This window comes from Psychrobacter immobilis (assembly GCF_904846225.1).
Classification (GTDB): domain Bacteria; phylum Pseudomonadota; class Gammaproteobacteria; order Pseudomonadales; family Moraxellaceae; genus Psychrobacter; species Psychrobacter immobilis_F.
On sequence record NZ_CAJGZJ010000011.1, the window covers coordinates 1 to 57,671 of the forward strand.

A 57,671-nucleotide genomic window follows, 5' to 3' on the forward strand; every position below is an offset into this window, starting at 1 on the left:
ATCATAGCGCCAATGGTAGTGTGGCTCCGGCCATGTGAGAGTAGGTCATCGTCAGCTCTCTATTCCTCATTACCCCCTTACACAAAAGTGTAAGGGGGTTTTGTTTTGCCTACAAAAAAGTACTTTGTGATATTATTTATAACTACTTTAAGATTCAGGAGCATATTATGGGTGTCTCAATCTACTATAAGGCCGAACGTGCCACTCTTTTAACTGAGCAAGAACAAGAAAACATAACAATTATTGTCGATAAGTATAATGAAAGCTTTGAACATGCAGAAGATGCGGAATCTTTTGATCTTTATGCATATGATGATAGCGAATCAGAAGTAATACTAGCAGGTGCTACTAAAATGCCTTCTAGTATGGATGTAGATGTTTTGATGGATAGTATCAACCATTGGTTGCAATGCTTGACTGAGATTCGACTTGCCGTCGCTCATGCGGATTGGCATGTGCACTTGGATGATAATGATGCTGTATGGATAGATGATAAATGGAAGATGGAAGGATAACTATTTGTTAATCTTAATATTCATATGATGTTTAAACTCCTGTTAGATTATATGTCATTTGCATAAAAAAGCCCTTGATTGGATAACTGATTGAGGGTTTTTTATAAGTGTCTAATAAATTTAGCCACTTTTAACCATTGTCTCTCAAACTAATGCAACTATCTTTAATGCATCTGAAAATATAAATTTATTGCTATGTGTTGCCATCAAAATGATTTGACTTATATCATTATAGCTGCTAATTTTAATCTATATTTTTATTACAGGTACGTAAAAGAATATTCAATTTTTGTAAGTATCGAGACTCTCAAGGTTTAGATCATTTACTTACACGCTTTACTCCTACTTCCATAATTATCAAAAGGAATTGATAATGAAATTTGCTCCTCTATTCTCAATAGGTGCTTTGGCAGCTATTAGCTTATTAGGCTGTTCTAATCCATCTGCTGATACTGCCGATACTGCTAACGCCTCATCGGCAACTTCTAAAGAAACCACTGTTTTACGCTTTTCTCACTTTTGGCCTGCAACTTCGTCTATTAGTAAAGAGGTGTTTGAACCGTGGGCCAAACAAATAGAGACTGATTCCAACGGTCGCCTAAAAATAGAATTATATCCTTCAGCGGGTCTTGCTAAAGCAGATGTTACTTACGAATCTGCTGCTAAAGGTACGATAGATATTGGGTCACAGGCGCATGGCTATACCAATGGTCGTTTCCCTTTGACTCAGATTACCGAACTTCCCGGATTATCAAATTCAGCCACTCAAATGGGTTGTATGTTACAGACTCTTTATGAAGATGGTACTCTTGCTAGTGAATATAAAGACACGCATATGTTGTTTATGTATGGTGCAGGACCTGGTTCACTTCATACGACTGACAAATTGATTCGAACGCCCGAAGATATGAAAGGTATGCGGATTCGCCGTCCTTCTGCGGTCGCTGGTGATATTATCGAAAGTGCCGGTGCATCGCCTGTAGGACTACCCGCCAATGATATGTATACCTCGTTACAGCGTGGGGTCGTTGATGGGCTGAGTTTCCCTTGGGAAGCAGTTACCGCCTTCAAGATTGATGAGATCACCAAATACCATACCAATATTCCTTTTTATAGTTCAGCGCTTATGGTTACTATGAATAAGGATAAATACGACAGTCTGCCTGACGATCTGAAAAAAGTATTAGATAAAAATTCAGGAATGGCGATGGCTAATAAGGTGGGTGAAGTATTTGATAAGCATGACCAAATGGCCATTCAAGCAGCCAAAGATAAAGGTGATGAAATTATTGATATTCCTGATCCCCTTAATGATCCAGATTGGAAAGGTCCACTCGAAAGAGGTACCAAAAAATATCTGAGTGATGTCAAGGCTTTGGGTTTAGATTCTGATGGCGTCTATGAAAAGGCGAAAGCTGCTAGTGCAGCCTGTAAGGTCTAGCCTAAAGGAGTTATCGCATGGCTTATCTGATCAAACTTAGTACGCTCATCTCAAGGTTATGTCAGCTGATTGGTGGTATCAGTCTTATCATTATTGTCCTGACAACCATGTTAGATGTTATCGCCCGCTATATCTTCAAGCTCACCGGTGGTGAGTTTGGATTTACGGTAAAAGGTAGCGTTGAAATTGTCTCTTATTTTATGCTTTTTGCTTTACTCGGTGCCTTTGCCGCTTTTGTTGAGCGCTCACAAATCATCGTCGATGTATTCACCCAAAAGATGTCAAAAAGCGTTAAAGGCTACATGATGGGTACCTTTATGATGGGTTTCTTTATCATCGGTATCGTATTTGCTTGGGGTCTTTATGAGAGCGCCTTTGATGCAATAGAGTACGGCAAAGTTACCCAAGATCTTCGAATATCCATGATGCCTATCTATGCTATCAGTGCCTTCTTGAGTATTTTACTTGCCATTCGATCATTGATTGAATCTATCAATATCTTTAAAACAGGCGAGTTCTTTGACGCTGAGGAGACAGGCGCATGAGTCCAGAAATTATTGGTGCCATTGGTTTGTTATGTATGATTGCGATGGTCATGCTGCGTGTTCCTGTTGCACTTGCCATGTTAGGTGTAGGTTTGGTTGGCTTCGGTGCTGTGACAGCGCCTGTTGGTGCGCTGCAGATGCTCAAAGACTTACCCGTTGATGTCTTAGCGAAATATGATTTTAGTGCCATTCCGTTGTTCATACTCATGGGAGTGTTTGCTTCTCATTCGGGTATGGCAGGAAAGTTGTTTGATGCTACACGAATCATATTTGGTGGGGTAAGAGGAAGTCTCGGTATTGCCGGTATTGGGTCATCTGGTATCTTTGCCTCCATTTCAGGCTCTTCACTAGCCACCGCTTCTACAATGACGAAAGTTGCACTGCCGCAAATGGAGAAGTACGGTTATCAACCAGGCTTTGCCTGCGGCATCCTAGCAGCGGGCGGTACGCTTGGTATTATGATTCCGCCCAGTATTGCTTTACTGGTCTATGCCATCTTAACTCAGCAGTCCGTCGGTGATATGTTTATCGCTGGTTTTTTGCCGGGTATGCTTGGCATGGTCATGTATTCAATTACCGTTATGATTATGGTGCGCTGGAAGCCGCATTTAGCACAACGCGGAGAGCCTACTTCTTGGAAACAAAAGTTAATCTCTTTGACAGGCCTTATTCCCTTTAGCTTCATTTTTATTGTGATTATCGCTGGTATTTTCTTTGGGTTATTTACCCCAACAGAAGGCGCTGCAGTCGGTGCCTTTGTGTCTTGGGCGTATGCTTTCGTTAAAGGCATGCGAATGAAAGGCCTTAAGCAGTCATTGATTGAGACGCTCGCACTGTCTGCGGTAGTATTTTTCATGCTACTAGGGGCAGAAGCGCTCGGCTACTTTATCTCAGTATCACGTTTGTCTTATAGCTTGGCGACTTGGATTGGTACGTTGGCAGTGAGCCCTATGATTGTACTGATTTGTATTTTGATCATGTACTTTTTGCTTGGGTTGTTTATGGATGCCTTAGCGATGCTCGTCATTACCATTCCAGTGGTTTATCCTATTATTGTTGCTTTAGGGTTTGATCCAGTGTGGTTTGGCATTATCGCTGTGCTGACGGTAGAGCTCGGTTTGATCACGCCGCCGATGGGGATGAACATCTTTGTGATTAAAGCGATGGCACCGCATATTAAGCTGTCTGATATGTTCCGCGGAGTCGCCCCTTTTATTGTCTCAGATCTGGTTCGACTGGTCATTTTGGTCGCTTTCCCAGCAATTTCTTTGGTGTTATTAACGTAAGCTTTATGGAAAACATAAAGCTGAATAGTAGATAAATCACAGATTTATAATTAATCCGCCTCTCAAGCCATATTGTTATCATGACAATATGGCTTCTTTATGGGAAAACGACAAGTTATAGCCAGTGAACAGTAATATCGATATATCACACATTACTGAACTCAATTTTTCTTGCTTGCGGTGCCTGCGTAGACAGAGGCGACAAAACTCTCATTACACAAACATGCATACCAGCAGTACCGTCGCTTTTTTAGGATATTTTGACGATAGACTAAAAATTAAGATTGCTGAAAAATTCAGTATAAAATTTAAAAGACTGTTATTTCATTAGATTGCATTGCAGATTGATAACTTTTTTTATCATTATAAAGGCTTACGGATGTAGTAAACTGCTAGGTATTTCCGTATAGATAACCTTATAAGTAGAGATATCCATGGCAGTCGATTTTAGTAATACGCTAATAGTCGCGATTTCTGCAACCGCACTTTTTGATTTAACAGAATCAGAAAACTACTTATTGCAGCTCATAGAAAAGCGACCTGTAAGCGCTATAAAAGAGTTTCGCGACTACATGACCGAGCGTGAAAATGATCCGCTACATATTGGCGCGGGCTATCCATTGATTAAGGCACTGCTAAATTTAAACGCTTATTGTAATGGCGATGATACACAAGAATTAGAGACTGAAGCGCCACTAGTGGAAGTCGTTATCGTCTCAAAAAGTAATCCAGATACTGGCATTCAAGTACTCAACGCAATACGTGAGCACGGACTTCATATTTCACGTTCAGCGTTTATCTCAGGTAGCCCGATTGCTCCTTATATTAAAGATTTCAATGTCGATTTGTTTTTGACCACCAATCGCGATGATGCACAACAAGTCGCCGATGCCAATATCTGTGCTTGCGCGATACTTGATGCAACACCTGTCAATACTTATGAGCTAGATACCGATCAGCTGCGTATTGCTTTTGATGGCGATGCGGTGCTATTTGATGATTCAGGTGAGCTACTCTATAAGCAAAAAGGCCTACGTGCTTTTCATGATCGTGAAACGAAGATGCGTGATTTGCCGATTGAAAAAGGGCCTTATGCTGAATTATTGATTAAATTATCGAATTTACAAGAGCGTCTACCAGCTGGTCTCAAATACTCTCCAATAAAGATTGCATTGGTTACGGCTCGTAATGCGCCTGCTGATTTGCGGGCTATTAAGACGTTGCGGGAGTGGGGGGTCAATGTCGATATGGCGTTCTTTTTGGGCGGTCTAGACAAAACAGCGGTACTTAGAACGTTTGCCCCGCATATCTTTTTTGATGACTCAATCAAACATATTGACGCGGCACGTCGTTTTATTCCGACTGCTTTGGTTCCTTATCATTCAAAATCATTACTACATGGTGACAGTCATTTAACCGCTGATAAAGACGCAACATTGTTAGATTTTAAACCAGTAGAGCGCCCGCTTTTTGCAGTGAGTCAATAAGAACTAACTAAAGAAGTCAGTTAAAAGGATAAGATATTATATGAATTGGCAGCCGTTTTTCACTTTGATTATGGCAAGAATAAAGCAGGTTATCGGTTTATATGCTTTTGTATTCATACCGATGTGGGGTATGTATTTCTTGAACAAAGTGGCGCTGTTTGGCATGTGGAATATCTTTGGCATTGTTCCGCGTGCTGTAGATGTGGGCAGTATGATAGGCGTATTTGCTTCGTGGACGATGCATGGTAACTTTTCACATTTGCTTGGCAATACTTTAACATTATTACAAATTTTGTTTTTATTTGGACTGTTTGAAAAAAATGCGTATCGTACGGTGCTCAAGCTGATTATTGCATCTGGCTTGGTTACTTGGGTTATTGGCTCGCCCTCTTCTATTCATATTGGTGCGTCAGGACTGTGTTTTGCGATGCTCGGTTATATGATAGGTGGCGCGATATTCGCGCGGCGTTGGGGTTATTTGGTTGCTTGTATTATCATGGGTACTGGCTATTGGCTGACTATCAAACAAGGATTGATGCCGCAACAAGGTATCTCATTTGCAGCGCATTTTGGTGGCTTATGCGCAGGGCTATTGTTAGGAGCCAACTCAAAGCATACTTATTCTGCCACTTCTCAGCGTCGTTAAATCTCTAACAATACAGATATTATTAGAGATTTTATTCTTTTTTTTATGAACATTTCTCAGGATGTTTTTTGCTCTCACGTTTATATAGTCGATCCCCTATAAAAAACACCGTGCTACTGAGATAAGTTTTGCGCCGACTCTGGCAGTAACGGCACAGTAAGCAAGGAAAATTCATACCAGTAGCGCGTGATTATATTTGACCTGATTTTATTTAGGACTGACTATAGTATCGTTAGCCTTTACCCGTGCAAACACTCATATACAACGGGTCATCTGTGGCTAAATCTCGCCATATGGTTGTCTGAGTGACATGTTCATCAATTGTAAGCTTACTGTCTTTTTTGGGTATGACGTAATCTGCCCGCGCAGGCGCAGCACAATCGATGACTTGTGGTATTTGCTGCACGCTTCTACGTCGCTCAAATAAATATAAATTGACCAAATAAATATCTTTGTTATCTGCATTGGCACGAGCATTGTCGCTATCCACCGCCATAAAACGCAGAGTTTGTGGTTTTATATACGACCACGGGCGAAACCATGTGCTCTCTTCAACTTTTTTCACGACGGTAAAACCTTCGGGAAGTTGCGCAACCTGTTGATTAAACCAGCTATATTCTTGTTGGACTTGGAAGCCAAGTATACCGATGGCGGCAAATAATGGGATAAGCCATTTTGGTGCTTTTTTGCCAGCCAGTTTGCTGAGGTGAGTTATGATAAGTGCTATCCCAGCCAAGCCAAATCCAGCCGCTATCGTAGCGATAAACTCGTAAAGCATAAAAGCTATCCTTAACGCGCTAGGCGTATTCAATAAAGCAAAAGCCTAAAAATTTTTATAATAATATAAGATAAAAAAATCACTCACAAGCAGCTACTGCCTGTGAGTGATATATATTAACCGAAGATATATCCTCATTCGTATGTTTAGTGGTCGACTGCTCCACCTGCGCCGCGTGGAGAACGCACGCTTTCTACTAACTCTTGAATATATGCTGGTGGTGGTGGAGTCGCATATGAGACAGCAAATGCGACGATAAAGTTAAGTATGGCACCAACCGCACCAAATGATAATGGAGAGATACCAAACAACCAATACTCTTCTGTATCAGGGAAATTTGCAGTACCACTGATAAAGAACCAACCTTTAAAGACGAAGATATAAACTAGGATACTAATCAAACCCGTTAACATACCAGCGATAGCGCCAAGGCTGTTAATACGTTTAGAGAAAATACCCATCATCAGTACTGGGAATAGTGACGCTCCCGCAATACCGAAGGCTAATGCAACGACCTGTGCGGCAAACCCTGGTGGATTGATACCCAACCATGTTGCTACTACAATCGCCACACCCATTGTGATACGCGCTACTTTTAGCTCGCCTTTATCACTAATATTTGGATTGAGGTTTCTTTTGATCAAGTCATGACTGATCGCTGATGAGATAGCTAGTAGTAGACCCGCAGCTGTTGATAGTGCGGCAGCCAAACCACCTGCGGCGATTAGACCAATAACCCATGGTGGAAGATTTGCAATTTCTGGGTTAGCTAGTACTAAAATATCGTTGTTTACGTCAAGCTCGTTACCTTCCCAACCTCTCGTTACAAAGGAGCCGTCATTCTGCAGATCATGTTTAGCAGCAGCTTCATCAACAGCCGTTGTTGCAGCAGCTACATCGCCACCGTCCGCTTGTGCAGCAGCCAATGCAAGCTTGGCAGCACCAAGTCCACTATCGCTATACAATTGAATACGACCATCGTTGTTTAAGTCATTGTATTTTAGAAGACCTGTGTCTTCCCACGTTTTCATCCAGTCTGGCTGCTGATCATAGTTAAGTGCAGGCTCTGAAATACCTTGTGGATAGATAGTATCAATAAGGTTCAAACGTGCCATCGCACCTACTGCAGGAGCAGTGAAGTAAAGTAACGCGATGAATACTAGTGCCCAACCCGCTGACCAACGCGCATCAGATACTTTAGGAACCGTGAAAAAACGAATAATAACGTGCGGTAAACCTGCTGTACCTATCATAAGTGATAAGGTGAATAACACCATATTGAGCTTGTTAGGTACGTCAGCAGTATAAGCGGTAAAGCCCAAATCAGTGACGATTTGATCAAGCTTAGTCAAAAGAGGTATACCTGACTGAACATCGTTTGAGAACAGACCAAGACCTGGAATCGGATTGCCTGTTAATTCAAGTGAGATAAATACCGCAGGAATAGTATATGCAATGATTAGAACGACATACTGTGCAACCTGCGTGTAGGTAATACCTTTCATACCACCCAGTACTGCATAAAAGAAAACGACAACAGCAGCAATAAGCAGGCCAGTTGTATTGTCAACTTCTAAGAAACGTGAGAATGCGACACCAGCCCCTGTCATCTGTCCGATAACATAAGTGGTCGAGGCAATAATCAAACAAACAACGGCTATCATAGCCGCAGTCTTAGAATAAAAGCGATCCCCAATAAAATCAGGAACGGTAAATTTACCAAACTTACGCAAGTAAGGTGCTAAGAGCATCGCTAGAAGCACATAGCCACCCGTCCAGCCCATCAAATACGTTGATGCGCCATAACCACCCATTGCAAGAATACCTGCCATGGAGATAAATGAGGCAGCACTCATCCAATCAGCTGCGGTTGCCATGCCGTTTACTACTGGATGCACACCGCCGCCCGCAACATAGAATTCACTGGTCGTACCAGCACGTGCCCAAATTGCAATACCAAAATATAGAGCAAAAGACAGACCTACAAAAATAATATTAATCGTAAATTGACTCATAGGGCTATTCCTCGTCTACGCCATATTGTTTATCTAATTTATTCATACGCCAGGCGTAAAAGAAAATTAAAATCATAAATACTATAATCGCGCCTTGCTGAGCAAACCAAAAGCCCAGATCAGTACCGCCGACTTTAATACCTGCTAAGAGAGGACGTAGTAAGATTCCAAAACCATAAGAGCATAGCGCCCAAACGACTAGGCAACCTAAAATGAGACGGACATTGGCACGCCAATAACCGGATGAATCGTTGTGGTTTTCCATAGGACAACTCCTTTTGTCTTACCTAAAATATTATTGTTGGTCTAATCCTAATAAATAAGGATGATTAAGCATTTATTGAGTGCAACGACATGAGAGCTATAGCAAAAATTCTACTTGATAGATTGCTCACATCAAACCTTCAATAGCACTAACAACAACATGAGAGAGGCTTGGTTATTTTTTATCACTTAAACGGTCATAAAAAATAGATATGTACTGCTTTATCAATTTGAAGTTATAAATCACGAGGCTTTGAATGTATATCAGCATGTGTCGTTGCTAAGAGCTATTTATCTACAATAGTAGCTAAAGTATGAAATTACGTGTTAATCACTTTGGTTAACTGTACCGTGTCATCACAGCAGAATTTATCGAGGAAGAAAGAGAAAGGGTAGAACAGTCCGCTGTTTTTTTACAATCTCGTCTTCCTGACAAGCGTTTTAACGTTTTGATACTTTGTCCATCTATACTGATTATTATATATAAAATCTACACGAATGTTTATAAAATTATTTTAGCAATATTAAATAAAGGTAACTAAAAATAATTTTTTATAGTTACCGATTGATACTATAAAAATTAGTAGGGTAGATACTCTACCATATTATTAACATTGCTGAAATGATACAGCAATGGTTTAATTTATGCTGCTAAATTGTTACTCGATCCATTCTATAGGATATCTACTACAAATAATATTTTTTATTGAAAATATTATTATCGAATAAATTACTAAAGAGGATGTTTGCAAACGACCTAATGCTATAGAATGCCTAGGAAATTTTGAAATCTAGCATTTTAGACAAAATTATTTAAATGTTGAATTAATTAAAGACGATATCGATACGATATACCAATAAGCTATATAAAGTGTAAATGAGGAATCTGTATGAGCGAAGGGATAGCAGGCTGGTTTAATAGCATTGTGAACTATGGTGTTAGCATTATTTGGGGTAACAATGATTGGTTGATTGCTAGTAATCCGTGGTATGGACTACTGATGTTCGTATTGATTGGGGCGGGGCTTTATTTTACCATTGCCACACGTTTTATTCAGTTTCGCCATTTTGGGCACATGTGGCAACTATTGCGTGTCTCTAATCAAGGCCGTAAAGATGGTGGCATCAGCTCATTTGAGGCATTGATGACATCGCTGGCAGCGCGCGTCGGTACTGGTAATTTGGCAGGGGTTGCGATTGCGATTTACCTCGGTGGCCCAGGTGCGGTATTTTGGATGTGGATGACCGCAATCGTCGGAATGTCGACCAGCTTTATCGAGTCCACTTTAGCGCAAGCCTATAAAGTGCCGCACAATGATAATGTGTATCGCGGCGGCCCTGCTTACTATATTGAAAAAGGATTGGGTAAACGCTGGCTGGCGATATTTTTCTCAATTTGTTTATTAATTGCTTTTGGTTTAGCATTTAATGGTGTCCAGTCAAATACGATTGCGCAAGCAACCAATGAAGCTTTTGGTGTTCCAACATGGATGACCGGTTTAGTACTAGTGGTCTTGGTTGCTCCCGTTGTATTTGGTGGTTTGCGCTCAGTGGCGCGCATCGCGGGTAAAGTAGTACCAGTGATGGCTATTCTATATATCTTGTTGGCGCTGTTTATTATCGTGACCAATTTTAGTCAATTCCCAGCAGCCGTTGCATTGATTGTGAAGTCAGCATTTGGTTTTGAGCAAGCGGCGGGCGGCGTCATTGGTTATGGTATTGCTCAGGCAATGATTAACGGTATTAAGCGTGGTTTGTTTTCGAACGAAGCAGGTATGGGTTCAGCACCAAATGCTGCTGCAACCGCAAAAAGCTATCCTGATCATCCCGCTGTGCAAGGGTTTATGCAAATGTTAGGTGTCTTTTTGGACACGTTGGTTATCTGTACGGCAACCGCCTCAATTATTATCTTGTCGGGTGTGGTTGACCCGAGTGTTGAGCAAGAAGGCATTCAGCTTACTCAGCTGGCTTTGTCACAGTATGTTGGTGACTTGGGTGTGATCTTCGTAGCGATTGCTATTTTCTTCTTTTCGTTCACCTCTATTATCGCTAACTACAGTTATGGCGAGTCAAATCTTGAATTTATCTCTGGTGCCAAAAATGCCAAAGTGATGATCATGATATTCCGCTTTATGGTATTAGGCATGGTATTTGTCGGTTCTGTAGCAAGTTTGCCCGCAATATGGAACTTCGCTGACTTATCGATGGGCTTAATGGCCTTGGTCAACTTAACCGCTATTTTACTGTTGTCTCCAGTGGCGTTAAGAATATTGCGTGACTATGAGCGTCAAATTAAAGAAGGCAAAACGGGTGATCAAATCAAGTTTAACCCTGATGATTTTGTGAAACTAAGAGATGAAGCCAATCGTGATGCTTGGACGGATTAATCTTTATTGTTCAATGTATAAGCACAAAAAACCGCTCTTGGCTTCCTATTAATAGTGACCAAGAGCGGTTTTTTATTGGAGCACCCTTATTTTATAAATAAGCGTCACTGCCATCATAGTTTACATATTTGGATAGTTAGGGCCACCGCCACCTTCTGGAGTTACCCAAGTAATATTCTGCGACGGGTCTTTGATGTCACAAGTTTTGCAATGCACACAGTTTTGTGCATTGATAACAAACTTAGCCCCTTCTGCGTCTTTTACCACTTCGTAAACGCCAGCTGGACAGTATAAACGTGCAGGTTCGGCATATAACGGTAAATTGATTGAAATAGGAACCGTTGGATCGGTCAGTTTTAAATGAGTCGGCTGATCTTCAGTATGATTGGTGTTGGAGATAAATACCGATGACAGCTTATCGAATATCAGCTTGCCATCAGGCTTTAGATACGTGGGTTGATAAGCGTGATTGGCACGTTCTAACTGATCATAGTCTGGCAGGTTGTCATGCAAAGTAAATGGCATTTTGCCTTTTAATAAGTTGTGCTCGATAAAGGTGAAAGCACCGCCCATAAATAGACCCATACGATGTATCGCAGGTGAAAAATTACGCGCCTCGTAGTTGTCTTTATACAGCCATGATTCTTTATACATCGTGCTATAAGCAACCACTTCGTCATGCTGGCGATCTGCTTGGAGCGCCTCAAAGATAGCTTCGGCTGCTAACATACCTGATTTCATCGAAGTATGTGTGCCTTTGATTTTGGCAGGGTTCAAGAATCCCGCATCATCGCCTACCAAGACGCCACCTGGAAAGGTGAATTTTGGTAAAGAGTTGAGACCACCTTTGGTCAAAGCACGTGCGCCATAAGAGATACGCTTACCACCTTCTAGTACATTTTTGATGACTGGATGCGTTTTTAGGCGCTGCATCTCATCAAATGGCGACATATATGGGTTGTGATAAGACAAATCAGCGACGAGACCAAAGCTTACTTGGTTATTTTCATCGAAGTACAACCACCAACCACCCGTAGAGCCAGTCTCGGTCAATGGCCAGCCAAGACCGTGCATGACCACGCCTTGCTCATGTTTCTCTGGTAAAACGTCCCACAATTCCTTCAGACCAATACCATAATGCTGAGCATCTGAGTCTTTATCAAGATCAAAACGGCTGATTAAGCGTTTGCCCAGATGGCCACGGCTGCCTTCAGCAAAAATAGTGTATTTGGCAAGAAGCTCATAACCTGGCTCAAAACTTGGTTTGGCTTCGCCATTGGCAGCCACACCCATATCACCCGTTAAAATACCTTTTACTGAACCGTCATCGTTATATAAAATGTCATCAGCAGGAAAACCTGGAAACATCATGACCTCAAGCTCTTCTGCTTGTACGGCCAACCAGCGAACCACATTACCTAGTGAGACAATATAGTTGCCGTTATTGTGCATGGGTGCTGGAATAAGAGGATCAGGCACTTTAGTAGAGCGCGTGGCTGAGTTTAGATAGTAAAAGCGATCTTCGATTGCTGGCACGTTAAGCGGTGCGCCTTTTTCTTTCCAGTCTGGTATCAGCTCATTTAAAGCACGTGGCTCGATGACTGCGCCAGATAAGGTATGAGCACCAAATTCAGAGCCTTTTTCGACCACACAAACCATAAATTCATCATTGCCAGCTTGAATAGCGAGTTGACGCAAACGGATAGCCGCAGAGAGACCAGCAGGTCCACCGCCAACGATGATGACATCAAATTCCATTGATTCACGTTCGATTTCAGGCTCAGCTTCGATAGGCTCTGGCGTCTCTTCCATCACAGCTGTTTCGGTCGTTTGCTCTTCTACGATGACCTCTTCAACGGGTACGTCTGCTGTTACCACTGTCGGCTCTTCTTTACTTAGATTTGCCGTCCCTGTCGTTACTGGTGTGTCAGTATTCACAGTGTCACCATCAATGACTGGCTTTTGATTGTCTTGCTCTTGCATACCTACTCCTAAACTTTTAGTGGCTTATCTCAGGGCATCATTAGCTTAACACTTGAATAATAGACTTGCGGCGCTAACTTTACTCAGACATATGGCTGCCCGATAAAAACGGTCTTTGTGGCCTCAATTGACCACGTTAATGTTGAAATCAGCTTATATAACCGCATCAATACATGAGGTAAAATGTGTCCTTAACTCAAGACACACTTGACCATTTCAATCAAAGACTGTTACTTATTATAAAAGAAAAATCCTACAAACACGACACGCATTTACGAGCGACGGTGTTAATGTAAGCTTCAATTAATAGCGGTATTAAAATGATATAGTTTCATCATACCCGAAACTAAAATTTATAGTAATAATAGATTTTCCAAACTTTCAATATTAGATAAAGGATTATATGATGAATAATAATACTATCAAAAATAGTGAAAATGATACTGAGACCCCGAATGACGTGGCATCTGACTTAAATAATATGGATGCGCTTAGCCAATATCTCAAGTCTACCGCGGGCGTACGTGAAGGACGCGCCATACCGCCATTAGAGAAATGGCATCCTGAAAGCGTTGCTGATATGGATCTGGTGATAAAAGCCAATGGTGAATGGTGGCATGAAGGGGGAGAGGTGACTCGAGAGTCACTAGTGAGCTTATTTGCCACTATTCTTTGGAAAGAAGAACATAATGGTATCACTGAGTATTTTTTGAAGACGCCTGTACAAAAACTTCGTATCCAAGTTGAAGATGCGCCCTTGCTTATCCGTGACGTTGGTATTGTTAATGAAGACAATCTCAGTTGGTTGGAGTTTACGACGACGACGGGTGATGTGATACGGCTAGATGACGAGCATTTAATCACGTTAAAGGCGTATAATATTGAGAACAGCACTTCTATAGATAACATTGGTACTATTAATTCGGATACCCGTTCTGAAAATAATCATGACGTTACAAGCGAATCGCAGGTACGACCTTATATGCTTGTTAGAAATGGCTTAATGGCGCTTATTAATCGTAATACTTTTTATCATTTGACTGAAATTGGTGAATTGACCGAGCAAAACGGCGAAACGATTTTAATCTTACAAAGTGGTGGTAAATCTTATTCGCTATCGATGCCCGTTAATTAGGTGTCATGTATATTGGTTTATTAAGAGCAATTTATTAATTAATTCCATTTATAATCGATCCACTCTAAAACCTACAAAGTGCTACTGGAATAAGTTGTGCGCTGCCTCTGTCTGTTGGCTACTGCAAGCAAAGAAAACTTATACCAGTGGCGCGTGATAATCTTTGACCTTATTTTATTGAAGGTTAACTATAGCAGTGACACTAATTAGCAATGACCCTAATTAGCAATGACTATAATTTTATTCGCTAAAAGATGTGACAAGATAAATATGATGATATGTGCATAAAAATGGTGACAGAGTAGCAATGGATATAATCGCAGATAACCCACTGAGTGTAGTTAAAATATCAACGGCTGCTTTCAAAAACAAAGCTTTTGGAGAGACTGCTAAAGCCAATATAGAAGCAGCAGCCGTCCATACCGTTATGAATAATAACCATCGCAGTGCTCCCATTGGCTTGTTTGATTCTGGTATCGGTGGCTTATCTGTTTATCTACATTTGGTGCAGCAGCTACCTGCCGAGCGTTACGTCTACTACGCCGACACATTGAATGTGCCTTATGGCAATCGCGATAGTCAAGACATCGAGACCTTAACGTTAAGAGCAGTCGCGTGGTTATATAATCAAGGCTGTAAGCTTATTATCATTGCTTGTAATAGCGCCTCAGCACATGCTTTAGAGACAGCAAGGCATCGTTATCCGCAGATTATTATCGTTGGCCTCGTGCCTGCATTGAAACCTGCGATACTGGCCAGCAAAAGCGGTCGTGTGGCAGTACTGGCGACCAAAGCAACGTTAAATGGGTCGTTGCTTAATGAGGTGATTAATAGTTTTGCGAAACCTAATAACACAGCAGTTATTAAATATTTTGATCCACAACTGGTGCCGTGGGTAGAAGCAGGTATGCCAGAACAACATGCGACAGCGTTACGCTTGCGCGGGCAGCTACGGGCATTTGCTGATGATGGGATTGATCAGTTAATACTGGGCTGTACACATTATCCGTTTTTCAAAACCTTTTTATTAGATGAGATTGCAAAGCAGCAGTTGTCGATGCAAGTCGTTGACTCAGGACAAGCGATTGCTGAGCGAGTCAAACAGCTATTGAGCACACATCAGTTATCTGCCTCTCTTAATAATGAGCAAGATAATAATGGTTTAGAGTCATTTAAAAAAACAAAAGCTGATAAAAAATTACCACTGACTTTTTATGCTACTAAATATGACGATAAGCTGTGTGATTTAATCGAGCATTTGCTTGGTAAAGAAACGGTATTGCAATACTACTCTCAATAGCCGTTACTGATACTATAGTCAACTCCATATAAATTCACTGTATCGTCATCCGTGCTATCCATACTAATGTATAGCGTGCACTCGGTTTTCTTGTATCCAAATTATTTGAATTGAACTATATTTATATTGAAGCGGCAATTATAGTATTATGTTAAAACCATAATCATAGTATTGACTTAAGTAAAATAAGTTGAGCTCACCTTTATAAGATTATGCTAGTCTGTGAAAAACAAGATATTTGTGCTTTCTTTTATATCATACTCCTTTATGCCACGACCTAAGATTAGAGGTAATTGTGCCAAACCGTCGCTATCATATTCATGTTATATGCGCTGACAATGATCAATTGCTGGCTTTGGATAGCTTAGCCATTTTTTTTCAGTCGCGTGCATTTTTGACTTATGATGTATCCAGTAAACTGCCAAAAGCGTCTTTATATGGTAGACAATGCATTGATGCCTGTGATTATGCATTGATGATTATCGGCGACAGCTACGGAACAGTGCAAAAAACGGGCGTTAGCCAAATGCATTTGAGTTATTTAAACGCCAAAGCCAAACTCAAACCTCTCATAATATTGGTCAAAAATCATCATCAAGACGCGAGTATCAGTCGTCAATTGCGAGAATTTATCAGTTCAGTGACTCGGCAAGACAATCAGCTCTATTATTACGATACAGAAGAGGATGTCGAGCAACTGCTTGTGCAAGCTTACTATAATACAGTGAGTAATCATAAAGTAGTTGGGGGCTGGGTGAGGGGCGGCGAGGAGGTGATTAAGTTTAGTAATCAAACCGTGTCCGAAAGGTTTGCTGATCTTTTGTCTACGGATAAAATCCAAAAAAAAGACAGTCTCATCGATGATGAACGGGTGGCTGACAGTGTGAGCCAACCCATTGCCTTATTAGAAGGCTTTGAGATTCAATATAGTGCCCAAGCCTATGAAGGCGGTAACTTGACGGATGTTAATAGAACAATGATATTAACGTGGCGAGAGATTTTGATCATATTGATGAAAATACCATCGACCTTTTCTAGTTATGGCTTAAAAAATGCGATTAATCGTTCAATAGCGTCTAAAGCTGAATACGATATTAAACGAGATATGCCCAACGTCCATGCTGTCTCACGTTGTCAAATTTTTCAAGATGACTTAAATACGCTACAGCGGCAATTGGTTGGTGCGAATTGGATACAGCTGACAACCTATGGTACTCGAGTATCACAAGAGCTTTGGAAGTTAACGTTTTATGCAAAAAATCTATTAAATGATGAAAAAGTCTAACCCTGCTAATTCTGACTGCTTTACAGTAAATTTACACACCTCTTACCTGATAAGTATTTAGCACTCTAACAGCTATATAAGTTATTGATGCAGCTGTGACTACGTTTTGTAATACAAAATATACGCGCCAACGGTTGTGAATCCGCTCAGGACTGGCGATAATAAGATTAAGCAGTTTTGATATCCGATGTATTAAAATTACAAACGCATAAATTATAAAATAATACTGACTATTTAAGGAGAGAAGTAATGACTAACCCTAAACATGATGCCTTGATAGAAGAGATTAATGGTCTAGAGAAAAGCATGCACGACGCTGAACGGTATCACACGCTAGCGGAACAAGTGGAAGACATGAAACGTCGTGGTATCGACCCAAGCAAGGCTTATAAGGACTGGGACGACAAGCAGGAAGACGAAGATTGGGGTAATGCAACTTGGAAAGAAAACGGCAAGTGGGAACCGAAAACGCCTGACGATTTGGATGATAAAGCCCGTGAAAACTGGAATGGGGACAATGGTAAACCAAATCCACCTCCTATCGTTTAACTGTCTATTTAATATTTTTGGTTCAACTATTAAGTTACTAGACAAGCAATCTTAGAGTGCAACGACTTAGAAAAGCAAAATTATAAAAAGGCCACGCTAATATTAGCGTGGCCTTTTTTGATGTATTTAGAACGGGCTAATCGAGGTAATGTTACGAGCCTTCATCAACACGAACAAGACTCACAACACCGTTAGCGTCAGTGACACGGCGATAACGTGTATTACTAGAGCTTGACGGTTGAGCCGATGGTTGTGTTGAATAAGTAGTAGGGCTGGTCGTTTGTTGCTGAATCAGTTGTCCCATACGATCGGCAGAGGCAGGTTTTAGAGGTTGGCTATTTGACGGCTGCCCGTATTGATTGCTGCTAGGAGCCGTATTACCAACGATGGCACGATAAAATTTCTGTCCTGCGCGGCCATCAGCTGGAAGAATACCCTTACTAGATTGGTACTGCTGAATCGCACCACGCGTACCATCACCGATGATGCCATCAACACCGCCAATATCATAGCCGGCGTTCAATAATGCTTGTTGGATATCTTTGGCTTGCTGGCGACTGATGCCCGGATCGTCTGTTGGCCACGCGGTGACAAAGTCAGTTTTGCTGCTGTCTTCGCGAGTGATCAGGTCTGATAGATGGGCGATTGCCAACGCATAGTTTTCTGACGCGTTATACGAATAAAACGTATCAAAGTTTTTGCCGACTAAAAACGCAGGGCCATCTTTACCAGCTGGCAATAGTAATCCTGCACTGCTTAAATCAGAGGGTAACGGGCTGCCGTTGGCAAGCGTTAACCCTTGATCGCGCCAGTGGCTCATGGATTTTTTGTTCTTGCGATCAGAGGCTGCCCAAAATCCGCTCGGTAGTTTGACTTCATAACCCCAAGGCTCGCCAGTACGATAACCGCGCTTAGCCAAGAAGTTTGCTGTAGAAGCCAACGCATCAGGGACGCTGTTGACCAAGTCGCGACGACCATCACCATCAAAATCAACCGCCAATTCTAAAAAAGTGCTCGGCATAAACTGTGTTTGCCCAAACGCACCTGCCCACGAACCAGTCATGTCATTTGGCGCAATATCCCCATTCTGCACGATTTTTAGCGCATTGGCGTATTCACCTTGAAAGTAGCTTTGACGACGATCAAAGCACGATAGCGTCGCTAAAGACTCAAACAAAGGTTTTTTACCCAAGGTCTGTCCAAAGTTAGATTCTACGCCCCACACACCCAATACGTGTTCGGCTTTGACGCCATAACGCGATTCGATTTGACGTAACGTATCGCTCCACTGGCGTTTAGCGCGTACACCATCTTCGACACGCTCTTTATCGACCAGCGATGACAGGTAATCCCAAACGTCTTTTTGAAATTCAGGCTGATAGTTTAGTGATTGAATCACGCTCGGATCAGGCTGGCTTGGACGATAATTGTTAAAGGTAGCGCTATCAACACCATTAAATTTACTAGAGTTTTTTAATCCATCTAGACATTGTTGTAGTTCGCTATTGGATAAATTGGGTGCTTCGGGACGCGCAGCTTGGGCAGTACTGGCAAGGCTGATGCCAACGGCCATACTAAGTAGCGATAATGTAGAAAGGGAAATCAAACGCATGAAAATATCCTATAAGCATCGAAATAATGGGTAGAAGTGAAAAGCGAATGGAGCCAGTATGGACTTAGAGTAACCAATCTCAATAACAAAGAAAAGGTATCGAAGCACTCAGTTACGATAAGCTGACGGTGGCGTGAGGTTGGGAGAGGTTTTCTGATTAAGGTAAGACTTTTTATCAGGCTAATAAGAAAAACTTTCAAAAATAGTTTTTCAGAGCTTATTTACAACGCTATTCAAACCCAACTACTCTCCCAAAACCCCATTTAACTCGTCAATAAACGTAGCAACACGCTCGGCATTTTTACCCAAATCGCTGCCACCGACTCGCGATTTACTGCGTATATCGACTAGACGTTCACTGCCATTATCGGTGATACGCACGACGACATCATCTTTAAAACCAAACCACATCGTAGTGTCAGTCGCTTCGATGATGCCCTTATTAGCATCGCTATTCACCAACTCCCAGCCTAAATTATTGACGGCTTGTTCGGTAGCTTCCATCAATTCAGGTTGTGATTGTGTATAGGTTAAGGTTTTCAGATCGGGATAAGCATCACGCTGTTGTTGTGCCGTTTCTATACCATCGTAGGCTACCGGATTGGGTGCATCGGCGCGTAGTGGGGCAATGGCCACAAATTCTGGTGGGTTTACTAAGTCGGTCGAAATATCATGAATAGGCGGTGCGTTTTTGCCTTTATTTATCATACTTAGCGGCATTGCTATGGCGATAGCAGATAGTACGACTGCCACTATCGTACTGCCAAGTGTCACTGTCTTACGCTTAAATACAATTTGAAAAACGAGTAAGATAAGGGCCGCAATGCCAGCAAACACGCCGAATTTCAATCCTGTGAATATTGTGCCTAAATCGACCATACCATATTTATAAAGCGGACCGGGTAATGCCACCAGTAAAAAAGCAATTACACTGATAAGGATCACTAAAGCTTTCATTAAAATTCTCCGTTATTATTGAATGAGTGCTTACGCAGTGAGTTTGCTTAATCTTACTTTTTATTCAACAGCCAAATATGTTCAGTGACTTTCAGCTCAGGTACAGAGCCAATTGTAGCTGGCTCAGTCGTCAATTCGCTGATGTGATAGTGCTCGCCATAATAGTGCCGAATTTGCTCGCTACTGATTGAGAATGGTGGCCCCTCTTTTTTACTTTGATCATAATTCAAGGTAAGCAACAGTTGTGGCGCTATTTTATTACTAACATTACCACCAAGCTTTCGTATTTGCTCGCTATATTTTGGTCGCATATTGGCTGGCAGGGCAATCAATGCCGCTTTATCATATACCGCATCAATAGAGCCAATCTCAGCGGACGTTAATGCAAAAATATCAGCAACCCAGATTTCTACTTCTTGGCCAAAAAGCTGACCTTGATAACATTTAATCTCTGGATTATCGGCAAGCTGACGCACGTTAGGTTGGACATTTTGCTCAGTAAAAAATGCTTGTACGGCGATTTCAACCAATTCAACGCCAACCACGTCATAGCCTTGTGCCGCTAACCAAACCATATCTATCGATTTGCCACATAAAGGCACAAATACTCGACCACCAGCGGGCACGTTTAAATGACCAAAATACTTCACTAATAACGGATTCACTTCAGACTGATTAAAGCCAATACGTTTCTCTTGCCAGCGTTTTTGCCAAAACTCAGGATTCATGGCATTGGCCTCTAATGATGAATGTTCATGTGATTGATTGTTATTTTGAGTAGAGTATTATCATAACTTTTTGAGATGCTTTAATGCATTAATGCATTAAAAAACCAAATGCCTATATTATAAGCATTTGGATTATAAGCATTTGGCCTGATTAAATATCGAGATTCAAACTGATTTTGGTTGAATCATAAATAATTATTCAACTGATCATTTAGCTGACCATATATTGGCTAAATTCTTTGCGCAGTTTGGCAAGCTTTGGCGGTATGGCAAAGTTACAATAAGCCTGTCCTGGGTTTCTATTAAAGAAGTCTTGATGAGCGTCTTCAGCCTGATAGAACTCAACGGCAGGGTGCACTTCAGTGACAACGCCAACGCCCATATCACGCAGTTTATTGATGGTACGATCGACTGTTGGTTTTTGGTCTTCATCTGTGTAAAAGACCACGCTACGATACTGGCTGCCTACATCGTTGCCTTGGCGATCTTTGGTGGTGGGATCATGAGTGCCAAAGAATACATCAAGGACAACTTCTAATGGCACAATCGACTCGTCAAACTCTATTTTGATGACTTCGACATGTCCTGTGGTACCACTACAGACATCTTGATAGTTTGCGGATACAGCGTCACCGCCCATATAGCCAGATACGACGGATTGCACGCCTTTTAGTGATAAAAATACCGACTCGGTGCACCAGAAACAGCCACCGCCTAAGATAATAGTTTGCATAATTTTTCCTATTATTATAAATATGAGCTAAGGTCTTTATTTGGTTACAATGTTGTCATTTTTCAATGCATCATTATCCTTAGCTCGACCCATTTAGCTTAGCAGGGCATCTGACTGCGATAAGTAACAAACAGTAATGTTATAATGGGCTTTTGCTACGTTGATTTGCTTTAGGCTACTACTAGCTTTGAGCCACTACTGACTATCAGTCAAATAGTAGCCATCAAAACCAATGAACATTTTCTAATCAAAGTTTCGTTATTAAAACTAAGAACCAAAAATCAAAAACGAGTCGCCCTATGAGCCAGTTCCATCATTCTACAGACGCTGCTATCAAACATGACACCTTATTTACCACACCGCTCGATAAAGCGGCGCGTTTTTCCTTTGATGAGCAAGTAGTGGCGTGTTTTCCCGATATGATTCGCCGCAGTGTTCCCGGTTACGGTCAGGTATTGGCCATGCTGCCTATCTTTGCCCGTCGTCACTGTAAGTATCGCCAGCAGGATGATAATGGTCAGCGCGTCAGTCGCATTTATGATTTGGGCTGCTCGCTTGGTGCGGCAAGTATGACGTTGGCTGGTGAATTCGATCCGCAAGATTTACAGATCAAGGCGATTGATATCTCACCAGCGATGACGACTGAGGCGACGACTTTATTGAGTGATCATTATCCTGAGCACGATATAGAAGTGATTACGGCTGATATTCGTGATGTGGAGCTTGAATCGTGTGATATGGTGATTTTGAACTTAACGTTACAGTTTTTGCCAGCAGCCGATCGAGTGATGGTGTTAGAGAAAATTTATGCCGCGTTAAGCGAAGGTGGCATACTAGTATTGACAGAAAAGACGCATGCGTTTGATGAACAATATGATGCGTGGTTGGTTGAGCGTTATTACGACTTTAAGCGCGCCAATGGTTATACCGAGATGGAAATTAGTGGCAAACGTAATGCACTAGAGAATGTCCTGATTACCGATACCTTAGATGAACATCATGCACGGCTAGATCAAGTTGGTTTTGAACGTCATCTGACATGGTTTCAGTTTTTGAACTTTGTCTCTATTGTGGCGTTTAAATAGGGTGGTTTAAATAACTTGTAGGAGCTGATTTCGCTTTTCGCTATTATCTGCTTGTTTGCATGAGGCGATAGGCTAAGGCTTGGCGCGTCTCTTGCTTCGCGAGACACCCCAAAGCCAAGCCTTCGCAGCTCATACATCCAAACAGGATAGACGCTGCAATCGAGGCTAGCGGGGACATCGGGTTTTTGCCTGTATTTATCGTTGTTAAAGAATGTTTTATTTTAAGAGTTACAAGGAAAGATAAAATGGATATGGATATTACAACAAAAACGTTTGATGAACGTGATGAGTTTCAACGTGAAAGTATCGCTGAAAAAGCTATTAAGCTTCTAAAGTCTGATATAGATATTTCACCAATGGTCATCGATGGCAGTTGGGGTACAGGTAAAACTGAGTTTTGCCATAAACTTATCAATCTGATGAAGGAAGATAGTACACACAATATAATTTATATTGACGCTTTCAAAGCTGATCATGTTGATGAGCCTTTGATGACTGTACTCGCAGAAATTATTAAAATCTTACCTGAAGGTCCACGTAGAAAGGCTTTTATAAATAGAGTATTACCAGCTGTACGCTATACTCTCAAAACAGTTGCTAAAGCTGGTGTTTCTCATCTTCTGAGACAAGACTTTGCTGATATTGCAAATGATTTTGATGAAGTAATTCAAAAAGCAGTTGACGATTCAATAGATAAAACAGCAGAGTTAATACTAAAAGATCATGTAGAGGCAGAAAAGAGTTTAAAAACATTACAAACCGCTCTAACTGCCATTGCATCCCAAGATCCTATTATTATATTTATAGATGAACTAGATCGCTGTAGACCAAACTTCGCGGTCGACATGCTCGAGATAATCAAGCATACGTTTGATGTACCAGATGTTAGCTTCGTGCTTATTACTAATACGCAGCAATTGAAAGCGTCTATAAATCATTGTTATGGTCAGGCAGTTGATGCACAGCGTTATTTAGATAAGTTTATTAAGTTTCGATTTGAGTTATCTTCTCTTTCTAGTAGGGGTTATCAATCTCCTGTTTTAGCTTCTAAACAGCATTTTTTCAACCTAGCGTCAGAAAAAAAGTGTTTGCCTGCTGATTATTTAAACGATAATTATTTTAAAGCAGCGATTGAAGATTTAGTTCGCTATCGCAGTCTATCTCTTAGAGAGATAGAGACATTGATTTTACATATACAAATTGCACAGACTCTATCTGAATCAGCAATATTTTCTGAACAACAACATTTAGGTTATAAGCTGCTCCGATTAATTGGCATCTTATTAGTATGTTATAGACCAGAGCTATTAGATCAAGTTAAAAAAGGAATTATTGATGCCAAGTTATTGGGTGAATTTTTAGGAGTTAAAAAGCTCCCTACTTTTGAGTCAAGTGTAGGTGTACCAAAGCCCTTCGAAGTGATTATGTTTATTATAGCTAAGGGTTGTACTGAAAATGCTGAGTGGTATAAGCCGTCGGAGGGGAAAAAAGAACTTTGGGAATCATATGAGAGTGGTTTTATGGGAAATTTTCCAGTTCCTCACAAAGCAATAAATGAAATTATAGAAACAGCAAATATAATGGCGTTCGAATAATATATAAGTTTAAACCTTAGGATTGGGTAATAACGAAACGTAAACTGAGTTATTAAAGAACACCGACCTATGCCTCGCATATTTGCCCACTTTTAAAGCACTCCAATCTCGAGGCTCATCTTTTTTTCTTTACTTTCACTCTTTTCATTATTATCCATTTAAATAACAATCAACACGGTAATCCGCTTTATGCTCAACGACACTATCATCCACGCCGAACGCGAACTGTATTTAACCTTGTTAGAGCTCGCCCAGCAGCAGCCGAGCGCCTATGAGTGGCTGACGCAACTGCCCACGTGGTTAAATGATATCAAGGACAAAGCCAACTATGCGCATGCGCCTGCTTACCAAGCGTCGGTAGCACGTTTGCCAACATTAGCCGTTGATAATGTAGATTTGGACAGTGATATATTGACGATTAATGCGCCCTTAAGTGACTCTGAGCGCAAACAAACCATGGCGCTATTAAAGCAACTGATGCCGTGGCGCAAAGGGCCTTTTCAGATTGGCAGTCAAGTCGAAAATCAAATTGATAGTGGTCAGAATGAATACCAACAAGCCGCACCAATTCTCATTGATACCGAGTGGCACAGTGATTGGAAATGGCAGCGAGTTGCACCGCATTTAGGAAATTTAAAAGGTCGGCGTGTATTGGATGTCGGCGGCGGCTCCGGTTATCACGGTTGGCGTATGGCAGGGGCTGGCGCGGATACAGTGATTATCATTGATCCGTCTTGCTTGTTTTATCATCAGTTTATGGCGATTCGTCATTTCGTCGGTAGCGGCGATACTCATGCTCATGGTACAGGCCGTTATCGTACCCATTATATTCCTGTGCCATTAGAAGCATTGCCTGAGCATAGCCAGCTATTTGACACCGTGTTTAGTATGGGCGTGCTCTATCATCGTCAGTCACCTTTTGAGCATTTGCAGCAACTCAAAGGGCAATTGGTAAAAGGCGGTGAGTTGGTACTTGAAACCTTGGTCATTGAAGGCGATGCCAATACTGTCCTCGTGCCGCATGATCGCTATGCGCAAATGAATAACGTGTATTTTTTACCGTCAGTCGCCGCATTAATCGGCTGGCTAGAAAAGGCTGGATTCTCAGACGTGCGCTGCGTCGATGTAGCCGTAACCTCGATTGAGGAACAACGTAAAACAGAATGGATGACTTATCATTCGTTAGCCGATTTTTTAGATCCGAATGATGCTAGCAAGACACTTGAGGGCTATCCTGCACCGATGCGTGCCACGTTAATTGCCAAAAAGTAACGCTTACTTAATTATAGCCAGTCCTAAATAAAAGGGATGCAAATATTATCACGAGCTACTGAGATAAACGTTACTTGCTTGCTGTGCCTGCGCAGACAGAGGCGTCGCAAAATTTATCCCAGTAACTCTGTGTCCATTTTATATTGGATCAAATATACCATAAGGAAAATGGACCGTGAAAAAATTAACGAGTTTACTCAGCGCTATGATGGGGTTGCTGCCATTGACGTCCATATCAGCTCATGCTGCCTATGGTACGCCATTTGAAGGCTGGGGCTTTGTGCAGGATGATTGGCAACTGGTCTGTGATAATACATTGACTTGCCGAGCAGCGGGTTATGCAGATGAGAGTATGTTGGATACGCCTGCTTCGATTTTATTAACTGTCATACCGCAAAAGTCGATACCAAGTGTATCGGTGGCTTTTGAATACCAAGAAGACGATACGAGTGGTAGTGACAACGAATTAATGACAACAGAGTTTTGGTTAAATAATAAAAATTATGGTGCCATTGAGAATGGTGAGCTTAATGCTAAGCAAACCCAGCAGCTTTTGAGTCATTCGCGTCAAAATACTAAGATAGAGATAAGAGCGGGTAATGATCGGTGGACAATCAGCGATAAAGGCATGAGTGCCGTGCTGCTCAAGCTTGACGAGGTGCAAGGGCGAGTCGGCACACCGATAGCATTAGTGAGCAAAACCAATCCTAATCGGCAAACACCTAAAGCAGCCAAAGCAACACCTGTCATTAAAAAAGCGATCTCATATTCTGATGATAAACAGCAGCTAGACCCTGCAAAACTAGTGTATTTTCGAAAAAATATAAACAAGTGGATCGATATTGATGCCAAAGAACTTGTAGGCGCTGAGGACGATATAGGAGACTGTGAGCTGGTCAATCCAAAAACCGAAGCGTACCAGCGAACGCAAGAATATGGCGCTGATAGGCTAGACTGGGAATTTACAACCGTAGATGCCACCCATACATTAGCCAGTCATATTTGTTGGCAGGGCGCATACAACGAAGGCTATGGTTATTGGCTGATCGACAAGGCAAAACCCAGTCGTCCGCAGCTAATTACTACCATGGGCAATGAGTATTCTGATGGCGAGATTTGGGCTACTCATAAAGATCGCGGGATTGGTGATTGCTGGAATCGTGCGGTATGGATTTGGGATGGCAAAACCTTTGCTCAATCAGAAGATGCTAGTACAGGCATGTGTCGCGGCTTTGCTGGTGGCGCGTGGGATTTGCCAACTTACGTCAGTGACGTGATAGAAAATAATGGCAAAGCTAATAAATAACGTTTCGATAAAAAATGGCATAGCTAACGACAATCTAAAGATCTCACTAATAGCGTCATCAGTATCAATGCGCTATTGGTGAGATGTCATATTTCTTAAATAAACCATCTTTGAAAAGCCACTTCTAACACCAGTTTGAGTAAGAACCCTACAAAACCTGCACCTAATGCTAAAAATATCCAAAATGTGCCAGCGCGCCCAGCGTCAGATTGTTTAGATATATCCCACATAATAAAAAACAAGAAAGCGATGAATATCGGCAATAAAACGTACAATCCCCAACTGGTGACAGTACTGGCAGCAATAGCAAACATGACATAATCCTATGAAGTAATAACGTGCCGTCTATTTGTATTTATACAAAATCCAAAGTATAAAACCCAGAAATTCTATTGACTTAATGTTGTCAAACTTACTTTTGAATTGCAAATCACTATACATAAATAAAAGAGATGAAGTAAAAATATACACCATAGAATAAAGGCCAATGCCTTAGTGAATAAAGTAGAAGGCCAGCATTATAACGCGGAAGCGAGCGTCTATAAACCGCTATTAAATAGGAGCAACGGGAACGCTACAATGAGTCCAGCTGATTTGCCCGTATCAATGCGTAATGCGCTTGTATTCCTACTCATTTAATTAGGGTAAGCATAAAGCAAAGCCGTGACAAATCTTTTAATCTTCTTGATTATCAATGTCAGCTGTCATAACCGTAAGATTTTAGTGCTAATTTTGGCGCAAATGATGCAATAAAGCGCAAAGATTGTTATATTTGTAGGTTACTTATTTTTTATTTTATTTTCTCCCATGCAATGCCGGTCGCTATTATAATAAGCAATGAGTGATTGCTCGCATTTGCCACATTTTTGCACTGTTTTTGTCGTTTATTTAACTGAGTTCAAAACCTTATGTCACAAACCCAAATTGATACACTTGCGTCACTATTTAACGATGCTATTCATGCCTTACAAGCGGATGGTACGCTGCCAAGCGATTGGCAAAATAATAGCCAAATTACCCGTACTAAAGACCTTAGTCATGGTGACTTTGCCAGCAATATCGCGCTGACTGCTGCTAAAGCTGCCAAAGCCAATCCACGCCAGCTTGCCGAAAAAATCGTTAATGCGCTACCTGAAAATCAAGATATTCGCCAAGTAGAAATCGCAGGCCCAGGGTTTATCAATGTCTTTTTGAACGCTGAAGCCAAGTTTTCGGTATTAGACGATATCTTTACTCTACAAGATCGCTTTGGTTTAAGTGACCAGTTCGATGGGCAAAAAGTACAGGTTGAATTTGTCTCTGCCAATCCAACTTCTAGTTTACATGTCGGTCATGGGCGCGGTGCAGCGTTTGGCATGAGCGTGGCAAACCTGCTTGAAGCGATTGGTTATGACGTCACGCGCGAGTATTATGTCAATGACGCAGGTCGGCAAATGGATATCTTGGCGACCAGTACGTATTTGCGCTATTTAGAAGCCAACGGCGAGCCAGTCACGTTTCCAGTCAACGCCTATCAAGGAGATTATGTCAGTGATATCGCTCAAACACTAAAAGCACAACACGCTGATAGCTATGTTCATACTTTTGCGCAAGTTGCCAAAGATGCGCCAGCAGATGCTGAATTTGAGATCAATACTGATGGCGAAAAAGTCCTGCTATCTGGTGATAAAGAAGCGCATATTGATGGCTTAATCGCCAACAGTAAAGCCTTGCTTGGCGATGGCTACGCGCTGTTTTTAAATGCCGCATTGAGCAGCATTTTGGCCGATATCAAAGATGATTTAAATGATTTTGGTGTGAGCTACGAGTGCTGGTTCAGCGAAAGATCTATCGACAGCGAAATTGAGCCAGTATTACAAATATTAGATGACAAAGGTTATCTGTACGAAAAAGACGGCAATATTTGGTTTAAGTCGACCGACTTTGGTGATGAAAAAGACCGTGTGGTACGCCGTGCCAATGGTCAGTCTACTTACTTTGCTTCTGACATTGCCTATCATAAAAATAAATTCGATCGCGGCTTCGATAAAGTCATTAACGTTTGGGGCGCTGACCATCATGGTTACGTGCCACGGGTAAAAGCGGCTTTGTTGGCGTTGGGGATTGATGCAGAGCGTCTTGATGTGGTACTTGTGCAGTTCGTGGCGTTGTGGCGCGGTAGTGAAAAAGTGCAAATGTCGTCGCGTTCTGGTCAGTTTGTCACCTTACGTGAGTTGCGTGCTGAAGTCGGTAATGATGCCGCGCGTTTTTACTACGTAGCGCGTAAGCCTGAGGTACATATTGATTTTGATTTAGAGCTTGCCAAATCACAAAGTAAAGACAACCAAGTTTATTATATTCAATACGCGCATGCACGCGTGTGCCGAGTATTAGAAAAACTACAAAACAGTGGCCTTGTGGTAGATGATGCGATTGGTTTGCAGCAACAAAATCTGCTCAGCGCACCCAATGAAGATGAGTTGATTAAACTGCTAGCAGGATATCCTGCGACATTGCTACGAGCAGCGACAGGCTATGAGCCACATGTTCTGACCAATTATCTCAAAGAGTTGGCAGCGCTATTTCATGGCTGGTATGATACTAACCGTATTTTGCCAGTGAGCCTGACCTCAGGTGAAGCGCCAAGTCAGGAAGAAGTTGAGCTGATGCAAGCACGTCTGCGTTTGTCTAAAGCAGTACGCCAAGTATTGGCCAATGGGCTTCGTTTATTAGGATTGTCTGCACCGTCTAGCATGTAGTATACATATAGACCAATGAGAGCAATAAATTGATGATAGATAGATTCAGTAGGGAGAACAAGATCCATGCTAGCCAAAAAACCTAAAGGTGCGACTGAAAAGCGCAAATCAAGTAGCATATCAGGCTTATTATGGATGTTTGTCGGGGCAGTTTTGACGCTGATGATTGGGGTGTTTATATACCTTTCACCGTTATTCAATTTCAGTCCCGCTGACAGTACCGCTGAGAACGATCCTAATCGGCAGGTACAGCAACGCGTTGAGACTGATACTGATAATAGCGATTACGAGTTTTACGATATTTTGCCAAATCAAGAGATGGCAACCATCCCTGATGAAAATATCGATGAAACAGGTGATAATGGATTGGGCAGTATCGGTGCTTTTGAGCCGGACGTGGTCGTCACTCAACCTGATGGCACATCTGCCAACGATACGGGTAACTTTGGTATCGCTGAAAGCACGACGATTGAGCCTAGTCGTGGTAACAATGCTGGTGCAGCCAATAATAGCGATGATATCGTTATCGTTGAAGAAGATGCTACCTATGATGGCGCGCCAGCGACTGGTAATAGTGGGGCAAATCGAGCTAATACAGGGGCAGGTACAGCGAGTGTTCAACCTGCTAAGCCTGCAGCAACCTATATCTTGCAGATTAATAGCTTCGGTGATGCAGATGAAGCAGATCGTCGCCGCGCCCAAGTGCTCATGGCAGGTGTAGACGCTCGCGTGGTTAAAAACACGACAGGTAATGGGTTACCGATTTATCAAGTGATCTCACGTCCGATGAATAATCGTCAGGCCGTGACGACTGCCCAGCAACGTTTACAAAATAATGGTATTGACTCCATTATCGTTGAACAGCGCCGCTAGACTCAGTAGGTTGTAGTGGTTTATTAATAATAAAAAAGCGTCATAATGACGCTTTTTTATCGCTGATTTTTAGGAAAAGTGTTTTATCCCATTGGTTTATTTTATCTGATTAAAACCTTCACAAAGAGTATGGCTATGACCGTATCTGATTCAGCAACGCCGCCTACTGGCAACGTTAAAGCATTTTTTCAGAAGTATTTTATCGATGCGTTCACTGGCATGGCTTTAGGGCTATTTGTTACATTGATTGCGGGTCTTATCATCTCGCAAATTGGTGGCTGGTTCGACCTGCCAGCATTGGTAGCGGTGGGTAAGCTCGCCTCGATATTGATGGGTGCTGGTATTGGTGTGGGCATTGCTTATTATCTAAAAGCGCCAACGCTAGTGATGCTCAGCTGCTTGGTAGCGGGCATGCTTGGCGCACACTCTGAAGCGCTGATGGCAGGTACGCTTTTTACGCCGCAAGTGGGTCGACCTGCGACATTTGCAGCGTTGCCTGGCAATCCGATAGGTGCCTATTTGACTTCTGTATTTGCGTACCGTGCTGGTACTTGGGTCGCTGGCAAGACGAAGCTTGATATTTTATTGATACCATTATTGGTTTGCGCGGTGGCTTTATTGGTTTGTGCGCTACTTAATCCGCCTATCGTCGCTGGTGTCAACGCGATTGGTCAAGGTATTCAAGCGGCCACTGAGCTACAGCCATTATTGATGGGTATCGTCATTGCGGTTGTGGTGGGTATTTTATTGACATTACCAACCTCAAGCGCCGCTATCTGCATTGCTATTGGGCTTGGTGGCTTGGCAGGCGGTGCGGCAGTCGTTGGTTGTGCCGCGCATATGATTGGTTTTGCTGTCGCTAGTTTCAAAGACAATGGTGTTAGTGGTTTGATATCTCAGGGTTTGGGCACGAGTATGCTGCAAATACCTAACGTGCTCAAAAAGCCTTTAGTACTGTTGCCAGCCGTTATCGCTAGCGCCATCGTTGGGCCTATTGCTACCGTCGGATTTGGGCTGGCTTGTACGGCTACTGGCGCAGGTATGGGTACTGCTGGTTTGGTTGGGGTCTTTGGTGTCATCGAAGCGTCGCAAGGGATTATGAGTGGTGCTCAGCTGTGGACGGCCATTATCTTATTGATGTTTGTGTTGCCCGCGGTAATCGCTGGAGTAGTCGCTTATGTAATGCGTCGTATGGGCTGGCTGGTCGACGGTGACATGAAATTGCCTTAATGAGTACCTATAGTCAGTTCAATATAAAATCGATACGTTAATAATTACGTGCAACTATTATAAATTTTCTTTGCTTGATGTGCCTGCGTAGACAATTGCGGCGCAAAACTTATCTCAGTAGCATTGTGTTTGTTCTATATTGAATCGACTATATACAAAAAGCCCAGCTACTTTAAATAGCTGGGCTTTTTTATTTGAATATTTATGGTCTGCTCGTTTAGGAAATTGCTTTTTGCTCATCGAGCGGTGCTAGTCTTTTTCTTGCGTCTTGGCTTTAGCTTACGAGAAATCGTATTCATATCGTTCAGCACCTTGCTATAACTAGCGGGAAAGACTCGCTGTACCGCATCCACTATTTTGGCGTCATTGCCAATCAAGCAGCGAGTTTGGTTGGTCGCTGCGGCATGTAGAATAACCCAAGCGGCGTCGCTGGCATCGAATTTTAAAAGCTTGTTAAAACTCTTAATGGCTTTGTCACCAGTATGCATGCCAACACTACTAACGCTGTCATTACCGCGCGCACTATTGGCGATATTGGTTTTGATGCCGCCTGGATGAATGCAGGTGGCTGACACACCGCATCGCTGAATGTCTAGCTCTTGACGCAAGCTTTCAGTAAAGCCACGTACGGCAAATTTGCTAGCATTATAAGCAGAGTATGAAGGCTGAGCAGTTAAACCAAACAAGCTTGAAATATTAATAATATGACCATTTTCAGAAAACAGGCGCGGTTTGCCATCCTTACTAGCACTACTATCATTTGCCAATGCGCTTTGTTTGACACTGTTTTTGATTAAGGGTAAAAACGCCTTGGTACCATAAACCACGCCCCAAAAATTGATATCCACCACCCATTCAAGCTCCTCAATACTACAACCTTCTATCGTCGAGGAGAACGCCACGCCTGCATTGTTAAAGATAAAATTCACCTTGCCATGTTCTGTCATGACATCGCTCGCCCATGCTTCCACCGCTTCATTGTCCGAGACATCAACTACCGTTGTTGTCACTTGGACATCGTAGCCGACTAGCAACGCTTTGGTTTGAGTCAGCTGCTCGGCATTGATATCAGAGAGTGCAACATGGCAGCCCATTTTTGCCAAATGAATCGCCAGCTCGCGTCCCATTCCTGATCCTGCGCCAGTGACAGCGGCGACATGGTCACGGTAATAAGGGGCAATACCATTATCTTGAGTATTATTTGAGGAAAAGGGTAAATGTTGACGCAATGAAGACGCCATAGCAGTCATATGATTAAGCATAATAAACAATCCTTTGTATTATTAGTAATGATATTCACAAGGGTAAATCACGATGGAATACAGCAGCTAACTATTCACTATAAGCGTTGAGAAATATAACTATAAGCGTTAAGAAATATAACCATGAGCGTTAAAATATACTATAGTCAAAACACTCTAAAAACGCCACGGTACTGCTGATATCAATTTTTTGCAGTCTCTGTCTGTAACGGCACAGCAAGTGAGGAAAATTTATACCAGTAGTATCTGACTATTGATGTATCGACATTACTTTCCACTGACTATATCTACCTTAGCATGATTTATGATGATGACTGGTCACGATTGATAAACGCTGCTGTCATTTTACAATCGCTGATTAATCGCCACTAAAATAGAAAAAAAGCGCCTGAGCACAGAATGCCAGACGCTTTTTTTAACATAGCCAATAAATAATCATAGGCTATGTTAATCAAATAAAAGTTAATCTAATAGTACATTAAGCAATTTTTGGAATTTTACCTTCATTAATCACTTCTGCATCAACCATAACGGTTTTAGCATTCTTCATAGAAGGCAGCTCGTACATCGTTTCGAGCAGGGCATTTTCTACGATAGAGCGCAAACCACGCGCACCCGTTTTGCGTTCCATGGCTTTTTTAGCAATCGCATCAAGCGCTTCTTGAGTGAAGCTGATTTCAGCACCTTCCATATCGAACAGATACTTATACTGCTTAACCAGCGCGTTCTTAGGCTCAGTCAATATCTGAACCAATGCTTCCTCATCAAGCTCTTGTAAAGCCGCTAGCACAGGCAAACGACCAATCAATTCAGGAATCAGACCAAACTTGATCAAATCTTCTGGCTCAACTTGTTGCAATAAGTCTGAGCTACGACGACTGTCATCTTTTGAGCTGACATCAGCGTTAAAACCAATACCGCCTTTTTCCGTACGCTGCTGAATCACTTTATCAAGACCGGCAAACGCGCCGCCCACGATGATTAGGATGTTGCTGGTATCAACTTGGATCAGCTCTTGCTGTGGATGCTTACGACCACCATGAGGGGGGATAGCAGCAACCGTACCTTCGATAAGCTTTAGCAGGGCTTGCTGTACGCCTTCGCCTGACACGTCACGCGTGATAGAAGGGTTGTCGCCTTTTTTACTGATTTTATCGATCTCATCGATATAGATGATGCCTTGCTCAGCTTTGCTGACATCATAATCAGAGGCTTGCAATAGCTTCTGTACGATGTTTTCAACGTCTTCACCCACATAACCTGCTTCGGTTAAAGTAGTAGCGTCTGCCATGGCAAACGGCACATCGAGTAGGCGCGCTAAGGTTTGTGCCAGCAACGTCTTACCAGAACCGGTTGGACCGATCAGTAAGATGTTGCTCTTGGCCAATTCTACCATCGCATCGTCAGCACCGATTTTGGCTTTTTTGCTGTCACGAGCCAAGGTTTGGCTCACTTTTAGACGTTTATAATGATTATAAACGGCAACCGCGAGTGCTTTTTTAGCAGCGTCTTGACCGATGACGTATTCATCAAGCTTGGCGCGCAGCTCTTTTGGCGTTGGTAGCTTTTTATTGACCCACGAGGTATCAATATCGCTATCGTCATCACCGTCTTCTGCACTATCTGCGATTAGATCTGTACATAGCTCAATACATTCATTACAGATATTGGCATCGTCAGCGGCGATCAGCTGTTGTACATCACTTTTGGCTTTGCCGCAAAATGAGCAGTGCGGGGTAGTATCTTCTGCCATAAAAGGCGCTCCTAAAATTTAAAACGTATCAATATTCTGATTGTGTGCATCAATGCCAAAGCAAATAACGCTAAGGCATTTTATGCTTATCAAAGCTGCTATATCGTAATTATAATGAGTCAGGGCGACGCTTTAATACTTCATCAACCAGACCGTATTCTTTTGCTTCGTCGGCATCCAACCAATAATCACGCTCGACATCTTTTTCGATTTTTTCTACTGGCTGACCCGTACGCTCAGCTAAGATCTGATTTAAGCGCGCACGCGTTTTTAGAATTTCACGAGCATTAATTTCGATATCTGTCGCTTGACCTTGTGCACCGCCTGATGGCTGGTGAATCATCACACGAGCGTTGGCTAGCGCATAACGCTTGCCTTTTTGACCCGCCGCCAACAAGAATGAACCCATGCTATAAGCACCGCCCATACAGATGGTCGACACTTCAGGCTTGATGAAGTTCATGGTATCAAAAATGGCCAAACCAGCGCTTACAGAACCGCCTGGTGAGTTGATGTATAAATGAATGTCTTTATCAGGGTTTTCAGCTTCTAAGAATAACAGCTGGGCAACAATAAGATTGGCCATGTGGTCTTCGACTTGACCCGTCAAAAAGATAACGCGCTCACGCAATAGGCGTGAAAAAATATCAAACGAGCGTTCACCGCGTGCTGATTGTTCGACAACCATAGGCACTAATGCCGCTTGCGTGCTTTGCATTTCGTTGTGTGCACTCATCAGCATATCAAAATGTGGGTTGGCAGTGATGCGATCATAATCTGTCATAAAAATGTCCTGTTTATAAGTACATAGAATAAAGGGATAAAAGTTAGCGAACAGTTAAGCTCTTATTGGTGTTTATCATGATAACTATTGCTATTTGTTGATAACACAAACTAGATGCAATGATCTAGATGCCGCTAAAAATAATTGAGCTAATGGTAACTTTTTTATGGGAGCAATAGTAACTTTTTCATGTGAAAAATTATTTTCTATTAATAATAGAGGTGACTCCCTATTAATAAGGTGTCTGTATGCGTTTATCAAGGGGATTACCGATAAACTGTTCATAAAAATAGTGTATTAGTTCTCAATAAAAATGCCCCAACAAATTTGTTAGGGCACTGTGCTAGGGTATTCTTAGATAGCAATTAGCAATTAGCAATGAGTGCCATTAAAGGGCAACGTCAAATGGCTAGATTACATGCCTTGCTGTTGTTGTTGCTGAGCGGCTAGCAAGTCTTGGTAGCTAACTTCTTTGTCAGTTACTTTACCTTGCTCAATCAAATAATCAACCACTTGATCTTCTAATACCACAGACTCAATGTTAGCGCGCTGTTGCTTATCAGTCGTGTAGTACTCGATTACTTCTGCTGGATCTTCGTAGTTTTCAGCCGCTTCTTTGATGAAAGTCTCAACGCGTGCTTGATCGACTTCTAAGCCTTTGGTATCGATAACACGAGCAACGATGATGCCAAGACGGGCAGCACGTAGCGCTTGCTCTTCAAATAGCTCATTTGGTAGCATGTCTTTATCGAAGCTATCAGCATTGGCACCGAACTGCTGAGAAAAACGTTGCATCATCATGTTACGTTGACGCTCGATTTCTTGCTCTAGCATGGCGCTTGGTACGTCAAACTCGTTCTTTTCTAGCAATGCATCAAAAGTCGCTTGCTTGACTTGGCTACGCGCCGCATTTTTGATTTCGCGTTCCATGTTTTTGCGTACGTCTTCTTTTAACTTCTCAACGCCGCCTTCTTTTACGCCGAATAGCTCAAGGAACGCATCGTCGATTTCAGGCAGTTTAGATTTTTCAACCAATTTTAGGGTGATTTTGAACTGTGCTTCTTTACCAGCTAGGTTTTCAGCTTGGTAATCTTCTGGGAAAGTCACGTCGATGGTTTTTTCTTCGCCAGCTTTCATGCCTTTGATGCCCGCTTCAAAGCCTGGGATCATCTGATTGCTACCGATAACCAATTTGAAGTCCTCAGATGAGCCGCCTTCGAATTTTTCGCCGTCGATAGAGCCTTCAAAGTCAAAAGTAACTTGGTTGTCTTTCGCCGCCATACCTTTCTTTTCAACGAATTCTTCACGTTGTTTTTGTAGGTTTTCGATCATCGTGTCAACGTCTTCTTCACTAACTTGTGCCGTGTGACGCTCAACTTCGATCTCATCGATACCTTGTACGTCTACTTCTGGGAAGATTTCAACCGTCGCTTGATAAACCAAGAAATCGTCTTCTAGTTTTACGTCGTCGATGTTAGGCATGCCAACCGCGCGGATGTCTTCAGATTTGATCGCTTCAAACACGGTATCACGGATCACATCGTTGATGACTTCTTGTTGAATGCCAGCACCATACTGTGAGCGGATGTGCGACATAGGGACGTTGCCTTTACGGAAACCGTCAATCTTGGCAGTTTTCGCAACTTGGCGAATACGGCCTTCGACTTTGTTTTGAATTTTTTCAACGGGTACTTTAACCGTGAGCTGGGTTTCTTTGTTAGATAGCTTGTTGGTTGTGACTTGTAAATCTGTAGCCATGTTAATTACACCTTTAAGATTAAATCGTACTTTGGATTAAATAGTACTTAGGGTTAAATGATAATAGACAAACCGTGCCGCAAATTACGGGCGTGTACGACGGTTGCCGTTGGAATAAATAGGGGATAGTGATAAGCTCGCCACTTCAAAATCAACACCAGTAGCAATCGCCGCTGACACCAAAATGTGAAACTGTCGCTGTTATAAACGCTATCAAATATCAATAATAAACCGCAAATGTGCTGCATAATAACGCTTTTTGGTGAATTATACAGTCAAATAACGGCTTTCAACAAAATTTTAAAAGTAGAACAGTATAATCTATCTGCTTATTAAAGTAAAAATTATCTCTTTATCGTCAATTTACTTTGAATCTGTCACATCGTCAATCTCGCTTAAATTACGATTTGTACATCTGCGCTCAATTTTCTTGTATCAGCATTATGCGTGTTGAATCGACTAGAAGCGTAAGGTTTTAATTATTAAGGTTTAACTTATAAAGCCAGCTGCGCCAATAATTGCTGAATCGCCTGACCGCGATGGCTAATCTGGTTTTTATTTTTAGCGCTTAAGCTTGCCGCGGTTGCCTGCATATCAGGTAACCAAAACAGGGGATCATAACCAAAGCCGCCATCACCAAGCGGCGCTTCTAAAATCTCACCGTGCCACAGACCTTGGGCGATAATTGGCAATGGATCGTCGGCATGGCGCACCATGGCCAATACGCACACAAACATACCCGTGATAGGCGTGTTTGGTTGCGTTTCTCGGATAGGCTGTAAGTCAGCGATGAGTTTGGCGTTATTTTTGCCATCATTGCCGTGCTCGCCTGCATAACGGGCCGAGTAAATGCCGGGTGCATTGCCCAATACTGGCACACAAATTCCTGAATCATCAGCGATAGCAGGCAATCCGCTGAGTCGGCTGGCATGACGCGCTTTGATAATGGCGTTTTCTACAAAACTCAAGCCATCTTCAATCGCATCTTCGATATCGAGCTGACCTTGCGGGATGATCGTCACATCCAAATTCGCGTCGCTAAACAATCTTTTGAACTCAGCCAATTTGCCTTTATTATTACTGGCGAGCACCCATTGTTTACTCGATTCTGCTGTGGCTGTTGCATCGGTTTGATTGGTGTTTGTCGTACTCATAGTGTCTGTCCAGCATTGGTTATTTATCAGAATGTGCTTCATAGTTAGTTCGAAATAAAATCGATACGTCAGCAGCACTGTATCGGGTTTAAAGTGAATCGACTATAGGTTTCAAATAACGATAGGTCGTATCGCAAAATTTTTGATATTCTTTGTACAAGTTATCTTGATTGCGTTTGCTTTGATTACATTGTTGTATTCTATGCTGTGATTGGCTAAATTATCAATTAGCATAAGTAATCGGCGAGTCATAACATTTGGTAACTGATATTTGCCGTCACTGTTGCTATAATAGGCGGCAAGTTACAGTGAATTATATCTTATAGATTGTAAACTTAAAGTTAATAATACTTTTAAACGCCAATAATGACTTTTAAGTCAATAACTTGGTGCTAGATGGTAGAACAACGATTGAGTCTTGCTTGCTTAAGATAGTCTTAACATTTAGAAGTTCTATAGATTCACAGCAATATGTGAATCATATCGAGTAATAAATCTCACTAACAATAAACTAAGCCAATTTAGTCCAATAATTTATAGTGTCGCTTTTATGCTATACCTAATACTAATGGCTAAACCAGCAAGGATAAAATAATTATGTCAAATATTACTTTACCAGACCTACCCTATGCAAAAGACGCGCTTGAGCCACATATCAGTGCTGAGACGCTAGAATACCATCATGACAAGCATCACAATGCATATGTGACTAAGTTAAATGATTTGCTACCAGGTTCTGGTCTAGAAGACAAAACATTGCCAGAAATCATCGAAGCGACGTCTAAAGATGACAGCAAGCAAGGTATGTTTAACCAAGCAGCCCAAGTATGGAACCACACGTTCTATTGGAACTGCATGACGCCAACCAATGGCGGCGGCGAACCTACTGGTGACTTGAAAGCTAAAATCGAAGAAGATTTCGGTAGCTATGACAAGTTCCGTGAAGAGTTCAAAAACGCAGCATTGACGCAATTCGGTTCAGGTTGGGCATGGCTAGTCGCTGACAAAATCGGTGGCAAACTGTCTATCGCCAAAACAGCAAATGCTGATACACCATTGGCACACGACCAAGTAGCAGTATTGACTTGTGATGTATGGGAACATGCGTACTATGTCGATTATCGTAACCGTCGTCCTGATTACGTCGACACGTTCCTAGACAAACTAGTGAACTGGGACTACGCCAACGCAAAATATAAAGGTCAAGATGCTGGTGTTGAAGAGTAATCTTTAAGACTTAAGGTTTTGATTGATAAAAAAGGACGCCGCGAGGTGTCCTTTTTTTTGCTATCTTTTGTGTTCTAAAAGAATCAGTGCAATTCTATTTTACAATGACCACTTATACTTTCTACTTAGAATTATTAGCTATTAAATTTCTTATTTCAAGAATTGATAATGTCTTGTCTTTCTTTCTATGGACGACAGAGTGGCAATTTGCGCACAGAGGGATTAAGTCGGTTTCTGGATCTATTGCTTTGGGTGTTTCAAATTCTGATACAGGAACTATATGATGAACATGAATAAATCCTTCAGCATATTCTCCATAAAACTTGCCAAAGTTAAATTCGCAAGCAGCACAAGAGTTACCGTGAATGGCAATCGCTTGCTTTCTGTATTTAGGATTTCTTTCGTATGTAGTTACATAACGTTTTGATTGTGTACCTTCACTGAAAGACTCAAGCGAATCTTGATAGCTTTCTGTGACTTCATCTGAGATGTAAGCCGTCTTTTGCTCTGAAACTTTATTAGATCTGACTTTAGAGGTAATAAGGTGGTAAGTATCTTCATCGATAGCCCTTACCCCATCGCGCCAATAGTTGGATTTTCTCGACTCGGGAATTGTTTCTATATACTTCGCATCATCCTTTGCTAAAACTGCTTCTTCAAAGGGTATAAAATCAGTAATAGTAGCAAAAAAGTCGTTTTTACTACTTTCCTTATCTGGATAAGTTTTGCTGATTTTACCAATACCGAAATAGTGAGGGGCGTCGGATAGTCTATTTTTCGAGAAGGATTTATTTTTGAGACCTCCTTTGTAGTAAATAATATTAGTGCCTGGCTCCAGATATTTTAAATATCTTTTAGGAAAGTGGTAAAGGATTCCGGTTTCATCAGCCCAAGCAGACTCATCATTTTCAGTTATTATTGCAAACATAATTAGCCCTATATTCAAAAACTATGTGTATATATAACTCATCTCACGCAAAATTGCTGCTATCAATTTCAATCAACCAACTCCCAACCCTCATCCACAACCGACTCATCAAACACTCTTTTAAATCCTTGCTTGATCAGTTCAATACGCGACGGTGCTGGCTGATTATCAATAGTAATTACTGGCGCATCCGTTGGGATAATCCCTCGCCATTGCAAACTGTCATTATCTTTAATCGCCAATACAAAACTAAAGAAAGCCGTATCGCCCGCCATCATACGCAGATCATCAACGACGAGTTGCGTGGTCTGCTCATTATTTTGAGCAGAGTCTTGATTAGAGTCGCTATTAGGTTTTTGCATCCGATAACCTGTCCAATCACCGGAGAACCAATCGAGTCTTGTAGCATAAGGCTGGCTGGACTGCGGCAAACTTGCGTTAAGCGCTTTTGAATCCTTATATTGAGTCAAATAGCGATATTCGGGAAGGCGCTTATCTAACGTGCTACCTCTTAGCTCAATCAGCTGATGCTGATTATCTTCTGCGAGCGTTCGCCACATCAGAATAGTGGGAAGCACTGGTATGGTTTTGATACGGACGATATTGTCTATACCAGCAGCTGCTAAAGTTTGCTCGGCTTGACTTTGCGCGTAGTATTTTAATCCTACTGACAGTAATAGATAGCTACTGCTAACGATGAGCATCCACATCGCAAAGCGTTGGCAGTCGGCAAAGAGTCCTGTTTTAAATAGGGATAGATTGCGACCTTTTATTAGTCCCACAATCATAGCGATAAGCAAGGGTATAGTATAAAGCGGGTCGATGATAAACATTGATGCGATGCTGATAGGCGTCATCTGTAGTGGCTCTTGTAATGGCCAAAATAGCTGCGTACCGTAGACCGTAAAGCTGTCTAATATCGGATGCGTCGTCAGTGCCAATGTCATGGCAAACGCTAAGCGCCTAAAAGAGTAAGGCAGTGGCATATTACGCCATTGATGATATCGACTAAGCAGCCACGCACCGCCTAAGCCTAATGCAGTTAATACAAACAGTGAATGGCTAAAGCCTCGATGATAGGTCATATTGCTGACTGGATCACCGTAATGTAAAAGCACATCTAAATCAGGGATAGTGCCAAGTATTGCCCCATACAGATAAGCTTTGCGGCCTTGATATTTACCAAGTATTGACCCTTGGACGCTAGCACCTAAGACGATTTGACTGAGTGAATCCATAGCGCTCTTATTAATTTAAGGGTTGGGTTTAGATTGATTATAATACGTTAAAGTTATGAGTAGTTAACGCTTCTCTGAGCATCGCAATATTATAATACGCATGCGCATTGACGGTATTTTGAAAGAAAATATACAGCGTATCGAAATGCTGACGCTGATTGGCAATCGCTTGCGCCCAATCCTGCATCTCCGCCTCGCTATAGCGATAATCATGACGATCAGCGGCGCTCATCGCATCCCACCAGTTTAGATTATTACCATGCATGCGCAGATAGCCAGTACGTTCAGTAAATATCAATCTTGACGGTGGCAGTCCGCTGACTTTAGGGTAATCAACGCTACACCAAATCAGACCTTGCTCGATAAAGCTATCGACCACTTGCGGGGTGTGCCAGCCATTATGACGAAACTCGACCGCCAATGGATAGTCTTGAAACCAACTAACCAGATTGGCCAAATAAAGACGATGCTCGCGAGTACGATCAAAACCATGCGGAAATTGCAGTAATAATGGGGCTAGAGCGTCGGCTTCGATGAGTGGCGTTAGCGCCTTCAGAAACGCTTGTGCATGATCGCTTGTACCTTTACGTGCATGAGTGAAGTCTTGGTGTAGTTTGACGGCAAATTTTAATTGGCTATCTGTTTGCACATAGGCTTTATCGACCATACCCGCAAAGGCTTTTTGGCCGATAGGTGCATAGAATGTGCTGTTTATCTCGACCGCGCCATATTGTTTGGCGTACTCACGTAAGAAGTCCGTCTTTTTGGTGCCAGTAGGATACAGCGTACCGAGCAAATCAGTATCACTATAGCCGCCAGTGCCGAGGTATATTTTTGGTAAAGGATTGGAGGAATCAGTGGAATTACTGATAGTAGCAGCCTGATTTAAGGAGTTAGAAGTCTCAGAACTATCATTGACCATAAATGAATGCCTTATCAGGTAAAACTTGAGGTTAAAAGAGCAAAGTAGATAAAGCCATAAGCCATAAAATAAACAATAAGGTCAGTGCCAAAAACTGGGCGGCAGAGCCAACATCTTTGCCTATTTTTGCTAATGGATGCTGCGTAGTTGAAGTGTGGTCGATACTTGCTTCAAGTCCTGTATTAAACAACTCAACGATGATAGATAAAAAAGAGGCGATAAGCAGGATCATTTTTATAGTCATGGTCAAAGGGAGGAATACGAGCGCAATGAGCAGGACTAAATTGAGCCAAAATGCTTGTCGAAAAGCGGCTTCATTTTTATAGGCTGCCATAAAGCCATCGGCAGAGTAGCCAGCCGCTTTAACGATTCGCCCAAAGCCTGCTTTGCCTTTTGCAGTATCAGCGAAGCTTTAAGCAGTTTCCGTTCCCGAATCTGGCGTATGAGCCGCATGGTCATGATGATTGTGCTGTTTAGACGATTGAGAAATCGGCTGTTTATCAGGATTAGGCTGTTTAAGGTCGCTCATATAAGTCTTAATCATCGTTGTAGAGTAACGAACAGTTTAGCACGCATAAACTTACTTTTGTCTAGACCACAGCCACTCGATGAGAGCCAATAGCGCATTATTCTCTTTATCGTCGTCAAGCTCAAGACCACTCAGTTCGCGAATGATAGCGGCGCGTCCGTCATTGAATAATGATTGTGCATAAGCCGTTGCACTCTCAACACCCATTAGTTTTACATAGGTAGACTTGTCTAATTTTTCATCGCTGCCCGCAGGTTTGCCAAGCATATCAGTCGTCATCGTGACGTCCAGCACATCGTCTTGGACTTGAAAGGCCAGACCAATATGCTGGGCGCAGTCTTGCAACGCCATGCGCTGCGGAGCCGTTGCACCCGCACAGATACCGCCCATCAACATCGCCGCTTCGATCAATGCGCCCGTTTTATCACGGTGAATGGCTTCCAAATCGCTTTGTGAGATGTCGTTGCTGGCTTCAGCATTGAGATCTAACATCTGACCAGACACCATACGCCGCGCACGTGGCGCAAATATCGCGACGAGCTGGCTGGCAATGTCTGTGTCAAAAGGCGCAAAGGTCGGCAGCTCTGCGGTCAATACCTCAAAGGCTAATGTCTGCAACACATCGCCTGCGAGCAGGGCGGTCGCTTCATCAAAAGCGATATGAGCCGTTGGCTGACCACGGCGCAGCGCATCATCGTCCATGCAGGGTAAGTCATCATGCACCAATGAGTAAGTATGCAGCAACTCGACCGCCAATGCTGCACGGCGACACATATCATAATCTGAGTCGCTTTCTAATAGAGACTCTAAATCATTATTTTTATCCGTGTCTTCATTAATGCTCTGACGGCTGTTTTTATCACGATAATCATTAACACTGGCAAAGGCGCTGGCGACCAACAACGGACGTACCAATTTGCCTTGACCAGTCATTACATAGCGGCACGCATCAATCAGTGGACTTGGCAGCTCGGCATAAGCAAACAGCACCTCGATATCTTGTGCGAGTTGCGCACGTACGGCGCTGTGAAATTGCTCGGTGTCGCTATCAAAGCTAGCAAAAGACATAAAGCTTGGCGTAAAAGAAACAGTCATAACCCAACCATTTATAGGTGAATAATAGAAATATCGTTAGTGTAGCATGATAGATTATATTCCTGATGCTGCGCGTATGATCCATGAATTATTTTTTGCTGTTCAATGTAAAAAACGACATGAAATGCTACAACAAGCCTTCGTTACGTATTGGTGATTTAACTCACTGGTTGAATATGGTTTGATAAAGGAGCAAGCTAAGTGAGTCATATTAATACGACTATATCAACAGTTTATCATCCTTGAGATGGTGTACAGTGCAGGCAGGTAGTACGAAATAAACTCAAAATGACAACTCAGTATACAATCATTCACTAAAGCACTTTGCGCATAAGGTAAATGCCTACAGGTGATTTAAGAGTGACTTGCGAGTATGGCATTAGCTTGTGACAGTTAGGGGCATAATCCCCTACACTAATTGAGTAAGAATAGTCTGCTGACGTTAATATTGAATATTTACGGAATCAAAATCGATACGAAGCCTCTTTTAAAGTGACTTTTGGCATTATTAGGCAAGATCGGCTTTAAATTTAAGCAAAAATAAAATTGTCTATATTATTTATATAATAAGAAAGCGCCATCTCACTGCGCGCTGGATAATAACAATATCGTTACAGAATTACTTAATACGTCTTAAATAAACATCATTACCCGTATCATCTGATTTTTAAAACATCGTTTTTATCACAACATCGCTTTAAAACATAGAAAGGAGTTCCAAATGGTATACCAAGGAAATCGCATCACGGTGACAATGCTAGAGGATGGCATCGCCAATATGCAGTACAACGCCGAAAACGAGAGCGTGAACAAGTTTGATACTGAAACCAATAAGCAGTTTGGTGAAGCTGTAAGCGCATTAGAAAAAGCCACTGATGTCAAAGGTCTTATTGTCACCTCAGGAAAAGGCGTTTTCATCGCTGGCGCGGATATCACAGAATTTGTCGCTTCTTTTAAAAAGTCAGAAAGCGAGATCAAAGACTGGGTTATTAGTATTAATCATGACTTTAATCGTTTTGAAGATTTACCATTTCCAAAAGTAGCTGCCATCAATGGCGCGGCGATGGGCGGTGGTTGTGAAATGACTCTGGTTTGTGAATACCGTGTCATGAGTGACAAAGCGATCATCGGTCTACCAGAAACCCAATTGGGTATTTTCCCAGGTTTTGGCGGTACGGTTCGTAGTACGCGCGTCATTGGTATCGATAATGCGCTCGAATTAATTGCAACAGGCACACCAAAGAAAGCACTTGATGCCCTTAAACTTGGTCTAGTTGATGCGACTGTATCGGCGGATGATTTGCAAGATGCTGCGATTGACTTGGTCAAAAAATGTATCTCAGGTGAGCTTGATTGGCAAGCGAAGCGTGAAGAGAAACTCAATCCTGTTAAATTAAATCAGCTTGAGCAAGCGATGGCATTTAACAGCGCAAAAGGTATGATCTTTGCCAAAGCCAATCCTAAGCAGTATCCAGCACCAGCACTTGCGATTGAAGCAATCGAAAAACATGTCAATCTACCACGTGATAAAGCAATTGAGATTGAGGCGACTTATTTCGCTAAAGCCGCGAAAACGCCACAAGCAGAAAGCTTGGTTGGTTTATTCTTAAACGATCAATTGGTTAAAAAGTTAGCGAAGCAACACAGCAAGCAAGCACACGAAATCAATGAAGCGGCAGTACTCGGCGCCGGCATCATGGGCGGCGGCATCGCTTATCAGGCAGCCAGCAAAGGCTTGCCAATCATCATGAAAGATATCAAGTCTGAGCAATTAGATCTTGGTATGAATGAGGCCAGCAAGTTACTGGCTAAAATGGTCGAACGCAGCAAAATGACCCCAGCAAAAATGGGTGAAACCCTAAGCCGTATACGTCCAACGCTAAACTATGGTGATTTTAGCGAGACTGATATCGTCATCGAAGCCGTGGTAGAAAATCCAAAAGTGAAGCGTGCGGTACTTGCCGAGGTCGAGGGCTTAGTCAAAGACGATTGCATCCTAGCGTCAAACACCTCAACGATTTCTATTACTTTCTTAGCAGAAGCGCTTAAGCGTCCAGAAAACTTCGTTGGTATGCATTTCTTCAATCCTGTACATCGTATGCCATTGGTTGAAGTTATCCGCGGTGAAAAATCATCTGAAGAAGCGATTGCGACTACGGTTGCGCTGGCCTCAAAAATGGGCAAAGTGCCCGTTGTGGTCAATGACTGCCCAGGTTTCCTTGTCAACCGTGTGTTGTTCCCATACTTCGGCGCGTTTGATTTGCTACTTAAACAAGGTGCTGATTTTGCTAATGTCGATAAAGTCATGGAAAAATTCGGCTGGCCAATGGGTCCCGCTTATCTAATCGACGTGGTTGGTTTAGACACGGGCGTACACGGCGCAGAAGTGATGGCAGACGGTTATCCTGATCGTATGAAGCCTGAGTATAAAGGTGCTATTGAGCTTTTATATGAAAACAAGCGCTTAGGTCAGAAAAACGGCGTTGGTTTCTATAAGTATGAAATGGACAAGCGCGGAAAGCCAAAGAAAGTTGCTGATGAAGCGACTTATGAGCTGCTAAAAACCATCACTGATAGCGATAAGCAAACCTTTGACGATCAAGCTATTATTGACCGCACCATGCTGGCTTTCTGTAATGAGACAGTGCGCTGCCTAGAAGACAATATCGTCAGCACGCCATCTGAGGCTGACATGGCGATGATTATGGGCGTTGGCTTCCCGCCATTCCGCGGTGGCCCTTGCCGTTATATCGACCAAATGGGTCTAGATAACTACTTGGCATTGTGTGAAAAATACGCGCACCTTGGCAAAGCTTATGAAGCCCCGCAAAAGATTCGCGACATGGCAGCAGCAGGCGAGACCTTTTACGCCACGGCGTAATGGGCAGTCATTAATAGGATGAAGTGCCGTATGTGTGCTGTTGAAGGCGAGAGCAATTGAGTTATTTATACTCTTTAATGGCAATATTCTCTAATAGCAGACGTACGATTTTAGTTGGTTCAATTGATTGCTAGTGCATGAAATCGAGCGCATAAGTACCTATTGTACTTTTAGCGAAATTGATCATTGACTAGTATTAAAATGAGCTGACTACACTGACAATAAAAATTGAAAAGGAAGATAGTATGACAATTTTAAGTCCAAAAGACGTGGTTATCGTAGATGGCGTACGCTCAGCGATGGGTAAAACTAAAAACGGTATGTTCCGCCACGTTCGCGCTGATAGCTTATCAGCTGAGCTAGTACGTGCCTTGGTTGAGCGTAACGACTTTGACCCACGTGATGTAGAAGACATCATCTGGGGCTGTGTGAACCAGACACTAGAGCAAGGTATGAACATTGGTCGCAACATTGGTCTGCTGGCTGGTATTCCAAAGACTGCGGGTGGTCAAACCGTGAACCGTCTATGTGGTTCATCTATGCAGGCGCTACACACTGCCGCTGCCCAAATCATGACCAATCAAGGTGAGGTTTTCATCATCGGTGGTGTCGAGCACATGGGCCACGTCGGCATGATGCATGGCATTGATCTCAATCCTGAAGCATCAAAGCACTATGCAAAAGCTTCAAACATGATGGGCTTGACCGCTGAAATGCTGGGTCGTATGAATAACATCACGCGCGAAGAGCAAGACGCTTTTGGTCTTGAATCACATCGCCGTGCATGGGCTGCGACCACTGAAGGTCGTTTTGACAATGAAATCATCGGTATCGAAGGTCATGATGCCGCTGGTCGCTTACAACTATGTACCGTTGATGAAGTGATTCGTCCAGATGCGACCATGGAGCAAATGCAAAAGCTACGTCCAGCCTTTGATCCAAAAGGCGGTACGGTCACTGCTGCAACGTCATCTGCACTGTCTGACGGTGCGGCAGCAATGCTAATCATGAGCGCACAAAAAGCCAAAGAGTTAGGCCTTAAACCTCGCGCTCGCATTCGTAGCATGGCCATTGCTGGTTGTGATGCGGCTATCATGGGTTACGGTCCTGTACCAGCTACCAACAAAGCCCTTAAGCGTGCTGGCATGAGCATCGATGACATGCAAACCATCGAGCTAAACGAAGCGTTTGCAGCACAAGGTTTGTCGGTACTAAAAGCACTGAACTTAACCGATAAGCAAGACATCGTCAATATCAACGGTGGCGCGATTGCTTTAGGTCATCCACTAGGATGTTCTGGCGCTCGTATTACGGTGACATTGCTAAATGCGATGGAGCAGATGGATACTGAAATCGGTCTAGCTACTATGTGTATCGGTCTTGGTCAAGGTATCGCGACCATTATTGAGCGTGTTTAATCGAATTAAGTAAACTTTTTTCTGAATATCTTGTAAACCGAATGCCTCTAGCGTAATGTTAGAGGCATTTTTTATGGTTACAGGTGGGGAGCGACTTCATGGGATTCCTTATATTATTTCTTTTCATATTTATAGTATGGTTATTTACTTCAGCCTCAAAAACTGAAGATGTAAGAAGATTAATTAAGGGAAGGAAGGTTCTCCAAATAAAGATGTCTAAACTTTCAAAGCAATTTGAGGAAGTTGTAGACCAAACAATAAAAAATGCTGAAGAAGAAAAGATTAGGGAAGCTAATAAACTTGATGAGGATATAGAGGAGCTTCTTAAAGGAATAAGTTATCAACAGATAGTACAAAGACCAATTGAACTTAAGTCTAAGAATCATAACATTATAGATATTGATACCTTTTTAGAATTTGAAGTCATAGATGACAAACTAGCTAAAGTTTCCAATGATACAGTCAGTATTGAAGATGTTAATAAGTATGCAGGAGAGGTTGACAGCTACTTAGTTGATTTTTTAAAGATACGTTTCTACCTTGCAGGTAAAAGAGGTTATCCAGACTTACAATGTGTTGATCAATACTTTAATTTTAGATTCTCGAATCTTGACAAAATTTCTTATAGTTCTATATGGCAAAATATTGTTAGCGCGACTATCTTTGATAGTAGTAAGTGTAAGAATATTGATTCTATATATCATTTTACTCACAAGTCAAACCTATCATCTATATTAGAATATGGGATTTTAACAAGAACAAACCTTAATGATATGAATCTTAGATATGCGTTTAATGATCAGATGAGGCTGGATGGAGTTTTAGACTCTATTTCATTATCATTTAGCCATCCAAATTTTAAGATGTTCTATAAATATAGAAAACAAACTAGTGATGATGATTGGGTGGTGCTTAAAATTTCACCCTCGCTTATATACGGTAGAGAGCAATGCATATCAAATGGAATTAAAGATTTTAATTATCTTAATAAAGCAGTTTTTTGTCATACAAACGCAGCATCTAATAAGATGAGGAATCTGTCTATTGAAGAAAGGATGACATTTAATGCTTTTTTAGATATGTTTGAGTCACCAATAGGTAGGGCATTACCAACTTATACTTACGACAACCAAGCCGAAATATTATACCTAGGTAATATTCCAGTAGATTTCATTGAAGAGATATATACTAATCATCAAGATGAAAGTCTAAACTGGGTTAGAAAGCTTGGGTATAAAGTTACTGAGAATGATATCGTATTCGATCAAAGGAGATATAGAGATGGCTAATCGTCCAGTGTTTATGCCTGGTGATTCAAAAGACGAGCTAGTTATCATTGATAATTTAGATTTTGAATGGTTCCCTGGGTTTAGTGTGGCACAAAAGAAAAAGTCAGTTGAAGCTTTACATCAGGCGTTTATAGAAAAATATCCTAGCAAAAAGGTTTTAGAAATATCATCTAAATCTGAGTCTGAATTGGGTATTATGCTCAGTGCTTTTAACCTTCAAATTGAGCTTCTTAACGGCCATAAAGCTAGTGTTGAAAGTCTTTATCAGTCGTCAAAAGTGTTCGAGCAAGGTGGTCCTTATGATGATATAAGATATAAAAGTCCATTAGAAGCGAAAAGAGATGAAAGACTAAAGTTTTCAGGTGATGTTATTGCCTTTGAGCACAGAAATGATAGATGGGATATTGAGCCAAAAACCGCTTTCTATAACTGGCTATATTTGAATGTTTTGAACTTAAATGGTGATCTGAAAAATCGAATTTTAGAGTATGATGCTTTTACAGATATTGAATTCAACCCGAAAAAATCCTTCAGTTGTCAGGCAAATGCTATTGCCTTATACGTATCATTTAGAAGAAATAATATCCTAAAAGAGGAGGATAGTATTCCTAAAAGAGATAAGTTTCTAGAGCTAGTCAGTCGCGTGAAAAACAATAAAGGTGAGACACGAGATTTATTTGAGTAAGTTTGCTCAAAGTAATTGTTATTAAAAATTATCTCCATTGACGCACCCATTAAATTATGACTAAATAAGAGCCAGACGAACCATAATCGTATCAGTGATAAAATCAAAATTGCCTTTATTGATGAGGCCCGTCGTACAAGGAGTGTACTATGTCTACTATGATTACCGATCGCACCTATCGTATCGCTCGCGAAAATACGCAAGCAATGATTATCGACTTGCAAGAACGCTTAACGCCGCACATTTATGACCATGAAAATATCTTAAAAAAAACCGTCACGCTTATCAAAGGTTTGCAAGCGTTAAACATTCCCATTATGCTCAATGAGCAGTATAAGAAAGGGTTAGGCGATACGTTGCCTGAGATACGTGACATACTAGAAGGCGATAACGCAAAAGGCTTTGAAAAAGTGACTTTTAGCGCCTGTGATAATAATGAGGCATGGCATTATTTAGCGCAGCAAAATCGTAGCACTATCTTGTTATTCGGTGTTGAGGCGCACGTTTGCGTGCTACAAACCGCGCTTGATTTGCTGGATAATGGTATGCAACCAGTCATTATTGGCGATGCAGTCGGCTCGCGTTTTCCTTATGACAAAAAACAAGCCATTCGCCGTATACGCCGTGCAGGTGGGGTGATTACGACTGTCGAAACTATTTTGTTTGAGTTATGCCGAAGTAGCGAAGACCCTGCTTTTAAAACCATTAGTAATTTGATTAAGTAGCTAGGGCGTATCCTCAATCTGAACGAAAGCGACTAAATGGGCTAAAAATAGCTAAATCTTGCCAAACTATGTCAAATAGCTGGTCAATATCTCGATATTGTCTGCGCTATTTTCCTTGTTTGGCTGCCACTTATCTTATTTTTATCACCATTTTCAGATTGAAGACACGCCCTAATAACCATGAGTCAATTAGTTAATTAACACATCTACATACTGCTAAACGAACCATTTACTAACCATTCTAATAGAGATAGCGCTTGTGAATATAAGCGCTATTTTGCTTTTAAGTAGAGAGAAATATGTCCTCAATCAATTCTATGTCATTGACCAATCCAACGCTCGCTTCAACTGTCGATATCGATGACGTTACTCATTTTTTGTTAGAGTTGGACGCGCTTAAACGCGTCAATCGCCGCAGCTACGTGACGAATACCACACGGTTAGAAAACTCCGCCGAACATTCTTGGCATTTAGCGATGGCTTGTTGGTCAATTGCTGAATTATTTGCACTGGATGTCAATTATGAAAAATTGCTCAAATTGGCGTTGATACACGATTTGGGTGAGATTGATGCTGGCGATACGTTTTTATTTGCCAGTAGTCGTAGCAAGGCGCACATCGAAGAGCGCGCGGGCATTGCTCGATTACAAGCAGAGCGTGGTAATGGTATTACTAATCTAACTGAGATTTGGGAAGAGCAAGAAACGGGCAGCAGCAAAGAAACTGAGCTGCTAAAAGTGGTGGATCGTTTATTGCCGTTTTTACTCAATCTAAAAACTGAGGGAAAAACGTGGATTGATGGTGGGGTCACGCGCTCGCAAGTGGCAGGGGCACTGGCATTCATTAAAGACAGCTTTCCGACCATCCATGATTGGCAGACACAGCAAATTGATTTTGCGACCAAACAAGGGTGGCTGATTGATGCATGATTTGATACAAGCGTTGGTTAGTCGCGCCTTGTTACTGACTCGCAATGGTTAACGTTGTCTAAAACCTTTATATTACACAATGAGGTCAATAACAAAAGAGAGGCTACATGCGCTTATTTAGAAACCATAAAACATTGTGCAAATCGCTAGCCCTTGTCAGCATGCTAGGATTAGCACAAATGGCTCAAGCCGTAGCTCCTATTAGTGATGGCAGTAAATTGGCACACGATGCTAAAAAACAGATCGGTGTGACGGTCAGCTATGATCCTACTTATCGTAAATTAGAGTTTCCACGTGGCGACGTACCGATAGATACTGGTATCTGTACTGATGTCATTATTCGTGCTTATCGTTTGCAAAATGTGGATTTGCAGCAGTTGGTCAATCATGACATGAAAGAAAATTGGTCGGCCTATCCGAAGATTTGGGGACTCAAATCAACGGATAAAAATATCGACCATCGACGTGTGCCCAATCTAGAAACGTTTTTTTCGCGTCAAGGAACCACGTTATCTACGACTGACAAAGACAGCTTTCAAGCTGGTGATATTGTGACGTGGCGCTTGCCAGATGGCGATCTGCCACATATGGGTATTGTCTCAGATAACAATGCTGATGATGATACGCCGCTGATTATTCATAATATTGGACAGGGTACACAGGAAGAAAATATCCTTTATAGTTATCCCATACACATGCATTTTCGGTATTGATAACGCCTTTTAGACAAGGTCGCCCGCAGTCGTAAAACTAAGCAATCAGTCGTAAAAACAAGCAATACGAAATGAGAGCCACTAAAAAGCCCAGTTAAGCGTCAATGATGACGCTTAACTGGGCTTTTATGGTTATGAGTGTCTTAAAAATTAAGATTCTTGAGCATTCGCCTCACCCAATAACTGTCCCATTTTGACAATGCTATTGGCTTGCATGCTGTCTTGCCAATCTGCTTTGGCCGCTTTTGGTAACACGACAATCGCTGTTGAACCCAAATAAAAACGTCCAAGCTCGTCACCTTTTTCAAAGCTCATGTCGTGATCGGCTTCCTGAATATCGTCAGTGCGCATGATTTTTCCGGTAGCGACAGTTTCGATACCAGCGACAATCATCGCGCCAACCATCACCACAGCCGCTTTGCCATATTTGGTATCAAACATACAAACCAGTCGCTCATTACGCGCAAATAAGTCGGGTACATTAGCGGCCGTCGTGGTATTAACAGAAAACAGCGTACCGGGCACATAACGAGTCTTGGTCAATGTGCCCGCAAATGGCATATGGACACGATGATAATTGCTTGGTGCTAGATAAACGGTCGCAAAACTGCCATCGGCAAAATAACGACCATCTTCGCTATCAGCCAGTAGTTGCCCAACATCATAATAGCGACCTTTTGCTTGCAGCACTTTATGGTCGTCAATCTGTCCTAGTTGAGAGATAATGCCATCAGCAGGACTGACAATGCCGTCAGCCGTGGTATCGATAGGACGTGCATCGTGTTTTAGCTCACGCGTAAAAAAGTCATTGAAGCTCTCATAAGCGTTCAGGCTTTGGCGTTCATACTCATCCAGACTGACATTGTAGGCTTTGGCAAAGCTACGAATAAAAGTGCGTTTGACATAAGGGTGGCGGCTGGCGGCCAAACGCCCAGCGACTTTACTCAGCTGCTGCTGCGGGACAAGCTGTTGCAAGGTGGTAAATACATTCATAATAAGGCTACCAAAATAAAGTTCGATGTAATAATTAATAGGCAAGTGAGTAGCGGTATTTTATCATGGACAGCAGGGTGTTGTATGAGCATAATCTGTAAGCCATTTATAAATAAAGAAGGCCGTAAATGAAAGCAATTATACAACGAGTACGCTGTGCTAGTGTCACCGTCGATGAGCATTGTGTGGGTAATATTGAGAATGGCGTGTTGGCCTACATTGGCTTGGGGCACGATGATACTCTACAAACACCACAGCGTATGATTGATAAAATTCTGAATTATCGCATTTTTGAAAATACGGACGATCCTAATAAGCTTGGTAAACTGGATAAAAGTGTCCAGCAGGTTGGTGGCGGATTGTTATTGGTATCCCAATTTACCCTGATGGCAAAAACAGACAAAGGCCGTCGTCCTGACTTTGGTGGCGCGATGGCACCTGAGGCGGCGCAAGCACTGTTCGCACAATTGGTCGATTATGCAAAGACCCAACATCCCAACGTTGCTACTGGTCAATTTGGTGCAAATATGCAAGTTGAAAGCGTTAATGATGGACCGTTAAACTTTTTATTAGAAGTATAAAAGGGTCTGTCATTAAGCTGTCATAATTAATACGTCTAATAGGTAGAAACTGGCGAATATTACTGGCCCTGTACCTGCTAAACTTTGTACGCTAACATTGAGAATGCTATATGTATAATGAGCAAATTTTGATTGTTGAGGATGAACCTGCCATTCGTGAGATGGTGGTAATGACACTAGAGATGGCCGGGTTTGATAGCTTGCAGGCAGCTGACGTGTCAGAGGCGCATCAACAAGTAGTCGATCACAGGCCAGCACTGATTTTATTGGATTGGATGCTACCTGGAGAGAAAAGCGGCGTTGATTTTTGCCGTATGCTCAAAAACGACGATTTGCTTTCTGAGATACCAGTCATCATGCTGACGGCCAAAAGTGAAGAGGACAGTAAGGTTCATGGCCTTGATGCGGGTGCTGACGATTATATGACCAAGCCTTTTTCTACCCGTGAATTGATATCAAGAATCAAAGCGGTGCTGCGTCGTAGTAATGCGCTCAGTAGCGATAAACCGATTGAAGTAGGAAAGCTAAGCTTGGATCCAAAGAGTCAGCGCGTGACCGCAAATGGTAAAGTCATTGAGACGGGGCCCACTGAGTATCGTTTGTTGGCGTTTTTTATGAGTCATCCAGAGCGTGCTTATACTCGGACACAGCTGCTAGACCAAGTATGGGGCGGCAACGTTTATATTGAAGACAGAACTATTGACGTACATATTAAGCGTTTGCGTACATTATTACGCCCTTATGGCTGTGATACGTTGATACAAACCGTTCGAGGTACAGGCTATCGATTTTCTAGTCTTATTGAACCAACGTAATTAATTATAAGTAACTGATTATAAAAAATTATTTACAAGTAAGTTATTTTAAGTAAATCACTATAAGAAGTCTCATGATAGTCGCAACCTAACATAACACAGCGAATAGTGGTAAGGATGATGAATGAGCACAATAATGCCAATGGCAAATGATCTACAAGGTCAACAGAATCAATTAGAGCCAATCTCTCACCAGCATGCAACCGATCAATTGCAAAAAATCCGAAGCGCCTTACGAGCACTACGAGATGCCGTGATTTTGCTAAATGAAGAGGGTGATTTGGAGTGGTGGAATCAGGCCGCGCAAGACTTATTAATCTTACAGTCAGACGATAAAGGCAAGCATATTTTTGATTTCATTAGTGCCCCTGAGTTTCGTCAATACTATCAGGCAACCACGACATCTAACGATGGTGTGCATATAGAGTCATGGCAAGGTCCTAAGCGTTATCTGAGGTGTGAGATCACGCCTTTCGGTGACGAGAAGCTCTTAATTATTTATGATGTGACTCGCTTGCAGCAATTAGAAGAGATGCGTCGCGACTTTGTGGCCAATGTCTCGCACGAATTACGCACACCATTGACAGTGATGACAGGTTATCTGGAGAATTTCTCCGATCAGCCAGATATGCCGCCGCATTGGCGACGAGGGTTTGAGCTGATGACTCAGCAGACCGCTCGCATGAATAGAATCGTGAATGACTTATTGCTGCTGTCTAAGATCGAAATTGAAGAGTCACACGAGTTACATTATATTGATATGACCAAGTTGTTGACCAATATTTATGATGATGCGCAAGCCTATAATCATGAATACAAACATACCATTCACTTACAGATAGACACGTATGATGGGCTATATGGTTCAGAGATGTACCTAAATAGCGCGTTATCCAATTTGGTGATTAATGCCATTAAATACACACCAAAAGGCGGCAATATAGCCATTAGCTGGACCAGAACATCAGAAGGTTGCCGATTTGCTGTCGAAGACAATGGCATTGGCATTGCACCGCAGCATATTGCACGTTTGACTGAGCGTTTTTATCGCATTGATAAAGGGCGCAGTCGTGCCACAGGTGGTACAGGGTTGGGGCTAGCCATTGTGAAACATGTTTTGTATCAACATGAGGCCAACTTAAAAATCGATTCAGTAGAAGGCGTGGGATCGACATTTAGTATGGTGTTTCCAGCGGCTTATGTTCGATCTACATCGACGGATAAATGCTAAAAAATGCTTTCTTATTATAGTCAGTTCAAAATAAAAACGATACGTCAGTAGCCACGTGCTGCTGGGATAAATTTTTCTGGCGTGCTGTTCGCAAGCGCGACAGAGGCTGCAAAAGACATATCCCAGCAACACTGTATCGGATTTAAAGTGAATCGACTATATGATAAGTAAGTCGTTGCAAACGTTAGTTTTTTTGCAAAAGTGGGTACGGATTAACGGCGCTGCCATTGATATAGATGCCATAATGCACATGTGGCGGTGTGCCTTTGGCGTTGCCACTGTCACCCACATAACCGATGATATCGCCAGCGTTAACCCAGTCATTGGGTGAAATGTCGGCATAATCCTCTAAATGCGCATAGTAGTGTCCTGCGCCACCTGGTCCAACGACCACTACCACGCGACCACCCAAGTTATTCTCACCAACTTTTCTGACGATGCCTTGCGTCGTTGATTGTATAGGCGTGCCTCGCGGGGCAAAAATATCAATCCCTTCATGTGAGCGACCTTGACTACGTGCAGCGCCCCATGTATCAGTCAAACCTTGTTCTGGTAGCGGACTGGGCAAGCTGTTTTCTGTCGGTAACTCTTGTTGCAATAGGCTCATTTGTTGCCATTTTGCCATCACAAAAGACTGTGTTTGCTGGCTGATGCTTGGCAAGAGCTTATCGAATACGAATAAAAGTGCTATTAGCACCACTACCTTAATCAACACTTTTAGTATGCGACTTAAAAATGCTGGGTTCGGTGGCTGCTTATTTTCATTCGGTCGCATCAATGCCTCTTATTTATCTTTTATTGCTTTCATTAATATTGTACGGTTCTTATTGATTAACGTATGTATAGCATTGTTATATAAGCATTTTAACCCCATAAATATAATACTTCTTTTGAAATACAATTTTAAAATACGATGGCTGCTATTTATTATGGTTCATTCTTTATGACTGATGTTTTTAATAGTGCTGACACGGCGCTGGTTATCGATACCGAAACCGATCAAGGGCGCGATCCAC

Annotated in this window: 51 protein-coding genes and 1 pseudogene (1 of these 52 running past the window's edge); 30 read left to right on the top strand and 22 right to left on the bottom strand. The window is 42.1% G+C overall.

Annotated elements, in window-relative coordinates:
- Window positions 1-167: 167 nt before the first annotated feature.
- The 6 genes from JMX48_RS08640 to JMX48_RS08665 all read left to right on the top strand — a co-directional run bounded on the left by JMX48_RS08640 (window position 168) and on the right by JMX48_RS08665 (window position 5,920).
- On the top strand, window positions 168-515 hold the full coding sequence (locus JMX48_RS08640) for a hypothetical protein (RefSeq protein WP_201536729.1): 348 nt from the start codon (window positions 168-170) through the stop codon (window positions 513-515).
- Between the two features lie 373 nt (window positions 516-888).
- Window positions 889-1,956 (top strand): TRAP transporter substrate-binding protein, encoded by a 1,068-nt coding sequence (locus JMX48_RS08645; RefSeq protein WP_201536731.1) that lies wholly within the window; start codon window positions 889-891, stop codon window positions 1,954-1,956.
- A 17-nt stretch (window positions 1,957-1,973) separates the two neighbouring features.
- Window positions 1,974-2,501 (top strand): TRAP transporter small permease, encoded by a 528-nt coding sequence (locus tag JMX48_RS08650; protein ID WP_201536732.1) that lies wholly within the window; start codon window positions 1,974-1,976, stop codon window positions 2,499-2,501.
- Window positions 2,498-3,787 carry a TRAP transporter large permease gene (locus tag JMX48_RS08655; protein WP_201536733.1) on the top strand — a complete coding sequence of 430 codons (1,290 nt, stop codon included), beginning with the start codon at window positions 2,498-2,500 and terminating at the stop codon, window positions 3,785-3,787. The genes JMX48_RS08650 and JMX48_RS08655 overlap by 4 nt, the downstream gene beginning before the upstream one ends.
- Window positions 3,788-4,221: 434 nt before the next feature.
- Complete coding sequence (locus JMX48_RS08660) at window positions 4,222-5,274, top strand: 5'-nucleotidase (protein ID WP_201536734.1); 1,053 nt, start codon at window positions 4,222-4,224, stop codon at window positions 5,272-5,274.
- 40 nt (window positions 5,275-5,314) lie between these two features.
- Window positions 5,315-5,920 (top strand): rhomboid family intramembrane serine protease, encoded by a 606-nt coding sequence (locus JMX48_RS08665; protein ID WP_201536735.1) that lies wholly within the window; start codon window positions 5,315-5,317, stop codon window positions 5,918-5,920.
- A gap of 232 nt (window positions 5,921-6,152) precedes the next feature.
- Here the strand turns inward: JMX48_RS08665 and JMX48_RS08670 are convergent, their stop codons facing one another.
- The 3 genes from JMX48_RS08670 to JMX48_RS08680 all read right to left on the bottom strand — a co-directional run bounded on the left by JMX48_RS08670 (window position 6,153) and on the right by JMX48_RS08680 (window position 8,978).
- Window positions 6,153-6,698: a hypothetical protein gene (locus JMX48_RS08670; protein ID WP_201536736.1), complete on the bottom strand. Its 546-nt coding sequence runs from the start codon at window positions 6,696-6,698 to the stop codon at window positions 6,153-6,155.
- A gap of 146 nt (window positions 6,699-6,844) precedes the next feature.
- Complete coding sequence (locus tag JMX48_RS08675) at window positions 6,845-8,713, bottom strand: sodium:solute symporter family protein (RefSeq protein ID WP_201536737.1); 1,869 nt, start codon at window positions 8,711-8,713, stop codon at window positions 6,845-6,847.
- Window positions 8,714-8,717: 4 nt separating this feature from the next.
- Window positions 8,718-8,978 carry a DUF4212 domain-containing protein gene (locus JMX48_RS08680; RefSeq protein WP_201536738.1) on the bottom strand — a complete coding sequence of 87 codons (261 nt, stop codon included), beginning with the start codon at window positions 8,976-8,978 and terminating at the stop codon, window positions 8,718-8,720.
- A gap of 889 nt (window positions 8,979-9,867) precedes the next feature.
- On the opposite strand from JMX48_RS08680, the gene JMX48_RS08685 reads away from it, so the two are divergent.
- On the top strand, window positions 9,868-11,364 hold the full coding sequence (locus JMX48_RS08685; RefSeq protein ID WP_201536739.1) for an alanine/glycine:cation symporter family protein: 1,497 nt from the start codon (window positions 9,868-9,870) through the stop codon (window positions 11,362-11,364).
- Window positions 11,365-11,484: 120 nt separating this feature from the next.
- On the opposite strand, the gene JMX48_RS08690 is transcribed toward JMX48_RS08685, so the two are convergent.
- Window positions 11,485-13,176, bottom strand: a complete 1,692-nt coding sequence (locus JMX48_RS08690) for an electron transfer flavoprotein-ubiquinone oxidoreductase (RefSeq protein WP_201536876.1) — start codon at window positions 13,174-13,176, stop codon at window positions 11,485-11,487.
- Between the two features lie 577 nt (window positions 13,177-13,753).
- Here JMX48_RS08690 and JMX48_RS08695 point away from each other — a divergent pair.
- The 4 genes from JMX48_RS08695 to JMX48_RS08710 all read left to right on the top strand — a co-directional run bounded on the left by JMX48_RS08695 (window position 13,754) and on the right by JMX48_RS08710 (window position 17,616).
- Complete coding sequence (locus JMX48_RS08695) at window positions 13,754-14,482, top strand: DUF1285 domain-containing protein (RefSeq protein WP_227687957.1); 729 nt, start codon at window positions 13,754-13,756, stop codon at window positions 14,480-14,482.
- Between the two features lie 307 nt (window positions 14,483-14,789).
- The gene (gene murI / locus JMX48_RS08700; protein WP_201536745.1) at window positions 14,790-15,782 is read left to right on the top strand and encodes a glutamate racemase; all 993 of its coding nucleotides are present in this window, start codon (window positions 14,790-14,792) and stop codon (window positions 15,780-15,782) included.
- A gap of 295 nt (window positions 15,783-16,077) precedes the next feature.
- The gene (locus tag JMX48_RS08705; RefSeq protein ID WP_201536747.1) at window positions 16,078-17,067 is read left to right on the top strand and encodes a DUF4062 domain-containing protein; all 990 of its coding nucleotides are present in this window, start codon (window positions 16,078-16,080) and stop codon (window positions 17,065-17,067) included.
- Window positions 17,068-17,316: 249 nt separating this feature from the next.
- Window positions 17,317-17,616: a hypothetical protein gene (locus JMX48_RS08710; RefSeq protein ID WP_201536749.1), complete on the top strand. Its 300-nt coding sequence runs from the start codon at window positions 17,317-17,319 to the stop codon at window positions 17,614-17,616.
- 151 nt (window positions 17,617-17,767) lie between these two features.
- Here JMX48_RS08710 and JMX48_RS08715 read toward each other — a convergent pair whose 3' ends face one another.
- The 4 genes from JMX48_RS08715 to msrA all read right to left on the bottom strand — a co-directional run bounded on the left by JMX48_RS08715 (window position 17,768) and on the right by msrA (window position 21,646).
- Complete coding sequence (locus JMX48_RS08715) at window positions 17,768-19,228, bottom strand: lytic murein transglycosylase (RefSeq protein ID WP_201536751.1); 1,461 nt, start codon at window positions 19,226-19,228, stop codon at window positions 17,768-17,770.
- A gap of 243 nt (window positions 19,229-19,471) precedes the next feature.
- Window positions 19,472-20,185: a DUF1499 domain-containing protein gene (locus JMX48_RS08720; RefSeq protein ID WP_201536753.1), complete on the bottom strand. Its 714-nt coding sequence runs from the start codon at window positions 20,183-20,185 to the stop codon at window positions 19,472-19,474.
- Window positions 20,186-20,238: 53 nt separating this feature from the next.
- Window positions 20,239-20,913, bottom strand: coding sequence for a thiopurine S-methyltransferase (tmpT, locus tag JMX48_RS08725; protein ID WP_201536755.1), 675 nt, complete (start codon window positions 20,911-20,913; stop codon window positions 20,239-20,241).
- A gap of 211 nt (window positions 20,914-21,124) precedes the next feature.
- On the bottom strand, window positions 21,125-21,646 hold the full coding sequence (msrA, locus tag JMX48_RS08730) for a peptide-methionine (S)-S-oxide reductase MsrA (protein WP_201536757.1): 522 nt from the start codon (window positions 21,644-21,646) through the stop codon (window positions 21,125-21,127).
- Window positions 21,647-21,945: 299 nt separating this feature from the next.
- Here msrA and cmoA point away from each other — a divergent pair, with 299 nt between their 5' ends.
- The 4 genes from cmoA (at window position 21,946) to JMX48_RS08750 (ending at window position 26,904) form a co-directional block, all read left to right on the top strand.
- Window positions 21,946-22,731: a carboxy-S-adenosyl-L-methionine synthase CmoA gene (gene cmoA, locus JMX48_RS08735; RefSeq protein ID WP_201536759.1), complete on the top strand. Its 786-nt coding sequence runs from the start codon at window positions 21,946-21,948 to the stop codon at window positions 22,729-22,731.
- A gap of 245 nt (window positions 22,732-22,976) precedes the next feature.
- Complete coding sequence (locus JMX48_RS08740) at window positions 22,977-24,326, top strand: P-loop NTPase fold protein (protein WP_201536761.1); 1,350 nt, start codon at window positions 22,977-22,979, stop codon at window positions 24,324-24,326.
- 189 nt (window positions 24,327-24,515) lie between these two features.
- A complete protein-coding gene (cmoB, locus tag JMX48_RS08745; RefSeq protein ID WP_201536763.1) occupies window positions 24,516-25,598 on the top strand; it encodes a tRNA 5-methoxyuridine(34)/uridine 5-oxyacetic acid(34) synthase CmoB in 1,083 nt (360 codons plus the stop codon).
- A gap of 175 nt (window positions 25,599-25,773) precedes the next feature.
- Window positions 25,774-26,904 (top strand): DUF1176 domain-containing protein, encoded by a 1,131-nt coding sequence (locus tag JMX48_RS08750; protein WP_201536765.1) that lies wholly within the window; start codon window positions 25,774-25,776, stop codon window positions 26,902-26,904.
- Window positions 26,905-26,999: 95 nt separating this feature from the next.
- Here JMX48_RS08750 and JMX48_RS08755 read toward each other — a convergent pair whose 3' ends face one another.
- Window positions 27,000-27,218, bottom strand: a complete 219-nt coding sequence (locus JMX48_RS08755; RefSeq protein WP_201536767.1) for a DUF2788 domain-containing protein — start codon at window positions 27,216-27,218, stop codon at window positions 27,000-27,002.
- Window positions 27,219-27,812: 594 nt separating this feature from the next.
- Here JMX48_RS08755 and argS point away from each other — a divergent pair.
- From argS to JMX48_RS08770, 3 genes are all read left to right on the top strand, one after another.
- Entirely contained in the window at window positions 27,813-29,642 is a 1,830-nt protein-coding gene (gene argS, locus JMX48_RS08760; RefSeq protein ID WP_201536769.1) for an arginine--tRNA ligase, read from the top strand.
- A gap of 66 nt (window positions 29,643-29,708) precedes the next feature.
- A complete protein-coding gene (locus JMX48_RS08765) occupies window positions 29,709-30,515 on the top strand; it encodes an SPOR domain-containing protein (protein ID WP_201536772.1) in 807 nt (268 codons plus the stop codon).
- A gap of 135 nt (window positions 30,516-30,650) precedes the next feature.
- Window positions 30,651-31,745 carry a PTS sugar transporter subunit IIC gene (locus JMX48_RS08770; RefSeq protein ID WP_265088776.1) on the top strand — a complete coding sequence of 365 codons (1,095 nt, stop codon included), beginning with the start codon at window positions 30,651-30,653 and terminating at the stop codon, window positions 31,743-31,745.
- Between the two features lie 236 nt (window positions 31,746-31,981).
- On the opposite strand, the gene JMX48_RS08775 is transcribed toward JMX48_RS08770, so the two are convergent.
- The 6 genes from JMX48_RS08775 to rdgB form a co-directional block, all read right to left on the bottom strand.
- The gene (locus JMX48_RS08775; protein ID WP_227687958.1) at window positions 31,982-33,007 is read right to left on the bottom strand and encodes an SDR family NAD(P)-dependent oxidoreductase; all 1,026 of its coding nucleotides are present in this window, start codon (window positions 33,005-33,007) and stop codon (window positions 31,982-31,984) included.
- Window positions 33,008-33,485: 478 nt separating this feature from the next.
- The gene (clpX, locus tag JMX48_RS08780) at window positions 33,486-34,760 is read right to left on the bottom strand and encodes an ATP-dependent protease ATP-binding subunit ClpX (RefSeq protein ID WP_201536776.1); all 1,275 of its coding nucleotides are present in this window, start codon (window positions 34,758-34,760) and stop codon (window positions 33,486-33,488) included.
- Window positions 34,761-34,869: 109 nt separating this feature from the next.
- Window positions 34,870-35,544, bottom strand: a complete 675-nt coding sequence (clpP, locus tag JMX48_RS08785) for an ATP-dependent Clp endopeptidase proteolytic subunit ClpP (RefSeq protein WP_413786356.1) — start codon at window positions 35,542-35,544, stop codon at window positions 34,870-34,872.
- Window positions 35,545-35,958: 414 nt separating this feature from the next.
- On the bottom strand, window positions 35,959-37,302 hold the full coding sequence (gene tig / locus JMX48_RS08790; protein ID WP_201536779.1) for a trigger factor: 1,344 nt from the start codon (window positions 37,300-37,302) through the stop codon (window positions 35,959-35,961).
- Window positions 37,303-37,355: 53 nt separating this feature from the next.
- Window positions 37,356-37,550, bottom strand: coding sequence for a hypothetical protein (locus JMX48_RS08795; RefSeq protein WP_201536781.1), 195 nt, complete (start codon window positions 37,548-37,550; stop codon window positions 37,356-37,358).
- Window positions 37,551-37,796: 246 nt separating this feature from the next.
- A complete protein-coding gene (gene rdgB / locus JMX48_RS08800; RefSeq protein WP_201536783.1) occupies window positions 37,797-38,456 on the bottom strand; it encodes an RdgB/HAM1 family non-canonical purine NTP pyrophosphatase in 660 nt (219 codons plus the stop codon).
- A gap of 597 nt (window positions 38,457-39,053) precedes the next feature.
- Here rdgB and JMX48_RS08805 point away from each other — a divergent pair.
- A complete protein-coding gene (locus JMX48_RS08805) occupies window positions 39,054-39,683 on the top strand; it encodes a superoxide dismutase (RefSeq protein ID WP_201536786.1) in 630 nt (209 codons plus the stop codon).
- A 121-nt stretch (window positions 39,684-39,804) separates the two neighbouring features.
- Here the strand turns inward: JMX48_RS08805 and JMX48_RS08810 are convergent, their stop codons facing one another.
- The 5 genes and pseudogenes from JMX48_RS08810 to JMX48_RS08830 all read right to left on the bottom strand — a co-directional run bounded on the left by JMX48_RS08810 (window position 39,805) and on the right by JMX48_RS08830 (window position 44,395).
- On the bottom strand, window positions 39,805-40,611 hold the full coding sequence (locus tag JMX48_RS08810; protein ID WP_201536789.1) for an HNH endonuclease: 807 nt from the start codon (window positions 40,609-40,611) through the stop codon (window positions 39,805-39,807).
- Between the two features lie 68 nt (window positions 40,612-40,679).
- Complete coding sequence (locus tag JMX48_RS08815) at window positions 40,680-41,849, bottom strand: metal-dependent hydrolase (protein WP_201536792.1); 1,170 nt, start codon at window positions 41,847-41,849, stop codon at window positions 40,680-40,682.
- Between the two features lie 37 nt (window positions 41,850-41,886).
- On the bottom strand, window positions 41,887-42,771 hold the full coding sequence (locus tag JMX48_RS08820; protein ID WP_227687959.1) for a DUF72 domain-containing protein: 885 nt from the start codon (window positions 42,769-42,771) through the stop codon (window positions 41,887-41,889).
- A gap of 31 nt (window positions 42,772-42,802) precedes the next feature.
- Window positions 42,803-43,183: pseudogene (locus JMX48_RS08825) on the bottom strand (diacylglycerol kinase); the annotation flags it as partial.
- 168 nt (window positions 43,184-43,351) lie between these two features.
- Window positions 43,352-44,395, bottom strand: coding sequence for a polyprenyl synthetase family protein (locus tag JMX48_RS08830; RefSeq protein WP_201536795.1), 1,044 nt, complete (start codon window positions 44,393-44,395; stop codon window positions 43,352-43,354).
- Window positions 44,396-45,116: 721 nt separating this feature from the next.
- Between JMX48_RS08830 and fadB the strand changes: the two genes are divergently transcribed.
- From fadB to JMX48_RS08865, 7 genes are all read left to right on the top strand, one after another.
- Window positions 45,117-47,276, top strand: coding sequence for a fatty acid oxidation complex subunit alpha FadB (gene fadB, locus JMX48_RS08835; RefSeq protein ID WP_201536797.1), 2,160 nt, complete (start codon window positions 45,117-45,119; stop codon window positions 47,274-47,276).
- A gap of 245 nt (window positions 47,277-47,521) precedes the next feature.
- Window positions 47,522-48,694 (top strand): acetyl-CoA C-acyltransferase FadA, encoded by a 1,173-nt coding sequence (gene fadA / locus JMX48_RS08840; protein ID WP_201536799.1) that lies wholly within the window; start codon window positions 47,522-47,524, stop codon window positions 48,692-48,694.
- A 212-nt stretch (window positions 48,695-48,906) separates the two neighbouring features.
- A complete protein-coding gene (locus JMX48_RS08845) occupies window positions 48,907-49,983 on the top strand; it encodes a DarT ssDNA thymidine ADP-ribosyltransferase family protein (RefSeq protein ID WP_201536801.1) in 1,077 nt (358 codons plus the stop codon).
- Entirely contained in the window at window positions 49,976-50,668 is a 693-nt protein-coding gene (locus tag JMX48_RS08850) for a DUF6977 family protein (protein WP_201536804.1), read from the top strand. Before JMX48_RS08845 ends, JMX48_RS08850 begins: the two co-directional genes overlap by 8 nt.
- Before the next feature lie 149 nt (window positions 50,669-50,817).
- Window positions 50,818-51,393, top strand: a complete 576-nt coding sequence (locus JMX48_RS08855; RefSeq protein ID WP_201536807.1) for an isochorismatase family protein — start codon at window positions 50,818-50,820, stop codon at window positions 51,391-51,393.
- A 299-nt stretch (window positions 51,394-51,692) separates the two neighbouring features.
- Entirely contained in the window at window positions 51,693-52,322 is a 630-nt protein-coding gene (locus JMX48_RS08860) for an HD domain-containing protein (protein ID WP_201536810.1), read from the top strand.
- A 179-nt stretch (window positions 52,323-52,501) separates the two neighbouring features.
- Complete coding sequence (locus JMX48_RS08865) at window positions 52,502-53,035, top strand: DUF1287 domain-containing protein (protein ID WP_227687960.1); 534 nt, start codon at window positions 52,502-52,504, stop codon at window positions 53,033-53,035.
- A 150-nt stretch (window positions 53,036-53,185) separates the two neighbouring features.
- Here JMX48_RS08865 and asd read toward each other — a convergent pair whose 3' ends face one another.
- On the bottom strand, window positions 53,186-54,028 hold the full coding sequence (asd, locus tag JMX48_RS08870) for an archaetidylserine decarboxylase (protein ID WP_201536815.1): 843 nt from the start codon (window positions 54,026-54,028) through the stop codon (window positions 53,186-53,188).
- A 128-nt stretch (window positions 54,029-54,156) separates the two neighbouring features.
- On the opposite strand from asd, the gene dtd reads away from it, so the two are divergent.
- From dtd to phoR, 3 genes are all read left to right on the top strand, one after another.
- Window positions 54,157-54,609 carry a D-aminoacyl-tRNA deacylase gene (gene dtd / locus JMX48_RS08875; protein WP_201536817.1) on the top strand — a complete coding sequence of 151 codons (453 nt, stop codon included), beginning with the start codon at window positions 54,157-54,159 and terminating at the stop codon, window positions 54,607-54,609.
- 110 nt (window positions 54,610-54,719) lie between these two features.
- Window positions 54,720-55,424: a phosphate regulon transcriptional regulator PhoB gene (phoB, locus tag JMX48_RS08880; protein WP_201536819.1), complete on the top strand. Its 705-nt coding sequence runs from the start codon at window positions 54,720-54,722 to the stop codon at window positions 55,422-55,424.
- Between the two features lie 124 nt (window positions 55,425-55,548).
- The gene (gene phoR, locus JMX48_RS08885) at window positions 55,549-56,655 is read left to right on the top strand and encodes a phosphate regulon sensor histidine kinase PhoR (RefSeq protein ID WP_227687961.1); all 1,107 of its coding nucleotides are present in this window, start codon (window positions 55,549-55,551) and stop codon (window positions 56,653-56,655) included.
- A gap of 184 nt (window positions 56,656-56,839) precedes the next feature.
- Here phoR and JMX48_RS08890 read toward each other — a convergent pair whose 3' ends face one another.
- Window positions 56,840-57,430 carry a M23 family metallopeptidase gene (locus tag JMX48_RS08890; protein ID WP_201536821.1) on the bottom strand — a complete coding sequence of 197 codons (591 nt, stop codon included), beginning with the start codon at window positions 57,428-57,430 and terminating at the stop codon, window positions 56,840-56,842.
- 168 nt (window positions 57,431-57,598) lie between these two features.
- Here JMX48_RS08890 and JMX48_RS08895 point away from each other — a divergent pair, with 168 nt between their 5' ends.
- On the top strand, window positions 57,599-57,671 hold the 5' portion of the coding sequence (locus JMX48_RS08895) for a putative quorum-sensing-regulated virulence factor (protein ID WP_201536823.1). Its footprint extends 623 nt past the window's final position; only the first 73 of its 696 coding nucleotides appear in the window; the start codon lies at window positions 57,599-57,601; its stop codon lies beyond the right edge, outside the window.

What these genes read in the sequence shown, in the direction of transcription:
- JMX48_RS08645 (WP_201536731.1), top strand. Translation starts at nt 889, where the DNA reads ATGAAATTTGCTCCTCTATTCTCAATAGGTGCTTTGGCAGCTATTAGC.
- rdgB (WP_201536783.1), bottom strand. Translation starts at nt 38,456, where the DNA reads ATGAGTACGACAAACACCAATCAAACCGATGCAACAGCCACAGCAGAA.
- msrA (WP_201536757.1), bottom strand. Translation starts at nt 21,646, where the DNA reads ATGCAAACTATTATCTTAGGCGGTGGCTGTTTCTGGTGCACCGAGTCG.
- JMX48_RS08685 (WP_201536739.1), top strand. Translation starts at nt 9,868, where the DNA reads ATGAGCGAAGGGATAGCAGGCTGGTTTAATAGCATTGTGAACTATGGT.
- JMX48_RS08640 (WP_201536729.1), top strand. Translation starts at nt 168, where the DNA reads ATGGGTGTCTCAATCTACTATAAGGCCGAACGTGCCACTCTTTTAACT.
- JMX48_RS08715 (WP_201536751.1), bottom strand. Translation starts at nt 19,228, where the DNA reads ATGCGTTTGATTTCCCTTTCTACATTATCGCTACTTAGTATGGCCGTT.
- tig (WP_201536779.1), bottom strand. Translation starts at nt 37,302, where the DNA reads ATGGCTACAGATTTACAAGTCACAACCAACAAGCTATCTAACAAAGAA.
- JMX48_RS08845 (WP_201536801.1), top strand. Translation starts at nt 48,907, where the DNA reads ATGTCTAAACTTTCAAAGCAATTTGAGGAAGTTGTAGACCAAACAATA.
- JMX48_RS08890 (WP_201536821.1), bottom strand. Translation starts at nt 57,430, where the DNA reads ATGCGACCGAATGAAAATAAGCAGCCACCGAACCCAGCATTTTTAAGT.
- JMX48_RS08670 (WP_201536736.1), bottom strand. Translation starts at nt 6,698, where the DNA reads ATGCTTTACGAGTTTATCGCTACGATAGCGGCTGGATTTGGCTTGGCT.
- JMX48_RS08850 (WP_201536804.1), top strand. Translation starts at nt 49,976, where the DNA reads ATGGCTAATCGTCCAGTGTTTATGCCTGGTGATTCAAAAGACGAGCTA.
- JMX48_RS08865 (WP_227687960.1), top strand. Translation starts at nt 52,502, where the DNA reads ATGGCTCAAGCCGTAGCTCCTATTAGTGATGGCAGTAAATTGGCACAC.
- JMX48_RS08650 (WP_201536732.1), top strand. Translation starts at nt 1,974, where the DNA reads ATGGCTTATCTGATCAAACTTAGTACGCTCATCTCAAGGTTATGTCAG.
- JMX48_RS08655 (WP_201536733.1), top strand. Translation starts at nt 2,498, where the DNA reads ATGAGTCCAGAAATTATTGGTGCCATTGGTTTGTTATGTATGATTGCG.
- tmpT (WP_201536755.1), bottom strand. Translation starts at nt 20,913, where the DNA reads ATGAATCCTGAGTTTTGGCAAAAACGCTGGCAAGAGAAACGTATTGGC.
- phoR (WP_227687961.1), top strand. Translation starts at nt 55,549, where the DNA reads ATGAGCACAATAATGCCAATGGCAAATGATCTACAAGGTCAACAGAAT.
- clpP (WP_413786356.1), bottom strand. Translation starts at nt 35,544, where the DNA reads ATGACAGATTATGATCGCATCACTGCCAACCCACATTTTGATATGCTG.
- dtd (WP_201536817.1), top strand. Translation starts at nt 54,157, where the DNA reads ATGAAAGCAATTATACAACGAGTACGCTGTGCTAGTGTCACCGTCGAT.
- fadA (WP_201536799.1), top strand. Translation starts at nt 47,522, where the DNA reads ATGACAATTTTAAGTCCAAAAGACGTGGTTATCGTAGATGGCGTACGC.
- JMX48_RS08675 (WP_201536737.1), bottom strand. Translation starts at nt 8,713, where the DNA reads ATGAGTCAATTTACGATTAATATTATTTTTGTAGGTCTGTCTTTTGCT.
- JMX48_RS08680 (WP_201536738.1), bottom strand. Translation starts at nt 8,978, where the DNA reads ATGGAAAACCACAACGATTCATCCGGTTATTGGCGTGCCAATGTCCGT.
- JMX48_RS08855 (WP_201536807.1), top strand. Translation starts at nt 50,818, where the DNA reads ATGTCTACTATGATTACCGATCGCACCTATCGTATCGCTCGCGAAAAT.
- JMX48_RS08795 (WP_201536781.1), bottom strand. Translation starts at nt 37,550, where the DNA reads ATGCAGCACATTTGCGGTTTATTATTGATATTTGATAGCGTTTATAAC.
- asd (WP_201536815.1), bottom strand. Translation starts at nt 54,028, where the DNA reads ATGAATGTATTTACCACCTTGCAACAGCTTGTCCCGCAGCAGCAGCTG.
- JMX48_RS08775 (WP_227687958.1), bottom strand. Translation starts at nt 33,007, where the DNA reads ATGCTTAATCATATGACTGCTATGGCGTCTTCATTGCGTCAACATTTA.
- argS (WP_201536769.1), top strand. Translation starts at nt 27,813, where the DNA reads ATGTCACAAACCCAAATTGATACACTTGCGTCACTATTTAACGATGCT.
- JMX48_RS08665 (WP_201536735.1), top strand. Translation starts at nt 5,315, where the DNA reads ATGAATTGGCAGCCGTTTTTCACTTTGATTATGGCAAGAATAAAGCAG.
- cmoB (WP_201536763.1), top strand. Translation starts at nt 24,516, where the DNA reads ATGCTCAACGACACTATCATCCACGCCGAACGCGAACTGTATTTAACC.
- JMX48_RS08860 (WP_201536810.1), top strand. Translation starts at nt 51,693, where the DNA reads ATGTCCTCAATCAATTCTATGTCATTGACCAATCCAACGCTCGCTTCA.
- JMX48_RS08720 (WP_201536753.1), bottom strand. Translation starts at nt 20,185, where the DNA reads ATGAAAGCTTTAGTGATCCTTATCAGTGTAATTGCTTTTTTACTGGTG.
- JMX48_RS08770 (WP_265088776.1), top strand. Translation starts at nt 30,651, where the DNA reads ATGACCGTATCTGATTCAGCAACGCCGCCTACTGGCAACGTTAAAGCA.
- JMX48_RS08810 (WP_201536789.1), bottom strand. Translation starts at nt 40,611, where the DNA reads ATGTTTGCAATAATAACTGAAAATGATGAGTCTGCTTGGGCTGATGAA.
- cmoA (WP_201536759.1), top strand. Translation starts at nt 21,946, where the DNA reads ATGAGCCAGTTCCATCATTCTACAGACGCTGCTATCAAACATGACACC.
- JMX48_RS08755 (WP_201536767.1), bottom strand. Translation starts at nt 27,218, where the DNA reads ATGTTTGCTATTGCTGCCAGTACTGTCACCAGTTGGGGATTGTACGTT.
- JMX48_RS08805 (WP_201536786.1), top strand. Translation starts at nt 39,054, where the DNA reads ATGTCAAATATTACTTTACCAGACCTACCCTATGCAAAAGACGCGCTT.
- phoB (WP_201536819.1), top strand. Translation starts at nt 54,720, where the DNA reads ATGTATAATGAGCAAATTTTGATTGTTGAGGATGAACCTGCCATTCGT.
- JMX48_RS08695 (WP_227687957.1), top strand. Translation starts at nt 13,754, where the DNA reads ATGAATAATAATACTATCAAAAATAGTGAAAATGATACTGAGACCCCG.
- JMX48_RS08660 (WP_201536734.1), top strand. Translation starts at nt 4,222, where the DNA reads ATGGCAGTCGATTTTAGTAATACGCTAATAGTCGCGATTTCTGCAACC.
- JMX48_RS08690 (WP_201536876.1), bottom strand. Translation starts at nt 13,176, where the DNA reads ATGGAAGAGACGCCAGAGCCTATCGAAGCTGAGCCTGAAATCGAACGT.
- JMX48_RS08820 (WP_227687959.1), bottom strand. Translation starts at nt 42,771, where the DNA reads ATGGTCAATGATAGTTCTGAGACTTCTAACTCCTTAAATCAGGCTGCT.
- JMX48_RS08740 (WP_201536761.1), top strand. Translation starts at nt 22,977, where the DNA reads ATGGATATGGATATTACAACAAAAACGTTTGATGAACGTGATGAGTTT.
- JMX48_RS08765 (WP_201536772.1), top strand. Translation starts at nt 29,709, where the DNA reads ATGCTAGCCAAAAAACCTAAAGGTGCGACTGAAAAGCGCAAATCAAGT.
- clpX (WP_201536776.1), bottom strand. Translation starts at nt 34,760, where the DNA reads ATGGCAGAAGATACTACCCCGCACTGCTCATTTTGCGGCAAAGCCAAA.
- JMX48_RS08830 (WP_201536795.1), bottom strand. Translation starts at nt 44,395, where the DNA reads ATGACTGTTTCTTTTACGCCAAGCTTTATGTCTTTTGCTAGCTTTGAT.
- fadB (WP_201536797.1), top strand. Translation starts at nt 45,117, where the DNA reads ATGGTATACCAAGGAAATCGCATCACGGTGACAATGCTAGAGGATGGC.
- murI (WP_201536745.1), top strand. Translation starts at nt 14,790, where the DNA reads ATGGATATAATCGCAGATAACCCACTGAGTGTAGTTAAAATATCAACG.
- JMX48_RS08710 (WP_201536749.1), top strand. Translation starts at nt 17,317, where the DNA reads ATGACTAACCCTAAACATGATGCCTTGATAGAAGAGATTAATGGTCTA.
- JMX48_RS08815 (WP_201536792.1), bottom strand. Translation starts at nt 41,849, where the DNA reads ATGGATTCACTCAGTCAAATCGTCTTAGGTGCTAGCGTCCAAGGGTCA.